General features: G+C 60.3%; 37 protein-coding genes and 2 pseudogenes (2 of these 39 running past the window's edge). 16 read left to right on the top strand and 23 right to left on the bottom strand.

The features are described from left to right. The 5 genes from ACVIIV_RS16960 to ACVIIV_RS16940 form a co-directional block, all read right to left on the bottom strand. Window positions 1-16,122, bottom strand: partial view of a non-ribosomal peptide synthase/polyketide synthase gene (locus ACVIIV_RS16960; protein WP_456748752.1) — the 5' portion only. The gene continues 6,615 nt to the left of window position 1, outside the view; only the first 16,122 of its 22,737 coding nucleotides appear in the window; the start codon lies at window positions 16,120-16,122; its stop codon lies off the left edge, out of view. Window positions 16,123-19,051: 2,929 nt separating this feature from the next. After that, window positions 19,052-19,177 (bottom strand): hypothetical protein, encoded by a 126-nt coding sequence (locus ACVIIV_RS16955; RefSeq protein WP_456745167.1) that lies wholly within the window; start codon window positions 19,175-19,177, stop codon window positions 19,052-19,054. Window positions 19,178-19,532: 355 nt separating this feature from the next. Continuing rightward, window positions 19,533-21,365: an ABC transporter ATP-binding protein gene (locus ACVIIV_RS16950; protein ID WP_456745166.1), complete on the bottom strand. Its 1,833-nt coding sequence runs from the start codon at window positions 21,363-21,365 to the stop codon at window positions 19,533-19,535. Window positions 21,366-21,500: 135 nt separating this feature from the next. After that, window positions 21,501-23,015: a TlpA disulfide reductase family protein gene (locus tag ACVIIV_RS16945; protein WP_456745165.1), complete on the bottom strand. Its 1,515-nt coding sequence runs from the start codon at window positions 23,013-23,015 to the stop codon at window positions 21,501-21,503. A gap of 989 nt (window positions 23,016-24,004) precedes the next feature. Further along, window positions 24,005-24,475 carry a hypothetical protein gene (locus ACVIIV_RS16940; RefSeq protein ID WP_456745164.1) on the bottom strand — a complete coding sequence of 157 codons (471 nt, stop codon included), beginning with the start codon at window positions 24,473-24,475 and terminating at the stop codon, window positions 24,005-24,007. Window positions 24,476-24,611: 136 nt separating this feature from the next. Here ACVIIV_RS16940 and ACVIIV_RS16935 point away from each other — a divergent pair, with 136 nt between their 5' ends. After that, entirely contained in the window at window positions 24,612-24,896 is a 285-nt protein-coding gene (locus ACVIIV_RS16935) for a hypothetical protein (RefSeq protein WP_456745163.1), read from the top strand. 1,239 nt (window positions 24,897-26,135) lie between these two features. On the opposite strand, the gene ACVIIV_RS16930 is transcribed toward ACVIIV_RS16935, so the two are convergent. The 5 genes from ACVIIV_RS16930 to ACVIIV_RS16910 all read right to left on the bottom strand — a co-directional run bounded on the left by ACVIIV_RS16930 (window position 26,136) and on the right by ACVIIV_RS16910 (window position 30,236). Beyond that, window positions 26,136-26,690, bottom strand: a complete 555-nt coding sequence (locus tag ACVIIV_RS16930; RefSeq protein ID WP_456745162.1) for a 3'-5' exonuclease — start codon at window positions 26,688-26,690, stop codon at window positions 26,136-26,138. 160 nt (window positions 26,691-26,850) lie between these two features. After that, a complete protein-coding gene (locus ACVIIV_RS16925; protein ID WP_456745161.1) occupies window positions 26,851-27,852 on the bottom strand; it encodes a hypothetical protein in 1,002 nt (333 codons plus the stop codon). Beyond that, window positions 27,852-28,748, bottom strand: coding sequence for an AAA family ATPase (locus ACVIIV_RS16920; RefSeq protein WP_456745160.1), 897 nt, complete (start codon window positions 28,746-28,748; stop codon window positions 27,852-27,854). Before ACVIIV_RS16920 ends, ACVIIV_RS16925 begins: the two co-directional genes overlap by 1 nt. Further along, a complete protein-coding gene (locus ACVIIV_RS16915; protein WP_456745159.1) occupies window positions 28,745-29,245 on the bottom strand; it encodes an HORMA-1 domain-containing protein in 501 nt (166 codons plus the stop codon). The genes ACVIIV_RS16920 and ACVIIV_RS16915 overlap by 4 nt, the downstream gene beginning before the upstream one ends. Window position 29,246: 1 nt before the next feature. Then, window positions 29,247-30,236, bottom strand: coding sequence for a CBASS oligonucleotide cyclase (locus ACVIIV_RS16910; RefSeq protein WP_456745158.1), 990 nt, complete (start codon window positions 30,234-30,236; stop codon window positions 29,247-29,249). Between the two features lie 175 nt (window positions 30,237-30,411). On the opposite strand from ACVIIV_RS16910, the gene ACVIIV_RS16905 reads away from it, so the two are divergent. The 4 genes from ACVIIV_RS16905 (at window position 30,412) to ACVIIV_RS16890 (ending at window position 33,362) form a co-directional block, all read left to right on the top strand. Further along, entirely contained in the window at window positions 30,412-31,476 is a 1,065-nt protein-coding gene (locus tag ACVIIV_RS16905) for a helix-turn-helix domain-containing protein (RefSeq protein ID WP_456745157.1), read from the top strand. Window positions 31,477-31,479: 3 nt separating this feature from the next. Beyond that, on the top strand, window positions 31,480-31,986 hold the full coding sequence (locus ACVIIV_RS16900; protein ID WP_456745156.1) for a hypothetical protein: 507 nt from the start codon (window positions 31,480-31,482) through the stop codon (window positions 31,984-31,986). A gap of 213 nt (window positions 31,987-32,199) precedes the next feature. After that, window positions 32,200-32,628, top strand: a complete 429-nt coding sequence (locus ACVIIV_RS16895; RefSeq protein ID WP_456745155.1) for an avidin/streptavidin family protein — start codon at window positions 32,200-32,202, stop codon at window positions 32,626-32,628. Window positions 32,629-33,023: 395 nt separating this feature from the next. Further along, complete coding sequence (locus ACVIIV_RS16890) at window positions 33,024-33,362, top strand: hypothetical protein (RefSeq protein WP_456745154.1); 339 nt, start codon at window positions 33,024-33,026, stop codon at window positions 33,360-33,362. A gap of 1,091 nt (window positions 33,363-34,453) precedes the next feature. Here the strand turns inward: ACVIIV_RS16890 and ACVIIV_RS16885 are convergent. Continuing rightward, complete coding sequence (locus tag ACVIIV_RS16885) at window positions 34,454-34,699, bottom strand: hypothetical protein (RefSeq protein WP_456745153.1); 246 nt, start codon at window positions 34,697-34,699, stop codon at window positions 34,454-34,456. A 402-nt stretch (window positions 34,700-35,101) separates the two neighbouring features. On the opposite strand from ACVIIV_RS16885, the gene ACVIIV_RS16880 reads away from it, so the two are divergent. After that, window positions 35,102-35,305: a hypothetical protein gene (locus tag ACVIIV_RS16880; protein WP_456745152.1), complete on the top strand. Its 204-nt coding sequence runs from the start codon at window positions 35,102-35,104 to the stop codon at window positions 35,303-35,305. Window positions 35,306-35,707: 402 nt separating this feature from the next. Here the strand turns inward: ACVIIV_RS16880 and ACVIIV_RS16875 are convergent, their stop codons facing one another. The 8 genes from ACVIIV_RS16875 to bioB form a co-directional block, all read right to left on the bottom strand. After that, window positions 35,708-35,908 (bottom strand): hypothetical protein, encoded by a 201-nt coding sequence (locus tag ACVIIV_RS16875; RefSeq protein ID WP_456745151.1) that lies wholly within the window; start codon window positions 35,906-35,908, stop codon window positions 35,708-35,710. 1,607 nt (window positions 35,909-37,515) lie between these two features. Further along, on the bottom strand, window positions 37,516-38,367 hold the full coding sequence (gene panC, locus ACVIIV_RS16870; protein WP_456745150.1) for a pantoate--beta-alanine ligase: 852 nt from the start codon (window positions 38,365-38,367) through the stop codon (window positions 37,516-37,518). Between the two features lie 3 nt (window positions 38,368-38,370). Further along, window positions 38,371-39,249, bottom strand: coding sequence for a 3-methyl-2-oxobutanoate hydroxymethyltransferase (gene panB / locus ACVIIV_RS16865; RefSeq protein ID WP_456745149.1), 879 nt, complete (start codon window positions 39,247-39,249; stop codon window positions 38,371-38,373). A 1,266-nt stretch (window positions 39,250-40,515) separates the two neighbouring features. Continuing rightward, a complete protein-coding gene (locus ACVIIV_RS16860) occupies window positions 40,516-41,781 on the bottom strand; it encodes an adenosylmethionine--8-amino-7-oxononanoate transaminase (protein ID WP_456745148.1) in 1,266 nt (421 codons plus the stop codon). Further along, window positions 41,778-42,413: a dethiobiotin synthase gene (bioD, locus tag ACVIIV_RS16855; RefSeq protein WP_456745147.1), complete on the bottom strand. Its 636-nt coding sequence runs from the start codon at window positions 42,411-42,413 to the stop codon at window positions 41,778-41,780. The genes ACVIIV_RS16860 and bioD overlap by 4 nt, the downstream gene beginning before the upstream one ends. Further along, window positions 42,413-43,564: an 8-amino-7-oxononanoate synthase gene (locus ACVIIV_RS16850; protein WP_456745146.1), complete on the bottom strand. Its 1,152-nt coding sequence runs from the start codon at window positions 43,562-43,564 to the stop codon at window positions 42,413-42,415. Before ACVIIV_RS16850 ends, bioD begins: the two co-directional genes overlap by 1 nt. A 76-nt stretch (window positions 43,565-43,640) precedes the next feature. After that, window positions 43,641-43,994 (bottom strand): aspartate 1-decarboxylase, encoded by a 354-nt coding sequence (gene panD / locus ACVIIV_RS16845; RefSeq protein WP_456745145.1) that lies wholly within the window; start codon window positions 43,992-43,994, stop codon window positions 43,641-43,643. Then, window positions 43,985-45,040 (bottom strand): biotin synthase BioB, encoded by a 1,056-nt coding sequence (gene bioB / locus ACVIIV_RS16840; protein ID WP_456745144.1) that lies wholly within the window; start codon window positions 45,038-45,040, stop codon window positions 43,985-43,987. The genes panD and bioB overlap by 10 nt, the downstream gene beginning before the upstream one ends. 114 nt (window positions 45,041-45,154) lie before the next feature. Here bioB and ACVIIV_RS16835 point away from each other — a divergent pair, with 114 nt between their 5' ends. The 4 genes from ACVIIV_RS16835 to ACVIIV_RS16820 all read left to right on the top strand — a co-directional run bounded on the left by ACVIIV_RS16835 (window position 45,155) and on the right by ACVIIV_RS16820 (window position 48,376). Then, entirely contained in the window at window positions 45,155-45,790 is a 636-nt protein-coding gene (locus ACVIIV_RS16835; protein WP_456745143.1) for a GntR family transcriptional regulator, read from the top strand. 135 nt (window positions 45,791-45,925) lie between these two features. After that, window positions 45,926-46,243: a Dabb family protein gene (locus ACVIIV_RS16830; RefSeq protein ID WP_456745142.1), complete on the top strand. Its 318-nt coding sequence runs from the start codon at window positions 45,926-45,928 to the stop codon at window positions 46,241-46,243. Window positions 46,244-46,388: 145 nt separating this feature from the next. Continuing rightward, on the top strand, window positions 46,389-47,783 hold the full coding sequence (gene pabB / locus ACVIIV_RS16825) for an aminodeoxychorismate synthase component I (RefSeq protein WP_456745141.1): 1,395 nt from the start codon (window positions 46,389-46,391) through the stop codon (window positions 47,781-47,783). Continuing rightward, complete coding sequence (locus ACVIIV_RS16820; protein ID WP_456745140.1) at window positions 47,780-48,376, top strand: anthranilate synthase component II; 597 nt, start codon at window positions 47,780-47,782, stop codon at window positions 48,374-48,376. Before pabB ends, ACVIIV_RS16820 begins: the two co-directional genes overlap by 4 nt. Window positions 48,377-48,465: 89 nt before the next feature. Here the strand turns inward: ACVIIV_RS16820 and ACVIIV_RS16815 are convergent, their stop codons facing one another. Together ACVIIV_RS16815 and ACVIIV_RS16810 are read right to left on the bottom strand one after the other, a co-directional pair. After that, on the bottom strand, window positions 48,466-48,858 hold the full coding sequence (locus tag ACVIIV_RS16815; protein WP_456745139.1) for a hypothetical protein: 393 nt from the start codon (window positions 48,856-48,858) through the stop codon (window positions 48,466-48,468). Between the two features lie 787 nt (window positions 48,859-49,645). Beyond that, a complete protein-coding gene (locus ACVIIV_RS16810; protein ID WP_256439322.1) occupies window positions 49,646-49,768 on the bottom strand; it encodes a hypothetical protein in 123 nt (40 codons plus the stop codon). Window positions 49,769-50,396: 628 nt separating this feature from the next. On the opposite strand from ACVIIV_RS16810, the gene ACVIIV_RS16805 reads away from it, so the two are divergent. Then, a complete protein-coding gene (locus ACVIIV_RS16805; RefSeq protein WP_456748751.1) occupies window positions 50,397-51,107 on the top strand; it encodes a S1/P1 nuclease in 711 nt (236 codons plus the stop codon). 402 nt (window positions 51,108-51,509) lie between these two features. Here the strand turns inward: ACVIIV_RS16805 and ACVIIV_RS16800 are convergent, their stop codons facing one another. Then, window positions 51,510-51,983 (bottom strand): MarR family winged helix-turn-helix transcriptional regulator, encoded by a 474-nt coding sequence (locus ACVIIV_RS16800; RefSeq protein ID WP_456745138.1) that lies wholly within the window; start codon window positions 51,981-51,983, stop codon window positions 51,510-51,512. 97 nt (window positions 51,984-52,080) lie between these two features. Between ACVIIV_RS16800 and ACVIIV_RS16795 the strand changes: the two genes are divergently transcribed. From ACVIIV_RS16795 to ACVIIV_RS16780, 4 genes and pseudogenes are all read left to right on the top strand, one after another. After that, the gene (locus ACVIIV_RS16795; protein WP_456745137.1) at window positions 52,081-52,449 is read left to right on the top strand and encodes an antibiotic biosynthesis monooxygenase family protein; all 369 of its coding nucleotides are present in this window, start codon (window positions 52,081-52,083) and stop codon (window positions 52,447-52,449) included. 30 nt (window positions 52,450-52,479) lie between these two features. Continuing rightward, window positions 52,480-52,926: a hypothetical protein gene (locus ACVIIV_RS16790; protein ID WP_342733978.1), complete on the top strand. Its 447-nt coding sequence runs from the start codon at window positions 52,480-52,482 to the stop codon at window positions 52,924-52,926. A gap of 120 nt (window positions 52,927-53,046) precedes the next feature. Next, window positions 53,047-55,722 (top strand): PAS domain S-box protein, encoded by a 2,676-nt coding sequence (locus ACVIIV_RS16785; protein ID WP_456744697.1) that lies wholly within the window; start codon window positions 53,047-53,049, stop codon window positions 55,720-55,722. Further along, a pseudogene (locus ACVIIV_RS16780) lies at window positions 55,719-56,403 on the top strand (response regulator transcription factor). The gene ACVIIV_RS16785 and the pseudogene ACVIIV_RS16780 overlap by 4 nt, the downstream one beginning before the upstream one ends. 165 nt (window positions 56,404-56,568) lie before the next feature. On the opposite strand, the gene ACVIIV_RS16775 reads toward ACVIIV_RS16780, so the two are convergent. After that, window positions 56,569-56,937 (bottom strand): transposase, encoded by a 369-nt coding sequence (locus tag ACVIIV_RS16775; RefSeq protein WP_456748750.1) that lies wholly within the window; start codon window positions 56,935-56,937, stop codon window positions 56,569-56,571. A gap of 33 nt (window positions 56,938-56,970) precedes the next feature. On the opposite strand from ACVIIV_RS16775, the pseudogene ACVIIV_RS16770 reads away from it, so the two are divergent. Then, window positions 56,971-57,671 (top strand): annotated as a pseudogene (locus ACVIIV_RS16770) (IS5 family transposase); its annotated part runs 465 nt beyond the window's last position; the annotation flags it as partial.

Raw genomic sequence — 57,671 nt, 5'->3', positions numbered from 1 at the left:
GTCGATGTCGGCCAGCAGCTCCCGGAAGAACGCTTCATCGGCCTTGGCATCACCGCGTAGATGGGCCTGCGCCACCAGATTGCGGAACGGCTGCGGCGCCGTCAGCTCATGCTCGCGCTCCTCCAGCGCGGCCCGGACCTCGGCATGCATCAGCTCCAGCGTGGTGTGATCCCCGATCAGATGATGCTGCAGCTCCAGCAGCAGCCAGCGCGCACTGCCGGGCTCGCGCGCAATCACAAACCGCAACAAGGGCGCCCGGCCAAGCTCCATGCGCTGCCGGCGCGGATCAAACCGATCCTTCAGCTGCGCGTGGCCCGGACCAGCAGCGCCATCCAGCTCGAGCTCGCTCACCTCCAGCAGCGCGTTCCGCCACACCACCTGGGCCGGGCGCGACAGCCCTTCCCAGACAAAGGAGGTACGCAGGATGTCATGCCGATCCACCACCCGCTGAACCGCGGCAAGATAGCGCTCGAGCAGGTCACGATCGGCAAACGCCATCTGCGAGACCAGCAGGTACGGATCGCCCTTTGTCGCCAACAGATGATGGAACAGGATGCCGTCCTGCAGCGGCGACAAGCCATAAATGTCCTGGATGTTGCCGACGCCGCCGGGCACTGTGGCGACGATCCGGTCGATCGCGTCCTGCGTCAGCTCAATCAGCGGCAGCATCTCTGGCGTGATCGCCGGACTCTGTTCGCTGATCAGGTTGGCCGGGACCGCCATCTCGTGATGGCTACTGAGGCTTGCGGCCAGATCCGCCAGCACGGGCTTTGCAAACAAGGTCCGCACCTCGAGCCCCAGCGACCGCCGCCGCAGCCGCTCGATCATCTGCACCGCCAAGAGCGAGTGCCCTCCCAGTTCGAAGAAGTGGTCGTGGCGTCCGACCCGCTCCAGCTCCAGCAGCTCGGCCCAGATCTGCGCCAGCACCGTCTCCATCTCGCCCTGTGGCGGCGCGTAGGCGCGATGCGCATAGGCCTCATCGTCCGGCGCCGGCAGCGCCTTGCGATCGAGCTTGCCATTCAGCGTCAGCGGCAGCGCCGACAGCCGCACGAACGCCGATGGCACCATGTAGTCCGGCAGGTGCGCACTTATGTGTCCGCGCAAGGCGCCGGCAAGCTCGCTTCCATCCAGCCCGTTCGAAGCTGCTTCAGGCGCACACACCACATAGGCGACAAGACGCTGCTCGCCGCCGGGGCCCTCGTGCGCCACCACCACCGCCTCGCGCACGAACGGGTGCTCGGCAACCCGCGCCGCGATCTCACCGGGCTCGATTCGGAAGCCGCGGATCTTCACCTGGTCGTCGTTGCGGCCCAAAAACTCAAGATTGCCGTCCGGCAGATACCGGGCCAGATCGCCAGTGCGGTACAGCCGGTCGCCCTCGACAAAAGGACTGGCGATGAACCGCTCCGCGGTCAGCTCGGGCCGGTTCAGATAACCGCGCGCCACCCCCGCCCCGCCGACGTAGAGTTCGCCCACCGCACCGAACGGCACCAGCCCGCCATGACCATCCATCAGATACACCCGCGTGTTGGCAATAGGACGACCAATCGGGACGATGGCCTTATCAAACTCAGCCGGGCAGCTCCAGGATGTAACGTCGATCGCGGCCTCAGTAGGACCGTAGAGATTGTGCAGGGCCGTCCAGGGCAACACCCGCCGAACCCTATGCACACTGGCGGCAGGGAGCGCCTCGCCGCTGCATAAAACCCGCCGCAGCGATCTGCAGCGGTCAAGACTCTTCGTATCCAGAAAGCTGACCAGCATGGATGGCACGAAGTGAATCGTCGTGATGCGGTGGCTGACGATCAAGTCGACCAGTGCATCGGGATCTCTGTGCGCACCGGGGGGCGCCAGTACCAGCGTCGCCCCTTCAAGCAAAGTCCAAAAGAACTCCCAGGCCGAAACATCGAAGCTAAATGGCGTCTTCTGCAACACGACGTCTGTTGCCTTCAGACCATAGGCGTTCTGCATCCAGATGAGGCGATTAACGATAGCCCGATGCTCATTCTGTGCCCCTTTGGGCGTTCCCGTGGATCCCGAGGTGTAGATTACATAGGCGAGATTGCGGGAGGTCAGGCTGGGCACGCGCGGGTCAGGATCCGCTTCCGGGAGGCTGGTCCAGGCCGGCGCTGCAGCATCGAGCTCCACCACGCTCACATTGGCCGGCACATCCGCGCCAAAGGCGGCACTGCCGGCCACATCGGCCAGCAGCAGCGGCGGCGCCGCATCGTCGAGCACCTGATGCAGCCGCGCCGACGGATAGGCCGGGTCCAGCGGCATGTACGCCCCGCCGGCCTTCAGGATCGCCAAAAGCCCCACCACCATCATCGGACTGCGCTCGACGCAGATCGCAACCGGCTGGTCCGGCCTGACCCCGAGGGCGATCAGGTAATGTGCCAGGCGGTTGGCCCGCGCATTGAGCTCACCATAGCTCAGCCGCTCATCTTCGCAGATCACCGCCACCGCATCCGGCACCTTGTGCACCTGCGCCTCGAACAGCTCGTGGATGCACCGCTCCGCAGGATATGGAGCCGCCGTCCGGTTCAGCTCCTCCAGCAGATAGGTGCGCTCGGCAGTCGACAGCAGCTCAATCCGGTGGACCCCTTGCTGAGCATCGGCAGCCATCGCCCGCAGCAGCGCCAGGAGATAACCACGCTGCCGCTCGATCGTCGCCTGATCAAACAGCGCCGTGGCATAACCCAGCGTTCCGGCGATCTCCTCGCCATCCTCGCCAAGGCTCAGCTCCAGATCGAACTTGACCTGATCGAACGCCTCCCCGGCAGCTTCGACGCTCAGCCCCGGAAGGTCCAATGACGTAACCGCATTGTTCTCCCAGGCCAGCATCACCTGGAATAATGGCGTGTGATCAAGAGCCCGGGGCGGCTGCACGATCTCCACCACCTGCTCGAACGGCAGGTCCTGATGCTCCTGCGCAGCCAGCACCGTGCGCCGCGTCCGGTCCAGAAGCTCCGACACGCGCGGGTTACCCGACAGGTCCAGCCGAAGCGCCAGGGTGTTGACGAAGAACCCGATCAGCTCTTCGATCTCGCGGTGCCCCCGATTGGCGCTCGGCACGCCAATCACAAGATCGTCCTGCCCCGACAGACGCGACAGCACCGCCGCCCAGGCCGCCAGTACCGTCATGAACAACGTCGTGCCATGCTGCAGGCTCAGCCGCTTCAGCTCCCGCGTCAAATCCGCATTGACGATGATCGGGACGGTGGCCGCGGCAAACGACTGCTGGGCAGGCCGCGCACGGTCCGTCGGCAAGACAAGACGGGTTGTGCCTGCCAGGGCGCTGCGCCAATACTGCGCCTGCTTCTTCAGCCGTTCCCCCGACAGCCATTGGCGTTGCCAGGCGGCGTAATCCGGATACTGGATCGCAAGCGGCGGCAGCGGATCGTCGTGCCCAGCCTCGAATGCCCGGTAGAGCTGGCTAAGTTCACGCAGCAGCACGCCCATCGACCAGCCGTCCGAGACGATGTGATGCTGAGTCAGCAGGAAGACGTGTTCCTCGTCCGACATCCGCACCAATCGTCCGCGGATCAGCGGACCGCGCGCAAGATCGAATGGCGTGCGCCCTTCTTCATGGCACAGATCCAAAAGTGCCGCTTCCGCATCCGATCTCTCCCGCAGATCGTGCTCAACTATCGGCAGTCCCGCATCCGGCGGCAGAACCTCAACCCGGGGCTTGCCCTGCCTCGCGACAAACACACTGCGCAGCGCTTCATGGCGCGCAAACAGACGGTCAAGGCTGCGCTGCCAGGCGGTGTGGTCGAGCATCCCGCGCAGTCGCAAGGCTAGCGGAATATGATAGTTCGTGCTGCCTTCGTTGAGCTGCGCCAAAAACCATAGCCGCTGCTGCGCAAACGACAGCACAAGCGGCTCATGACGCGACACGGCTGCAATCGACGGCAGCTCTTGCGGACCGGAGCAGCGCAACAGCTCGACGATGATTGCCGCCAAGTCACTCAGCACTGGCCTTGCGAACAGCGTCGACAGCGGCAGGTCGATCCCAACCGCCTGTGGCAGCCGGCTCGACATCTGCACGGACAAGAGCGAGTGGCCGCCCAGTTCGAAGAAGTGGTCGCTGCGACCGATGCGTTCGACACCAAGGAGCTCGGCCCAGATCTGCGCCAGCGCGGTCTCGATCGCGCCTTGCGGCGCCTCATAGGCCGACAGCGCATAGGCCTGATCGGCCGGCGCCGGCAGCGCCTTGCGATCGAGCTTGCCGTTCACCGTCAGCGGAAGCGCTGCCAGCTGCACAAACGCGCTCGGCACCATGTAGTCCGGCAGGTGCGCACTTAAGTGCGCCCGCAAGGCGCCCGCAAGCCCGCCTCCATCACCCTCGTCCGAGCCGGCCTCGGGCGCGCAGACCACATAGGCGATAAGGTGCTTGTCGCCGGCGCCGTTCTGGCCCGCCACCACCACCGCCTCGCGCACCCAGGCGTGCTCGCAAAGCCGCGCGACTATCTCGCCCGGCTCGATGCGATAGCCGCGGATCTTCACCTGGTCGTCGTTGCGGCCCAAAAACTCAAGATTGCCGTCCGGCAGGTACCGCGCAACATCCCCGGTCCGGTACAGCCGGTCGCCCTCGACAAACGGGCTGGCGATGAACCGCTCCGCGGTCAGCTCAGGGCGGTTCAGGTAGCCGCGCGCCACCCCCGCCCCGCCAATGTAAAGCTCGCCCACCGCGCCGAACGGCACGGGCGCGCCACGGCCATCCAGCAGATACACCCGCGTGTTCGCAATCGGACGGCCGATCGTCTCAACGACAGCCTCTCCCCTTCGCAGGCAGATCCAGGTTGAGTACGTGGTGGTTTCAGAAGGCGCGTACAGGTTATAAATCTTCTCTACGCGACTACTCTCGAAGGCCTTCTCTATAAGGCCCGCCTTTAACCGCTCGCCGCACGAATTGATCACGCTTGCGGAAACCGGCACGGCTTTCTTGTCGACCAGAGCGGCGATCGCCGAGGGCACTGTGTTGATCAAAGAGATATCCAAAGATCTCTCGGCCAGCGCCAGCGCATTTTCGACAAGGTAAAGCGTGCTTCCTTGCGAAAGCGGAACGAAGCACTCATAGACGGACAGATCAAAACTGATCGAGGTGGAAAACAGCGTGCGGCTGATCTCTGATGCCGCAAACACGTCGCTGCTCCAATGCAGCAGGTTCACCGTGCTCGCATGCTCAATCATGACGCCCTTGGGGGTGCCGGTGGAGCCGGAGGTGTAGATCACATAGGCGAGATGGCGTGAGGTCAGGCCGAGCGCACGCGGGTCCGGATCCGACGCCGGCAGATTGGCCCATTCCGGCGTCGCCGCCGCCAGGTCCACGACCGTCAGATCGCGTAGCGCATCGTCGCCCAGCGCCGATCGTCCCGCCGCATCGGCCAGCAACAGGTGGGGCGCCGCATCCTTCAGCACCTGGTGCAGCCGCACCGACGGATAGGCCGGATCCAGCGGCAGATAGGCGCCCCCCGCCTTGAGGATCGCCAAAAGCCCCACCACCATCGCCACGCTGCGCGCAACGCAGATCGCCACCGGCTGGTCCGGCGTCACCCCGAGCCCGATCAGATGATGCGCCAGCTGGTTGGCCCGCGCATTGAGCTCGCCATAGCTGACGCGCTCCTCCGCGCAGACCACCGCCACCGCATCCGGCGCCTGGCGCACCCGCGCCTCAAACAGCTCATGGATGCACTGCTGCTCAGGATACGTCACCGCCGTCCGGTTCAGCTCCTCCAGCAGATAGGCGCGCTCGTCGGCCGCCAGCAGCTCAATCCGTCCGACCGCTTGCTGCGCATCGGCAACCATCGCCTGCAGCAGCGCCAGCAGATAGCCTCGTTGCCGCTCGATGGTCGCCTGATCGAACAGCGCCGTGGCATAGCCCAGCGTCCCGGCGATGACCTCACCATGCTCGCAAAGGTTCAGCTCCAGATCGAACTTGACCTGATCGAAGCCGTCTGCCGCCGCCTCCACACGCAGCCCAGGAAGGTCGAACGGCCCAGCGGCGTTGTTCTGCCAGGCCAGCATCACCTGGAACAACGGCGTGTGATCAAGACGCCGTGGCGGCTGCACGATCTCCACCACCTGCTCAAACGGCAGGTCCTGATGCTCCTGCGCTCCCAACGCCGTGCGCCGCGTCCGCGCCAACAGCTCCGCCACGCTCGGCTCGCCCGACAGGTCAAGCCGCAGCGGCAGGGTGTTGATGAAGCAGCCGATCAGCTCTTCGACCTCGCGGCGACCGCGATTGGCGCTCGGCACGCCGATCACTAGGTCGTCCTGCCCTGACAGACGCGACAGCAGCGCCGCCCAGGCCGCCAGCACCGTCATGAACAAGGTCGTGTCATGCTGCCGGCTCAGCCGCTTCAGATCCCGCGTCAGATCCGCATCGATCACGACCGTCACACTGGCCCCGGCAAACGATTGCTCTGCCGGCCGCGACCGGTCCGTCGGCAAGGCCAGACGGGCCGGCGCGCCAGATAGATTGTTGCGCCAATACTGCGCCTGGCTCTGCAGCCGCTCGCCCGACAGCCACTGCCGTTGCCAGGCGGCATAGTCCGGATACTGGATCGCAAGCGGCGGCAGCGGATCGTCTTGCCCAGCTACGAACGCCCGGTACAGCTGACTGAGTTCGCGCACCAACACGCCCAGCGACCAGCCATCCGAGACAATGTGGTGCTGCGTCAGCAGCAAGACGTGCTCCTCATCCGAGATCCGGATCAGCCGGCCGCGGATCAGCGGGCCACGCGCCAGATCGAACGGCGTGCGCGCCTCTTCCTTGCACAGACCCAATAGCGCCTCGTCCGCATCCGGCCTGTCCCGCAGATCGTGCTCCACAACCGGCAGCCCCGCATCCTCCGGCAGCAGCTCCACCCAGGGCTTGCCCTCCGGCGCGACAAACACGCTGCGCAGCGCCTCATGGCGCGCCAACACACGGTCCAGGCTACGCTGCCAGGCGCTGCGGTCGAGCCCACCCTTGAGCCGCCACCCGAGCGGAATGTGATAGTTCGTGCTGCTCTGATCCAGCTGCGCCAAAAACCACAGCCGCTGCTGCGCAAACGACAGCACAAGCGGCGCTTCACGCGACACCGGCACAATGGCTGGCAGGTCTTGCGCGCCGGAGCGGCTCAACTCATCCATGATACTCGCGGCCAGATCGGCCAGCACCGGTTTGGCAAACAGCGTGGTCAGCGGCAGTGTGAAGCCAATGGCCAGCGAGACCCGGCTCAACAGCTGCACCGCCAACAGCGAGTGCCCGCCGAGCGCAAAAAAGTGGTCGTGGCGTCCGACCCGCGCCAGCCCCAGAAGCTCGGCCCAGATCTGTGCCAGCGTGGTCTCGATCTCGCCTTGCGGCGCCTCATAGGCGCGATGCGCATACGCCTCATCGTCCGGCGCAGCCAGCGCCTTGCGATCGAGCTTGCCATTCACCGTCAGCGGCAGCGCCGCCAGCCGCACGAATGCCGATGGCACCATGTAGTCCGGCAGGTGCGCACTTATGTGTCCGCGCAAGGCGCCGGCAAGCTCGCTTCCATCCAGCCCGTTCGAAGCTGCTTCAGGCGCACACACCACATAGGCGACAAGACGCTGCTCGCCGCCGGGGCCCTCGTGCGCCACCACCACCGCATCGCGCACCCAGGCATGCTCGATGAGCCGCGTCGCAATCTCGCCCGGCTCGATCCGGAAGCCGCGGATCTTCACCTGGTCGTCGTTGCGGCCCAAAAACTCCAGATTGCCGTCCGGCAGATAGCGCGCCAGATCGCCAGTGCGGTACAGCCGGTCGCCGTCCACAAAGGGACTGGTGATGAACCGCTCCGCGGTCAGCTCGGGCCGGTTCAGATAGCCGCGCGCCACCCCCGCCCCGCCAATGTAGAGCTCCCCGACCGCGCCAAACGGAACCGGCGCACGGTAACCGTCAAGCAGATAGATCCGCGTGTTCGCAATCGGACGGCCGATCGGGACAATGGCGCCATCAAACTCATCCGGACAACTCCACGCTGTCACGTCGATCGCAGCTTCGGTCGGACCGTACAGATTGTGCAGGCCCGTCCAAGGCAAGAGGCGCCGAACCTTATGCACACTGGCGGCAGGAAGCGCCTCGCCGCTGCATAAAACACGCCGCAGCGACGTGCAGCGGTCAACACTCTTCGCATCCATAAAACTGACCAGCATGGATGGCACGAAGTGAACCGTCGTGATGCGCTCGCCGATGATCAAGTCAACCAATGCATCGGGATCTCTGTGCGCATCCGGAGGCGCCAGCACCAGGGTCGCCCCTTCAAGCAAGGTCCAGAAGAACTCCCAGACCGAGACATCGAAGCCAAATGGCGTCTTCTGCAACACGACATCAGTTGCCTTGAGACCATAGGCGTTTTGCATCCAAATCAAGCGATTGACGATAGCCCGATGCTCATTCTGTGCCCCCTTGGGGGTGCCGGTTGAGCCGGAGGTGTAGATCACATAGGCGAGATGGCGTGAGGTCAGGCCGAGCGCACGCGGGTCCGGATCCGACGCCGGCAGATTGGCCCATTCCGGCGTCGCCGCCGCCAGGTCCACGACCGTCAGATCGCGTAGCGCATCGTCGCCCAGCGCCGATCGTCCCGCCGCATCGGCCAGCAACAGGTGGGGCGCCGCATCCTTCAGCACCTGGTGCAGCCGCACCGACGGATAGGCCGGATCCAGCGGCAGATAGGCGCCCCCCGCCTTGAGGATCGCCAAAAGCCCCACCACCATCGCCACGCTGCGCGCAAAGCAGATCGCCACCGGCTGATCCGGCGTCACCCCGAGCCCGATCAGATGATGCGCCAGCTGGTTGGCCCGCGCATTGAGCTCGCCATAGCTGACGCGCTCCTCCGCGCAGACCACCGCCACCGCATCCGGCGCCTGGCGCACCCGCGCCTCAAACAGCTCATGGATGCACTGCTGCTCAGGATACGTCACCGCCGTCCGGTTCAGCTCCTCCAACAGATACGCCCGCTCGTCAGGTGGCAGGATGTCCAGCTCCCGCACCGGCGTGGTCGGCGCCCGCTCCAGCGCCTCCGCCAGCTGCGCGAGCGTGTGCTGCATGTAGCCGCAGACCCGATCCGCTGAGACGCCCTCCGCCACCTGCGCCGTCAGCCCGAGCGCCTCGCCAAAATCCTCCACCGACAAGGTCAGCGGATAGTTGGTGCGCTCCTCCCCGCCCAGCCATTCCATGCCGGACAGCACATCATCGGCTGCGGAGGCGGAGACCGCCGCCGGCCTGTTGTGGCGGTAGTTCAGCAGCGCGCTGAACAGTGGCGCCGGCGCCGCAACGCCGCTGCAGCGTTGCGCCAGCGCCAGCGAGGCATGCTCATGTACGAGCAGCTCGGCCAGCCGCGCGTGGGTGGTCCGCACGCTCGCCTCGACGGCGGTCCCGTCCAGGTCAAGCCGCAGCGGCAGGGTGTTGATGAACAGACCCATCGCGCGGTCGCCACCCGCCCCGCCATGCATGCGGCCGAACAGCACCGTCCCGAACACCACCTGCTCGCGGTCGCTGCTGCGCGCCACCACCTGGCCCCAGGCCAGGTGGCACAGGCTCGCCAGGCTCACGCCCAGCCGCCGCGCCTGCACCCGCAGCCGCGCGTTGAGCGCCTGCGGCAGCATCCGCTGCGCCTCACGGGTCCCGCCGCCGTCGCCCTGGACCTCGCACAAGCCGAAGGGCGTGGTCGGCTCGTCGATGTCGGCCAGCAGCTCCCGGAAGAACGCTTCATCGGCCTTGGCATCACCGCGTAGATGGGCCTGCGCCACCAGATTGCGGAACGGCTGCGGCGCCGTCAGCTCATGCTCGCGCTCCTCCAGCGCGGCCCGGACCTCGGCATGCATCAGCTCCAGCGTGGTGTGATCCCCGATCAGATGATGCTGCAGCTCCAGCAGCAGCCAGCGCGCACTGCCGGGCTCGCGCGCAATCACAAACCGCAACAAGGGCGCCCGGCCAAGCTCCATGCGCTGCCGGCGCGGATCAAACCGATCCTTCAGCTGCGCGTGGCCCGGACCAGCAGCGCCATCCAGCTCGAGCTCGCTCACCTCCAGCAGCGCGTTCCGCCACACCACCTGGGCCGGGCGCGACAGCCCTTCCCAGACAAAGGAGGTACGCAGGATATCGTGCCGATCCACCACCCGCTGAACCGCGGCAAGATAGCGCTCGAGCAGGTCACGATCGGCAAACGCCATCTGCGAGACCAGCAGGTACGGATCGCCCTTTGTCGCCAACAGATGATGGAACAGGATGCCGTCCTGCAGCGGCGACAAGCCATAAATGTCCTGGATGTTGCCGACGCCGCCCGGCACCGTGGCGACGATCCGGTCGATCTCGCCCTGCGTCAGCTCAATCAGCGGCAGCATCTCTGGCGTGATCGCCGGACTCTGTTCGCTGATCAGGTTGGCCGGGACCGCCATCTCGTGATGGCTACTGAGGCTTGCGGCCAGATCCGCCAGCACGGGCTTTGCAAACAAGGTCCGCACCTCGAGCCCCAGCGACCGCCGCCGCAGCCGCTCGATCATCTGCACCGCCAAGAGCGAGTGCCCTCCCAGTTCGAAGAAGTGGTCGTGGCGTCCGACCCGCTCCAGCTCCAGCAGCTCGGCCCAGATCTGCGCCAGCACCGTCTCCATCTCGCCCTGTGGCGGCGCGTAGGCGCGATGCGCATAGGCCTCATCGTCCGGCGCCGGCAGCGCCTTGCGATCGAGCTTGCCATTCAGCGTCAGCGGCAGCGCCGCCAGCCGCACGAACGCCGATGGCACCATGTAGTCCGGCAGGTGCGCACTTATGTGTCCGCGCAAGGCGCCGGCAAGCTCGCTTCCATCCAGCCCGTTCGAAGCTGCTTCAGGCGCACACACCACATAGGCGACAAGACGCTGCTCGCCGCCGGGGCCCTCGTGCGCCACCACCACCGCCTCGCGCACGAACGGGTGCTCGGCAACCCGCGCCGCGATCTCACCGGGCTCGATGCGGAAGCCGCGGATCTTCACCTGATCGTCGTTGCGGCCCAGGAACTCAAGATTGCCGTCCGGCAGGTAGCGCGCCAGATCGCCAGTGCGGTACAGCCGGTCGCCCTCGACAAAGGGACTGGCCATGAACCGCTCCGCGGTCAGCTCGGGCCGGTTCAGATAGCCGCGCGCCACCCCCGCCCCGCCGACGTAGAGCTCCCCGACCGCCCCGAACGGAACCGGCGCACCGTGTCCGTCCAGAAGATAGACTACCGAATTTCGAATTGGTCGGCCCAGCGGCACTCGTTGCTGGTCATCGAAGCCAGCAGGCACCGGATAGCAGAGACTGAAGGTGGTGTTCTCTGTCGGGCCGTAGGCATTTGAGATCCGCAGCTTCGGATGTCGCTTCTGGCATGCTCTGACGGAAGTGACGGAGACCTCTTCGCCTCCGACCAGCAGTTGCTGCAGCCGATCAGTGCCGCGCCCCTCTCCGGTATAGGTATCGAACAACCGGGCAGTCATCCAGGCGATGGTGATGCCTTGATCTTGGATGATCTGGGCCAGCGTTGCCGTCGAGAGGTAGCGTTCAGGATAGAGCACAACACTCGCACCGTTTGCTAAGGCTCCCCAAAGCTCGAACGTGGTCGCGTCGAATGTCGGCGAGGATGCGTTGAGATAGACGTCCTGCGGCGAGATCTCGACAAAGTCGTTCCCCGCCACTAGACGCACCAGGCTCCGATGCTCGATCATGACGCCCTTGGGGGTGCCGGTGGAGCCGGAGGTGTAGATCACATAGGCGAGATGGCGTGAGGTCAGCCCGAGCGCACGCGGGTCCGGATCCGACGCCGGCAGATTGGCCCATTCCGGCGTCGCCGCCGCCAGGTCCACGACCGTCAGATCGAGTAGCGCATCGTCGCCCAGCGCCGATCGTCCCGCCGCATCGGCCAGCAACAGGTGGGGCGCCGCATCCTCCAGCACCTGGTGCAGCCGCGCCGACGGATAGGCCGGATCCAGCGGCAGATAGGCGCCACCCGCCTTGAGGATCGCTAGCAGCCCGACCACCATCGCCACGCTGCGCGCAACGCAGATCGGCACCGGCTGATCCGGCTTCACCCCGAGCCCGATCAGATGATGCGCCAGCTGGTTGGCCCGCGCATTGAGCTCGCCATAACTTACGCGCTCCTCCGCGCAGACCACCGCCACCGCATCCGGCGCACGGCGCACCTGGGCCTCGAACAGCTCATGGATGCACTGCTGCTCAGGATACGTCACCGCCGTCCGGTTCAGCTCCTCCAACAGATACGCCCGCTCGTCAGGTGGCAGGATGTCCAGCTCCCGCACCGGCGTGGTCGGCGCCCGCTCCAGCGCCTCCGCCAGCTGCGCGAGCGTGTGCTGCATGTAGCCGCAGACCCGATCCGCTGAGACGCCCTCCGCCACCTGCGCCGTCAGCCCGAGCGCCTCGCCAAAATCCTCCACCGACAAGGTCAGCGGATAGTTGGTGCGCTCCTCCCCGCCCAGCCATTCCATGCCGGACAGCACATCATCGGCTGCGGAGGCGGAGACCGCCGCCGGCGTGTTGTGGCGGTAGTTCAGCAGCGCGCTGAACAGTGGCGCCGGCGCCGCAACGCCGCTGCAGCGTTGCGCCAGCGCCAGCGAGGCATGCTCATGTACGAGCAGCTCGGCCAGCCGCGCGTGGGTGGTCCGCACGCTCGCCTCGACGGCGGTCCCGTCCAGGTCAAGCCGCAGCGGCAGGGTGTTGATGAACAGACCCATCGCGCGGTCGCCACCCGCCCCGCCATGCATGCGGCCGAACAGCACCGTCCCGAACACCACCTGCTCGCGGTCGCTGCTGCGCGCCACCACCTGGCCCCAGGCCAGGTGGCACAGGCTCGCCAGGCTCACGCCCAGCCGCCGCGCCTGCACCCGCAGCCGCGCGTTGAGCGCCTGCGGCAGCATCCGCTGCGCCTCACGGGTCCCGCTGCCGTCGCCCTGGACCTCGCACAAGCCAAAGGGCGTGCACGGCTCATCGATGTCCCCCAGCAGTCCCCGGAAGAACTCTTCATGCGCGTCTGCACCCACGCCAAGCCCTGCCGCCGCCACCAGGTCGCGGAACGGCTGCGGGGCTGCCAGCTCATGCTCGCGTCCCTCCAGCACGGCTCGGACCTCGGCATGCATCAGCTCCAGCGTGGTGTGGTCCCCGATCAGATGATGCTGCAGCTCCAGCAGCAGCCAGCGCGCACTGCCGGGCTCGCGCGCAATCACAAACCGCAACAAGGGCGCCCGGCCAAGCTCCATGCGCTGCCGGCGCGGATCAAACCGATCCTTCAGCTGCGCGTGGCCCGGACCAGCAGCGCCATCCAGCTCGAGCTCGCTCACCTCCAGCAGCGCGTTCCGCCACACCACCTGGGCCGGGCGCGACAGCCCTTCCCAGACAAAGGAGGTACGCAGGATATCGTGCCGATCCACCACCCGCTGAACCGCGGCAAGATAGCGCTCGAGCAGGTCACGATCGGCAAACGCCATCTGCGAGACCAGCAGGTACGGATCGCCCTTTGTCGCCAACAGATGATGGAACAGGATGCCGTCCTGCAGCGGCGACAAGCCATAAATGTCCTGGATGTTGCCGACGCCGCCGGGCACTGTGGCGACGATCCGGTCGATCGCGTCCTGCGTCAGCTCAATCAGCGGCAGCATCTCTGGCGTGATCGCCGGACTCTGTTCGCTGATCAGGTTGGCCGGGACCGCCATCTCGTGATGGCTACTGAGGCTTGCGGCCAGATCCGCCAGCACGGGCTTTGCAAACAAGGTCCGCACCTCGAGCCCCAGCGACCGCCGCCGCAGCCGCTCGATCATCTGCACCGCCAAGAGCGAGTGCCCTCCCAGTTCGAAGAAGTGGTCGTGGCGTCCGACCCGCTCCAGCTCCAGCAGCTCGGCCCAGATCTGCGCCAGCACCGTCTCCATCTCGCCCTGTGGCGGCGCGTAGGCGCGATGCGCATAGGCCTCATCGTCCGGCGCCGGCAGCGCCTTGCGATCGAGCTTGCCATTCAGCGTCAGCGGCAGCGCCGCCAGCCGCACGAACGCCGATGGCACCATGTAGTCCGGCAGGTGCGCACTTATGTGTCCGCGCAAGGCGCCGGCAAGCTCGCTTCCATCCAGCCCGTTCGAAGCTGCTTCAGGCGCACACACCACATAGGCGACAAGACGCTGCTCGCCGCCGGGGCCCTCGTGCGCCACCACCACCGCCTCGCGCACGAACGGGTGCTCGGCAACCCGCGCCGCGATCTCACCGGGCTCGATGCGGAAGCCGCGGATCTTCACCTGATCGTCGTTGCGGCCCAGGAACTCAAGATTGCCGTCCGGCAGGTAGCGCGCCAGATCGCCAGTGCGGTACAGCCGGTCGCCCTCGACAAAGGGACTGGCCATGAACCGCTCCGCGGTCAGCTCGGGCCGGTTCAGATAGCCGCGCGCCACCCCCGCCCCGCCGACGTAGAGCTCCCCGACCGCGCCAAACGGAACCGGCGCGCGGTGACCGTCAAGCAGATACACCCGCGTGTTCGCGATCGGACGGCCGATCGGGAGCCGGCGGACCGTCTGATCAATGGCGGTGATCTCGCAGACCGTCGCAAAGGTCGACGTCTCGGTTGAACCGTAGCAGTGCAAGAGATGTTGCGGTCGGCTTTGGCTCAAAACCCGTGCCACGGCCGCCGCATCAACCGCCCCACCGCCAACTAGTAGAAATCGCAAACTCGCCAGCACCGGGCCTAACTCATCAACGCTCCGGCTGAACAACCCGGCGGTCAAATGCAGGACGGTGATGCGGTGCCGCCGAACCAGAGTGCGCAGCACCTCCGGTTGCAGCACAGCTGTGCGTGGAATCACAATTAGGCTGGAACCGTGCAGCAGTGGCGCCCACACTTCCAGCGTACTGATGCTAAAGGCGGGATTGCCTACCCAGGCCACACGATCACGCGAGGTGAACTCCGCATAGCCGTTGTTGATGACGAGACGGTTGACAGCACGATGAGGAACAACCACCGCCTTCGGAAGGCCGGTCGACCCCGAGGTGTACATCACGTACGCCGGAGCCTCGGCGGTCAATGCCAGGCCAGGATCGGTACTACACCCTGTTCCAGCCATGATCGGCTCAATGGCCAGAATAGGAATCGGAATCTCAAGCCGGCCCTCATTCTCGTCACCTACAAGGACGAGGCGCACAGCACAGTCGGTCATAATCCAGCTTTGTCGCCCAACTGGAACGCCCCGATCAATCGGTACATAGACCCCGCCCGCCTTCAGAACTGCCAGTTGTGCGACAACAAGAGCAATGCATCGATCAAGCACTATCGCAACGCGGTCGCCCGGCTTCACCCCAAGCGCGATGAGATGATATGCGAGCCGGTTCGCCCGAGTATTGAGTTCGCCATATTTTAAGCGCGCGTCAGCATGGACCACGGCTACCGCATCCGGCGTCTTGCGCACCTGCGCCTCGAACAGCTCATGGATACACCGGTCCGAAGGATAAGGCGCCGCCGTCCGGTTCAGCTCCTCCAAGAGGTAGGTGCGCTCATCGGACGACAGCAGCCCGATGCACCCCACCGGCTGCTGCGCATCGGTCATCACAGCGAACAACAAGTTGTGCAAATGCTGCGTCATACAGTCGATCTGCTTGGGAGCGAAGCGACTACTGTCAAAGTGCCATCGGAAGCGTCCATCGAGAGCGCAAATCTCGAGCGTTAGCAACTCACCGGAGCGAGCTATCCCAGAACTGGAGCTCGAAGCCGACTCTTCAGCAGCAGAACAGCTCTCTCCGGTAACCGTAACGCCAACCGGCCAGGGCCGGCGCAATCGTAGCGCCTCCACACCGCGCAACGTCGGGCATCGCGCAATAAGATCCCGCGCAAAGGTATCCTGCTCGTTCAGCTGAGCGAGTTCGGCCGCGACCGCCGTGCGCGCCTCTGCGAAATCATTATCGAGGTCGATGGTAATTGTCATCGGCACGACAGACGCGACAAGCACCTCGAGCGCTTTCACGCCGGCTCGCGATCCATTTCCATTCGGCACGGGAGTCCATCCCAATTGAAGCTCTGATTCCCCGGTGATGCGGGCGAGATAGACCAACCAAGCAGTTAGTAAGAATTCCGCGCGATCACTGGGAGATAGCTCAGCCAACGCACTCGGCATGAGCCAAGCGCTCGACTGCCATGTCGCCGGAGCCTTGCCTTCTAACGACGAAAACGGAAGCTGAACTATCTTGAACTGCTCTAGTCGCTGGCGCCAGAACTCTTCACGAGATGCCAACAATTCATGGGCAACTGTTGTGCTCTGCGCCTCAGCTTCGCTTAAGATCGGTAGGCGGTTGCCTATATCCATGCCGAAATTCCTCGCGAGCGCCCGCGCATACACAGGCCGACCATCTGAGCCGCCGAACCAAACATCAACATCCTCCGTACCTGTCGCCACACGCCAATGGCCGGGGTGATTTCAAGGAGAGAGAGAGAGAGAGAGAGAGAGAGAGCCCGCCGATAAGCGCGAGCGGTTAGACGACACCCTCCAAGCACCTGATTGCGACAACAGCCTTCAGACATAGAACGATTGGAACGATACGACCTAAAGTCCAGGCGATCGTTGTCCCTGAGAGATCTGGCGCGGGTCGATCCCATCGCAGGCAACCCACCGCATCCGGACGTCGACGTTCGGGAAACTCGCGTTGGCGTATCTAGCGCCTGCGGACAGGCGCTGAGCTCCTCTCCCCTCGCCAAAACGGTCAGACGTTCGCGGAATCCCTTGACTCCAGCCTCGCAGCATTTGAGGTCAAGAGTTGACGCCGTATCGGTTGGGGTAATCAACACGTGGAATTGAACAACCCGGTCACCGGTGTCCGCACCACCATCGATGCGATGCCACGTGACGGCATATTCGGTATCTTGGACCAACAGCACCGTAGAAGTTGCCGCAGTTCCCGCACACCGCGCTAACGGGCCTTCGCGGCACTTGAAAGCGCCTTGACGAACTCGCCCCAACACATCCGCTGCCAATGCGAATGGATTACAAAGAGAAAATATCCAGTCCACCACTTGAGCATTCAGCAAGGTCGATAGCTCTTCAACACTTGCGACACGCCGGATGTTACCGCGACGAGCCCAATCCCCAAAAATGGGATCTGCACACAAGGCCGCGCGAATAACGCAGCCCATATCGCTCGCTAGCTGGGCGCACCTTACGGCTAGCCTCCCACCAGCAACAAAGACCCTAGGACCCATTGTTGACCTTGCAGCTCGTTGCCCATCCCTCTCGCGGAGTTGGCAACTTGATGAGGCCAACACACATGTGTCGTGATGTACGTACGCCACGCCCATGATATACTCTCCACCTGTGTGACTCGCGGGGGCGCAGCTTTCAGCACTCCTGCGATGGACTGCCGAACTCCACAAGATCCGCGCGAGGCCCCCGAGATCCGCGACAAATTCGCGATTTAGGTACCCACCTGTAGCGCCCTGGGCGCGACCAAGACGCGTCTCGGCGTGCAGCGGAGAAGATCGATGCAATATCTTCACCCTCCAGCCGAGCCGACCGGCGAATCGGAGCACCAGACGCAAGTGTGAAAGCTGAGGAAAAGGGACGCGACAGCAGGCTCAAGCACTTGATCGCTGAACTTTGCAGCCGGGCACCTATTAGACAGCCTTGAAGCGCGGCTGGGCGATGAAGATGTTGGAGCACGCGCATGACTGGAGGTCCTGCCTCTTCCGTCAATATTTGCCCGACTGTTCAAGCTGACCAAAAAGCTGCTGAACGTTCGATTCGAGGAGGCCACTCTCTCCATCTCGGTGAATGAACTCGAAGCTAAGCCCCGTTTCAATGGAGCGACTCGAGAAGGCCTGCGCCAATCCAGGACAACGAACTACGGTCGTATCAAATCCCAGACCGCGAGACTTTAGGGTCTGCACAGCAGCATCTACATTGTCGACCTCAAGAGCAATGTGAGCAACTCCAACACCGCTACGCCGCACCAGCTCTGAGACCTGAGAGGTTGGTTCAGTCCTGCATAGCACCTTCCTCACAATGGATAATCAGACCAAATCAACATCGTCCCGCGAGCGGCAGGTACACCTTCAGCAGTTTAGTCCGTAGCAGCGACCAGGTTCTTCAGACTCATCTTCTCCAACAAGTCAGCGTTATGCCTGGGCCACATCCGCTTAAGCACGGAAGAGCTCTGTTTTGCGCTCTTCCCATTTCCGCATTTTTTCTGAAATCGCCAAGGTGGTGGATCGGCTATTTTCCCATTGCGATGCAAACATGAGGCCCCTCAAATTCTGAGCGCGTTTGCTCCGCATCCGATGCTACATTTGGACCGATTGAGAAATCAAATCCGAACTCTTTGGCAGCGCCTGCGAAGCGAGATAATCGTCACAGAGTTCTACGCATCCTAAGCAACCGACGTGCCAACGATATTGCGCGAGAGTTCCTCAAAGAACAACGCGCTTATAGCCGCCATAGATGAGTTTTACTGTTCGACTTGAGGCATCGATGTCCTGAACCAGACACAGCTCAAACAATAACACCGACGACAAGGCGACGATCACCGAAACAAGCAACTGCCTGGGCGAAGATCCCTGCCCGCGACAAGACCTCTCCTATCGAATCGTTGCGTGAGTTGGGGGACGATGGCCTGTCGGGGACCGCACACGTCGTCGACGATACTCAACAGCCCTCCTGTGCCAACCCCGAACTCATTCAAGGGGCCGAAAGCAGTAGCAGCAGCCTGGGGCATCTGTGCGTCGATAGCGGCCATCTTTGCATGCACTGAGCCGTTGCGCTCGGTTTTGATCACGCCGGACCCTGCGATCGAAACGCAGCGCAGGAGAGAGCGGACGGATTCGTGGCTGAACAGTCTAGCGAAACTCATCTTTTGGGAGCGCCCCCGTGCCTCGGTCCCAGCGGTCGGTGGCCTCACACTCGGGGGGCGCAATCACTCGAATTAGCAAAGCGCATAAGGTTGTCCTCCTGCCGCGGCGCTTCTCCGCCATACGCAAAACCCGCCGACATTCGACTTCTAACCGCCCCACTTACCTGTTCTGACCACGTTGGGCGGAAGTCGATCAGTGAGGCATGCTCATGCGCGAGCAGCTCGCGCATGTGTGATGTGCAGGCTTGCCTCGACGCCGGTGCGGTCGAGATCGAGCCGCACCAGCAGGGTGTTGATGAACAGGCCCATCGTGCGGCGGCACCGGCGCCGCATGCATGCGGCCGAACAGCACCATGCCGAACACCACCTGCTCGCGGCCGCTGCTGCGCGCAACACCTCCCCCACACCAGGTGGCAGAGGCCCGCCAGAGTCACACCAAGCCGCCGCGTCTGGCCGCGCACCCGCGCATTAAGCACCTGCGGCAGCATCCGCCGTGCCTCCGTGATCCCGCTGCCGTCGCCGCGGACCTCGCTTAAGCCGAACGGCCGGCCCGGCTCAACGATGTCTGGGCGCCACGTCCGGAAGAACTCTTCATGCGCCTTTGCATCGCGCGTCTCCGTCACCAGATTGCAAGTGGGACTACTAGGCCATGCTAATGTCCCTCCAGCGCGGCCAAATAGCACTAGGCCTACGGAGATGCGACCGGCCATGTTTTAGGTTGGTCTTCCGCCGAGAGCGGACCGAACTCGACGGCCTGCCGCTCGAACAGACTGCGATAGATGCCGCCGGGTTGCGCGATCAGTGCCGGGTGCGTGCCCTGCTCGACGATCTCGCCGCGATCGAACACCAGGACGCGGTCGAGGCCGCGCACCGTCGACAGGCGGTGCGCGATTACGATCGAGGTACGGTCCTTCATCAGCCGTTCCATCGCCTCTTGGATCAGCGCTTCCGATTCCGAATCCAGGCTCGACGTCGCCTCGTCCAGGATCAACACTGGCGCATCGGCAAGGAACGCGCGCGCCAGCGCAACGCGCTGCCGCTCGCCGCCCGACAGATTTACGCCGCGCTCACCCACCAGCGTGCCGTAGCCCTTCGGCGATCGTATGATGAAGTCATGCGCATTGGCGAGCCTCGCGGCCTGCTTGATCGCCGCCATGCTCGCGCCGGGTCGGCCATAAGCGATGTTTTCAGCCAGCGAGCGGTGAAACAGGATCGGCTCCTGCTCCACGATCGCGATCTGGCTGCGCAGCGACTGCTGCGTGGCTTTCGCAACGTCCTGGCCGTCGATCAGGATCCGGCCGCCGGAGACGTCGTAGAGCCGCTGAAGCAGCTTGACGAACGTGGTCTTGCCGGAGCCGGAGCGGCCGACCAGACCGATCCGCTCGCCGGCGCGGATGTTGATCGACAATTCGTCGTAGAGCGGCACGCGATCCCCGTCATAGAGGAAGGTGACATCCTCGAACGTGATCCTCCCACAGTGAATGTCGATCGGCTTGGCGTCGGGGGCATCGACAATGCCGATCGGCTCGCCATAGATGGTAACTAGTTCCTCCATGTCGTTCACCGAGCGCTGCAGATTGTTGATGTGCATCCCGACGTCACGCAAATACGCGTGGATGATGTAATAGCTTGTCAACACATAAGTGACGTCGCCTGGAGAGGTCCGCCCCGCCATCCACAGCAGGATGGCGCCGCCGATCACCGAAGCACGAAAGCACAACAGCATCACGAGCTGCACCGTGCTTGTGCCGTTGGACCGCAGCCAGGTGCGCTGCACCCGCGCCCGCCAGCGTCTGACGACACCATCAAGCCGCGCATCCTCACGCGCCTCAGCACCGAAGGATTTCACCACAGTATTGCAGGTGAGCGCGTCCGCTAGCGTGCCGCTGACTTTGCTGTCCCAGGCGTTGGAGACGCGCGCCGCCGGCGCGATGTAGCCGATCGTGAATGCCGTCGTCATGGCGACGTAGATCACTGCGCCGAGGCCGAACACGGCGCCAAGCTCGGGCCAATGCAGGCCGAGCAGGATCGTCGAGCCCACGAGCACCGCGAGCGACGGCAACAATGCCATCAGGATCGTATGATTAAGCAGGTCAAGCGCCCACATGCCGCGGGTGATCTTGCGCACGGTCGAGCCGGCGAACGAGTTAGCGTGCCAGTCGGTTGAGAAGCGCTGCACTCGCATGAAGCCCCCACGGGCAACATCTGACATGGTCTTCAGCGTAAACGGCACGATCGCCTGGAAGCCCGTAAACCGCAATATGATCGAGAGCAGACCAAGGGCGAGGGTACCAGCGAACGCAATAAGTGCCGCATGTCGCGCCGCTTGGTCGGAGGGGACCGAGGTCAATGCATCCACTAGACGGCCGGAATAGACCGGCATGAACAGGTCGGCGACCGTCGCACCTAAGAAGCCGACGAGGACAATAGTGGCACGGACTGGCTGCTTCAGCCAGTGCTCCAACGCAAACGGGAGAACCAAGCCGATTGCGGCGGGTCGTTTGTCATCTTGACTGGTCATGGCGCTGGGGGTTTGTGGCGCACACGGTGTAAAAACCGTTCGATCCAGACCCGATGTGCACAATGCTTGGCGCGCCATCCGAGGGATGCGATAAATGCCCGCGATCTGGGCTGCGGCCGAAATCTTCTGCCCATTTCACCCACTCTTGGCGTAAGCGCTTAGCTGAAGCGCCTCACGCTTTGCGAGCTCCTCGGGCTGAGAGCATCGATCTGAGCCATCGGCCAGCCTTGCGCGATCCGAGCTTGTGTGAGCCAGGTAGGAGCGATCGGCGTCACTCTCTTTTTCATCTTTCTCCTCCGGCGCTTGCGCTTTGGTACTTTGCGGGACTCCGGGTTGCGGAGCCGCACAAAGAGACCCGTAGCAGGCCTTCTGACCCTTGTAGTTGGCCAGCGTTTGGACCAATACCGACATAACCTGCTGTTTCAGTTTGTCCGGGATAGGTGCGGGGCCGTCCAGCGACTTCAGCGTCACCTCGATCAACTCGATCGCGCGGTCCTTGTTGCCGCTCTCATAATAGTACTGAGCGACCGCCGGATAGAACAGGAACTTAGGGGCCTCGCCGCGTTGCGGAGGATTCACTGCCAGAATGTGTTCGGATAACGCATCGCCCATCGCGAAGCGCTCGGCCTGCGGCAAATGAGAGTTGTCATTCGCCGGATCAAAGAGTTGGCGCATCGCCCCGGCCATCCACAGCGCGGATTTTTTGTTGATCGCGTCATGAACCAATTGGCGCATCACCGGCAGGCCGGCCTGCAAGTCGTGCATTTTGTGAAGCAACAGATCCGCATGGAGCACGCGGAAGTTCACGTCGTCCGGCAAAACAGCGACGGCTTCTTCGACCACTGAAAGCGCCGTCGCCCAATCCCGCGCCTTCATCGCCGGCGTCAGTTTGGCGAAGATCGGCATTGTGCGTTCGCCCTTGGCGATCCGCTCTGCATCGGCGGCTTTCGCTTCATCGCTGATGCGCCAGCGGCCTGTCAGAATCTTCGGCAAAACGTCATCGAGTTGCGTCGGGGAACCGATAAAGGCGATGCGGCCATCACAGTCGACCACGAACGAGGTCGGAATCCCGACAGAAAAGCTGGAATCCATCCAAAGCTTGTCCATTTCGCGTGTGTAGTTGAACCCGATCCGATAGTTGAGATTCGGTAACCTTTCGGTCAACCACGCGTCCAACTTGCTTCGGGCCTCTTCCGCTGTTTGAGCGCGCTCTTGAGCTGCTATTCCGAGGACCTCAATTCCGCTATCTCTGTATTTCTCTTGCAGCTGTACCAGATCGGACAGCGCCGCCACACATGGTGCGCACCAAGTTGCCCAAAATTCGACGATGTACACTTTCCCGGGCTGGAAGCTCGTGAGGGGCTGACCACGCAGCCAATTCTCCACCTTGATCGGGGGAGCTGGGGATTCTAAGCCCAGCGCCATGTTACTCTCCAAAGTTATTGTCAGAGGCTGCGCGACGTTTTGTGCTAGCTGATCTCCGATCGCGACCGCGACCGAGAGGGGTGGTGCCTTGGTGTAGACGGGCTGCCGAGCGAGATCCGCAGCGAAGGTCGGTGTCGCCGCGCTAAGCGCGACGACATACAAGATCACAAGCAACCAGCTCTTCCTCTCACAAGCGAGCCACACCGGTTCAAGAAAGGAGAGCATCGCTGGTCTCGCGTTTGGTGCGCTCAGCACCTTCAGTACTGCTGCACCTTAGTAGCAACGTCCGTGCCAGAATCGTCTGCGCGCATTAAGTGCCCAATTGCGCATGAATAGCTCAACGGCACTTCACTGCGACCAGTGTTTTGAATCCGCCTGGCTTTGTGCCGCTGTCCGAATTTGAACAAGAATTGCGCACTTCGCGCCGCCAGAAAACTGATTTGATGTTGTGAGCCGCCGAACGCAAGCTTGGTATTCCCTATCCCGTAGCAGACAGGATTAGGCGAGCGACGATTTAGATCCGACTCGAATGAGCCAAAGCCCGTGGCCGGGGACACGTGTCCCGGTTGATGACGATGGAACCATTCGCCGGGGCACTGCAGACGGTGCCGCGGATCGGAGAGGCTTTGAAACTGTCATTGCTTGCCATCGCGCAAGCGGTTCCTGCACCAAAAACCGGTACTTCGATTAGTTTGCTGTCCAGCCGCGTGTACCAGGGGTCCCTGACGCCCGTATCGACCTCGAAAACCGTTGCCCCCGTATCGAAACAGATGCCAACCGATCGCCTCGATGGAGCTAAGGCTTATACAGGCGTTCACCTCCAGGTCTGTACAAGAGGCACGGTCCGCTCGCGCTAATCGGCTCGCGCACTAAGCTGATGCAGCACCGATCGGACTCGGGTCGGAAAAAGATGCAAACTAAAAGTCATCACCGGATATTTAGGGGCCGTGCCACCATTCTCTGCCCCTTCGGTGCCCAGACCTTATCCGAGGAGTATCGCCGCTGCTATTATCCAGATCGTGACATCCAGCGTACTGGCTACCGGCAGCCCGCGCGACTGCGCAGAAGGGCGCGATCTATGATGGCTCAATCGTTTGAGCGCCGGTGATCTTGTCCGATTTCAGGCATGCACGCAGGAGGCCGCAGAGGTCGACTACGCGACTGGAATGGTGCTCGCTAGGCGCCAATCCCGCTCGTCGGGGAGTGGGTCGACCTCACCTTCCAGGAGGTAATCCGGCGCGGCGTTCCGACGGGGGCGTCTCGAGGTCGTCCGGCGTGCCTCGAAGGATGCGTACGATGATCGGTATGCCGAGGACTGCGAGGCGGCCGATCGGGCACCTGATTGGCCGGCCTAAGAAATGCAGCTCGCGCTTCAACCACGCCTCAAGGACTACCGCGGCGCCGATCCGAACAAGCGTCGTAAGGTCGCTGAGCACAACGCGATGGCGCAACACGTCGTCGACCACCTCAACACGCTCATAGCGAATGATCCGGCGCCAATGCAGCAGTACCTCTGGCACGAGATTGCTCGCGATCTTGGATTGACCGCCGATGATGTCGAGCCTGCAGTAATGTATGGCGAGCACAACGGCATCACGGTTGGCGTGACTGAGGAAGGGCGGCGCGCGGTGGCCCGCTACAAAAGTGACACATTCGCGCGTGTTTCGGCCTTGGTCCGGGCTCACTCTTATTTTCGCTCGATTTCGGCGCACGGCTCAACACGCGCGATGATTTTAGGCGTGTGTAATCGGGATTCCGCCGGCCACTTGCAGTGCGCGTGTGGTAGGGCACTCTGCCAGTTTTACTTGAAGGAAATCAGCAATGGGCGTCTATCTGGTCACTTGGGATCTAAACAAACACAAGCCGAACTATGCGCAGGCGCGACAGAACCTGATCGATCACATGTCGCGCTATCCACATATTAAAGATGAGGGTCTCGACTCGGTATGGTTCATCCAATCCGCCTCCACAGCCGACACGCTGGATTCTGAAATCCGGCGATACATGGATAACAACGACAGGCTGATGGTCACGAAACTGGTGAATGGTCAGCATCAAGGCTGGTTGTCACAAAAGGTCTGGGACTGGATCAACGCCCGCATCTAATGAAGGGCATACGCTCGGTTACCGTTCATCCTACTTTTGCGATTAGAAGGATCAATATGATCGATTCTGATTTCGGGGATGCCCCGCGGTGGTATTGGGCAGCGGACAGTGGGCATGGATTGGATATTGAGGCCTTTGAACGGGCGGATGATCGGTTTGTGATCGCAAGTGGTCAGCGACCGAGAGCATGACGACGAGAAGCTTCGAATGGACGTTTTGAACGTCGCATCTGCGCGGCCAGTTGATCTGTCGAGAATGGAGACTTCTTCCGCCGACTTGGCTGCGACATCAACTTCCATCACGTGCATCTATGTGAACTTCGTCGGCACACGCCCAAGTGGGTGGGCATCAGCGGACGGCAATGCTGATGGCGCGACCGCGGATCTGGACAAAGCAGATGTGCCGCAACTAAACACATGTTAAAGAATTGTGACGGTGTACAGCGTGAGGAGGCGGTGTATGAGAAAGAGTGATGTGATGTGTTCCGAGTGCGGTGCTGGCTTCCGCCGTCTTGAGCTTACCTCTGAGCGTGGCACGGAGGGCAAGTACTAGTGCCCTGCTTGCGGAAATCTGATCGAGGCTTTCGGAACGTCTCCTCTCGTTGCTTACCGGTTTACGATACAGCCATCAATTAAAGTGCTCCGCTATCAGTAACGCCATCTCGGTTAGCAGCCTCTGTCTTCAGTATCCGGACAAAGGCGCCCGACGCGTACAGCTCGAGCCACCCCAGTTTGATGGCGAGATGGAGGCCAACCTTATTCGGCGGCGGCGGCCTTGAGGTTGAAAACCATCGGTCGGCTCAATATGCGATCGGGTTGCGTTGGTCACCATTCATCTCCGCCGCACTGAGGCACTTTCCCGAGCGGCGATGGCTGGCATCGTCGAGGCACCGCTCTCGCGTTCGATCCTTTCGATGCCTGATACCGCCGGCAGGATTGTCCGGCTGGTAATCTCCTCACCTTGCCGAGGCAAGGCCACACGTTCAAAGCGTGTCGGGCGCGCCATCGCTCTCGACGGCAACGGGCACCATGCTGTTCCTTAGATCCCCGAAATCACGACTTGTGCAGCGTGCGGTGCCACGCCTCTCGAGGCGCGTGGGAGCGAGCGGCGGGCCAGAAGGTTGACTAACTTCGTGATCGGGTCAGCTTAGGCCTGCAGGTCGACGCCCGCTCGGTTGAAGACGTTCAACGGTTCCGAGACGGGCGCGACAGCGGCAGCTGCCCGCGCTGACAACAAATATCAGCCTCTATCCATGAGCTCGGATCGAATTAGCCGAAACATCTCGGCCTGATACAACGCGTCGCGCAGCGCATCATGCGTCCCGGACAAGACTGGTTTAAGCCTTTCGGCAATCTTGCTCGAGCGCGTATCGCCCCAACGACAGCTGGTAGCGCCCATATACAGCGCCTTGATATCGAGCGCCGTGAAGCCGAACGGATTGCTTCCATAGAATCGATGGAAATAGTAATTTACGAAAGACCAATCGAACGGCGCATTGAACCCGACGAATACCGGCATTTCATTCCGACGGGCGATGGTCGATAGCCAGTCCGCAAAGGCCCGCATGGCATCCGAAGGGGCAAGCCCGTTTTGCGTGAGTTGGTCTAAAGAGAATCCGCTTACCTCCAAGGCTTTGGGATCGAAGTTCTGGCTGGTCGGTTTCAACTCGCACGCGAATGTCTTTTCCGGCTCGTAAATGGAGCAGGCGCCGATCGACAACAGACTGAACTCGCCGGGAACGGGACCGGCGGCCTCCACGTCGACCGAAACGAAGACCTCGCGCTTGTTGCTCATGAGATCAAAGGCTCCGCTTGAACCAGTGAGGGTCGGCTGCGAATCGCTTGCCAGTGCTCCCGGAACGCCCGCCGCCTGTCGTCCACAGTGCCGGTCGTTTTCCAATGCAGCCCCGAGAAGGTCGTAATATCAAAAGGCAGGCTGGTGCCTTCACGCACCATCACCATCGTCGGCAGTCCGCGGCCGAGAGCGTATCAAGCTCGAGAAAGCAGTTTGGCCGCGCGCCCGTGATGTCCGCGAGGACCACACTGCTGCGATAGAGCTTCGCGAATATCTCCTGGTCGATTCGGGAATGCTCATAAGCCTGCCGGCCGTCGATCACGACGAGACGGTAGCCAAGCTCGCCTTCGATCACGGGCTGAACCACCGTGTCGAAGTAGTTCTGGACGTCAGCATAGTCGGGCAGATTAGGATTCAACATCCGGACGGCGAACGCTTTCGGCCTCTCAAGTGACTCTAGGAGGTCTACCAGCACGGAAACGCGATCGGGAATCGACTGTCGCGCCGGAAACCGGATCTTGTTGATCCAGTCATGCGCGTCACCGTCCTCGGCGATCTGAAACAGCCGCCGACTCTGGCTGCTGGTCAGCCCAAAATTGTAGAGGCGTCGCGCGCCTGTCATTTCGGGACAGAGCGCCAGGTTGAGCGGAACAACCGGCTTGCCCGCATCATGATAAAGATTGGCCAGGAAGAGGACACCTTCAGAGCCGCCCAAAACGATCAAGATGTCGCCGAACCGGGCCTGCGCTTCCATGCGCTTGCTGGCCATATTCCAGTGGGCAGCGTTCTCGATTTTGACTAGCGGCGACGCGCGCAGCTCGTCCCAGAGACTTGCATATTCCTTGGGAATTTGATCTTCGGTCTTGTGATGCTGCACCGCGACCGCGAGCGGGCCTGATGCATTTGCTGGCCGCAGCGCCAGATTGTCCTTGATCGTCTTCCAGACCAGCCAGTCGAAGCAGATCGGCAGCCCATCGGATTTCCGCACCGGTTCAGCATCGACGGGGATCACAAAATTGGCACCTCGCTTCACGAGCTCCTTCACCAACCCGGTGACTAAGTCGCGCGCGGCGTTGACATCGCTCGCCGTAGCTGCAGCCCCTTCCTCAACAATGCTGCCGGAGATATGGATGCGTCGACCGAGCAGCGGAGACCGAGCCATCACTTGTCCTCCATTACAGGCGAGGCGTGAAGCACTGCAGTCACGGACTTCAGATGTTCGAACCGTAGCGGCTCCTGTGGGAAGGCCTTGGCCAGCGCCGCGGGGTAGAGGCGCGTGCGGATGTCCGAATAAGTCCATGCTGGATGGCCGCCACGCGCGCCGGTTGCTGCCACCAGTTCGGAGATCTGGGTCGGAGGGAGACGTAGTCCAGAAAGATCCATCTGAAACAGCTGCCGACGCTCTTCATCCGTCGGGCGCTTGAACTCTTCGACAATCGCAGCGCGCCGGCGGAGCGCGGCGTCAAGCACCGAGAGCCGGTTTGTGCAAAGGATGACGACGATGCGGCCGCCATATTGCCGGAGATCGTCGACGCCCTGAATTAACGTATTCACCGCCACCTTGTCTTCGTGATGGCTGTGATCCTGCGCGCGAGAGGCGCCGAGACTATCGCCCTCATCGATGACGAGGATGGCCCGGCGCGTCTTTCCGGCCGACTGGATCACCTTGCGAAACGCCTCAGCGATCAGCGTTCCCATCTCGCCGACCATCCCGCTGCCGCGGACGCGGTTCGACAGCTTGAAAAGGATAGAATCTTCGCTCCGCGCCTCGGCCACGAGCTTGTTCGCTATGCACTCGGCCATCGCCGTCTTGCCGGTCCCGACATCACCGTGAAAAATCACCAGCGGATACTGCTCGGCGACGAGATCACAGATCGCCAGTTTGCCGCCATGATGCTTGCGATTCCATTCGCCCAGGCCGCCCACGTTCAGCAAGAGCCGCAGTTGATCATGGACGCGGCCATAGCGCCCCGCAAACCCCAGCAGCGTGTTTTCCCGCCTGGCGAGCGCCTCGCTGGGGAGTGGGGTTTCGCTATCAAAAATGCTCGGCTGGCTCACTCTGCCCAATCCTTTCTCTGCATGCCATAGGCGTTGCTGACGTAATTGCGGCCGCCTGAAGACGTGAGCGACGAGTGACTGGTATCGTCGTAAGACGGTCCCCATCCCATCTTGAGCTTGTCCTTGATGAACTCGCGCGCTGTGCTTGTATACGCATCGGTATGATTCAGGATGATGCGAAGATGCGCCTCCGACACCTTCGGCCAAAGGACACCGCCGGGCCGGCTCGTCGTCAGAGACCCGGCATCGGTATCGACCTCGAACCTGACAGCCTTGACTTCGACGCCATTGCTGAACAGCGTGACATCGACCCATTTGAGATAGCCCGCTTTCGCCAGCACCTCGACATCATGGGCGTAGTTCGTTGCCTCAGCTGTGCTCCAGGCGCCGGTACTGTCAGCGATCATAATGAGATCCGCCTTTACGCGGCGAACAACATTTTCGATGTCGACATATGTATAGGTAGCGCTGGCAGTGGCCGTCTTGGTCTGGCTCATCTCAGTCCTCCGTCTTGAAGCGAGGACCGAAGATCTCTTTCCAGACCTCATTGTCATTTTCAGCGGATGCGAAATTGGCGGTTTCCCACGCCGCCTCGGCGGCCGCGACGATCTCCTTGCGCTCGGCCTGCGAGATCCGACTGGTCACGTTGTTCAGGCTGTAAACCGGATCGAGGATCACCACCGGATCGGTGAAGGTCCCGAACGGCGGGTTGTTCTCGGGAAAGTTGATCTGCTCCCTCAGACCCGACTGGGCAATATAGAGGAGGAAGTTGCGAAAGCGCTGCTCGATGGCTCCGGAATTGCCCTGCGTCGCCAGCACATGGGCCATGATCAACTCGATCGCGAAGGACTTGAGCGGCTTGATTTCCGCATGATTGCGCCACTTCTTCGCCAAGCGCACCAGCGTGCGGAAGTCGCTGTCCTGATTCTTGCGGTCACGGACGAACTTGATCTGGCAGGGCGCGCAGGTCTGGATTTTCGACCCGTCATGGATATCGAACTGCCAGCCGTAACCGGGCCGCTTTTCGTCCTCAATCACCGGGACAATATCCACGCTCAGCCCCGTGCCGACGAATGTCACAGTCGCGGCCTTGCGCTGAATCTCGAAATCTTCGACCGACTTGTTGGGGTACTGTTTGGTCAGCAGGTCGTAGATGGTGTTGTTCAGATTATCGAGCGTTTCCTTGTCTGCGTCGCGCCCCGAAATGTAGAACACGACATCCACATCGACGGGATCGACGCTGGTCTTCCGCAGAATCGTGTATTTAGCGAAGGAGCCCGCCTTCACCACCTTGGTGATCTTGATCTCGGTCTTGTCGCGCACGCCCTTGCACAATTCGACGATCAAGCGATCCACCTGCTCGTGATATTCCTTCCGCTTGGCGTCCGGCAGGCGCAGGACGTTACCGTCGTAGTAGCGCATTTCGGTATTGCTTAACGCCATCTCACCCTTCCTTGCTGCTCGACTTAAAGTCGGCGGGCGCCTCAATCTGGCCATGCCGCGGGCCGCCGTCGTATCGGGCGGTTTACAAAACGGGCAACGATGGCCCCAGCCTATTTCCCCATATGCGAGCAGATTTACCCGACTTCAAGGGTTTTCAGTTTACAAAATTGTACATATGTCGTAGGTTTGGAAACTAACAAAAAGCGAAGAGGAGGTCGCCGTGATCGGAAACAAGCTCAAAGTAGCCCGATCGGCGTCGGGCTTATCGCTGCGTGGGCTTTCAGAGGCCATAGACGGGATTGTCTCGGCCCAAGCCATTGGAAAATATGAAAGAAATGAGGATATGCCGAGTTCGCGCGCCCTCATTGCGCTGGCAAAGGCCCTCGATGTTACGGAAGAATATCTCCTGAACGAGGATGAGATTGCGCTGGAGGGGGTAGATTTTAGGAAGAAAGTTGGAGCCTCCTCAAAAGAGGAGGCCGTCCTTGAGGCGCGCGCCATTCACATGCTCGAGCGCTACCTCGCAGTCGAGGATCTCCTTCAGATGCGCAGCGTCGACTGGGAACAGCCGCGTAGCGCGCCCCATCCCGTTACCGACTTGCGTGACGCTGAAGATGCTGCCCGCTCTGTGCGCGAGGATTGGGGGCTCGGCAACGATCCCATTCCCCAGCTCGCCGAACTGCTCGAGGAGCGTGGCATCAAGATTTTTTCGTTTGATCTCGACGACATCGACGGCCTTGCTGCGAAGGTCAGGCGCAAGGACCGTGCGGCCGCACGCGTCATCGTCATCAAGCGCAGCACGTGGTCGGAGCGAAAGCGGTTCAATCTCGCGCACGAACTCGGCCATATGGTCATCGCGCCGTCTGGCGGGGTTGACGAGGAAAAGGCGGCACATCGCTTTGCCGGCGCCTTCTTGGTGCCAGCCGACGTGCTACGCGCCGAAGTCGGCGCCCATCGTTCCTCGATCAGTATCGGTGAACTCGTGGCTCTGAAGAAGCGCTTTGGGGTGAGCATTCAGGCGCTCGTCTATCGGTGCAAGGATCTCGGAATTATCAGCCAGGCGGCCTTTTCCCGGCTGTTCAAGATATTTGCAGAGCGAGGATGGAGGACGGCGCCCTTCGAGGAACCGGAGACGATGGAGCCGGAGCTGGAGGAGCCCAAGCGCTTCGAGCGGCTATGCTATCGAGCCTTGGCTGAAGGGGTGATCGCAGAGTCGCGTGCTGCCGAACTGCTGGGGATATCGGTTCGAGAACTTGATGCAAGATTGGATCAGGTGGCCGCTTGATAAGTGCCCGTCCTCGTCTCCGACACATCGGTCCTGATTGACCTTGAGCGGGCGCGGCTGCTGAAGGACATGTTCCGTTTGCCTTTTGAGTTTGCCGTACCTGACCTTCTCTATGACCGGGAGCTGACGGGCGCACTCGGCGCCGAGCTGGTGGGGTTGGGACTTCGCGTTGAAGTCCTGACACCCGCAGAGTTGAGCCGCGCCACGACGGTTCGGCGAGGCAATGCACGTCTCTCTGTTCCGGATACCTTCGCCTTTGCGATCGCTGAGTCCCGCCAATGGACCTTGCTTACCGGCGACGGGATATTGCGCGAGCTTGCCGCCGCCGAACAGATCGGCATTCACGGTGTCCTGTGGTTGTTCGACCAGCTCGCCGATGGAAATCATGTCACTTTTAGCCGATTGCACGAGGGCTTGAACACTCTACTCTCCCATCCGAGATGCCGCTTGCCTGCGCAGGAAGTGCGGCGCCGATTGGCACGCTACGCGGAGCAAATTCGCGAGGGCTAGGTCACATTCCCTACGAACCTTATCCCGTAGCACGCCGCGGGCAATTCTGGATGCAGCGGTACAACCGGATAAAGATCGGTAGGTCGATGCTGCAGAGCCGAGGAGCGACGTCGAGTTTCACCGTGAACTCTTGCATATGCGCCGCATTCCTTTGAAAGACGCGAAACAAGAGCAGCAAACGTCCCCCCAATTATACGAGACTGGTGATCCGAAATGTCACTTTCAGGCGAGTTTTCTTGGGGCATCACTATGAAGAGACTTCTGGCATTTTTGTTGATCGCTCAGTTTTTCTTGGCCGTCGGTCAGGCGGGCGCGCAGGGGCTTCCTGCGCCCTCATACTGGAAGAATGAGCGGGGGTCGGAACTGCTTGTTTGGTCCACCCATGGCGGGGCCATACAAGGCACCTTCACAAACCATGCTCAAGGGTTTGCCTGCCAGGGTATCCCTTATCCCGCGTCGGGAGCCGTCCGTCCCACCGGACTGTATTTTGTTGTTACGTTTGGTCAGTGCAATTCTTTCACCCGGTGGGTTGGAAAGATTAATGGCCCCCAAATGCCAAAGTCATGGACGCTGTTCTACGTTGATAAGAACGGCAAGCCCAGCAAGCTGAAGGGCGTAGATGCATTCACGCGCGTATGGTAGCCCTCAGCTTTCTTGCGGCGTCGACCTTAGCCGAAAACTCTCGCTCGCGAGACCTGACGTGAGACGCGCAAGTTCCGTTTCGCAAAGCTTTGGGCTGTCCACAACTGGTCAGGTTCTATGCTCGACAGCCTGCAGGCCATCTAGGAACGGCCGAAGATTGCTTCAGGGTCTCCAGATAACAAAGGAGAGCTTAAGCTTCATCCAAATTTGCCGGATGATCCGTGCATCAGCATTTGTTTTCAGGTTCTTGTTTTGAAGTCGAGCGCGGGGTCGGGCCGTGCCGCTAAGATATGCGGCTTTGGTGCTATCGCGTTTGGTTGGAGAAAGTGAGTTTTCAGGTCTCGATACTTAAGATTCTCGCCGGCCAACCGGAGGGCCGTGCGAGTGTCGCTCTCTTGAAGGATTACCTGACGGTGTACTACACCAGCGGTCCGGACTGGACGGATCGTATGAAGCGATTGGCGGCGCGGGCGCCGGATCTCAATATTTTCGGACAAGGGCTGGTTGCGCGAGAACCCGGACAGTGGATCATAACGGAAAAAGGCCGGGCCTTTCTTGCTTTGCTGGAACAGATGCGCGCACCGACCGCTCAGGATCTAGCGCCGGAAGGCAGGAGTGAGAAACCTTTCGCAAGTAACCTTGCCGTGCTTGCCGCGGCGCGACAAGGCCACAGCGCCAGTCCCGGGCATCGCCGACGTAAGCGCCTGAGGACGCGCGATGGCCGGTCCAGTTAGCCCTGCTGTAAAGCTCACGACCGGCGACGATGTGGCTGCACATTGTGCCGCGGCAACACCGCATTTGGCCTACGCGCATGGCCTTATTAAACTTAGATCGCGATCGTTTGAAACAGAGACACTGTAGTGGCGACGGTATTGTGAAGTGCATCGGCGCGAAGGGCTGTGGCTTTATCCTGCTGCTGCTGATGATGACCTGTCGCCGTCATCCCCGACCTTCATGGCGAGCTTGACCTTTCGTTGGTCGACATCCTCGTAAGGAAGGATGATCGCGATGTCCTAGAGCGGAGCGAGACGCACGAGAGGTCCGTTTGCCAAAAGCAGTGAATAAGTCGGGGCTCGAGACAGCCTTCGAACCCTGAACCCTCAGAAAGAGTTCTTTGGGTCTATTCAATAGTCGCGATCAAGGCCGGGGAAATGGCTCGAGCCAGAACTCGGCGGTTTTCTGGATGGTTCCGGTCGCAGATTTGCCAAGTCGTTTCCTTCCTGGCTGTGCCTCTCGCCGCGAACACGGTTCCTCAGCGTCTCGCTAGTAGAGCAAATCTCATGCCGTGGTCGCAGACCGATGGAAGATGAAGTTGTGGCTGCCTCCAGCTGGCTGGCGCGTGAGAACGATTCGGTTGCGCGTGTAACCAATCTAACAAACTGCCGAGATATGGCCGAATACAAACAGGTCCGCGAGCGAGAACCGGTCAAACAGTGCGGCTTTTGAATCCGCTGGTGAAGAGTCCCGATTGAAGTCAGTGATGCTGCTCGAAAGTGGTTGGCGATCGGACTCGACAAAGCCCGCCGCGATAAACCCGCTAATTAAGTACAGCCCCTGGTACAGAGCGTTTTTTGAGGATACGCAGCCGGGAAACTAAGCCGTGCCGTGCTTTTCCCGTTACGACGGAAAAGCGGACAACCTGCTTTCGATCAGGATCCAGCGCCGCCAACCTACAAGCCATAGGCCGCCTCGCTCGCGCGGCCATTTTGGTTCTTGGGTCGCGTGCGCAGTCCCAGACACACTCTGTTATATTGATCTTTATTTAGATTTCATAGACCCAGCTGGGGCGCCCCTGAGTAGAACTGGGGTCCCACCGCGCCCCGGATCAGGCAGCTCCGAAATGCGCGCGTCGTTCGCGGCTCCGGGCCTCGCTTGCCGATATGTCAGTCCCCTTCGGAAGGCTAAACGCGAGCGGGAAGGTCTCGGCCGAAAGAAATTCGAGCGCGGTCTGCTCTTCGGTGAGGCGTCTTTCAATGAACTGACGTTCGACATCCGACAGGTTCGACTTCAGGAGGCGACGATAGCGGTGGATGTTGTTACGGTAAGGCACGAATGCGGGCCAAATATTCATCGAGCATCCTGGACTTTCCTGAGGTCATCGCAATTTCTAGGAAGAGATATTCAGGCGAGCATGTCGTCGATCATCGCGCCGCCTGTCATCGCACCTCGGAAGCCGTTCGGCAGACGGATAAGGACCATGGCAGCTCGTGCATCATTCGTCCGCCTAGCCTAGCCTTTCCATAGCGACGATCCGCAGCGTTTTTTGCTCGCCATACGCCGTCTTTATGCTGGGCTAGTCGCTCATACAGAGCTAGACGCTGGTAAGGCGAAAGGAATAGTCGGTCACGTCCCCGGCGCCGGACGCTTGTGGCTAACAAGCTCGCCCGTCAGTAATCTCTCCCGACGAGCTGAACATCATTTGCCGATGTGCTATAGGCACCTTCGTTGAGAACAGCTTTGTTTGAGAGTTTCGATGTCTCTTTCGGTTGGATTGATTGTCGACGGCTATGTGAAACTAAACGACCGCAGCGCGCTGGAGAACCTTCTGGCGCATCGGCGGCAGCTACTTCAGCAGTTGAACTGCGTTACCGGAGTTGATCCGAAGCCAGCGATCGCTCAGGTCAGTCAAGACATCACAGTGATCGAAAGGGCACTTGCTGCGCTCGCACAGGAGTAAACAGCAACGGCGCACCGGCTCGCGTGAGTTGACGGCGCACCGGCGCCGAAAACTGACTTCGCCCCCGTTTCAGGATGAAGGTTATTAGCGCGACGCCTCACCGGCATCGTGGCGCGCAAGGGTGCCTGCGCCAAGGCTTGGATGCGCTGCCTGTTGTGCGGCAGCTCCCTCGTTTCAACGATCGGCCTCACAGTGAGCAACGCGCCAACCGATTCACATCGGATAACGCTGCGTCTTAGGTGACGTTAGGCCGCCATCGATTTGCGACCACGATACACCTCTGCGAGCTGGCCGGATCGCTATGCCGCCGGCGAGGCGACGGCGCGCGCGAACCTGGATAGCAGCCCAGGATCTTCACACTGTGACTTGGAAATTCACCTCAGTGACAACCATGTCCTAGATCTATCGCCACATTGTCGGTGCGTTGGACAGAGCTTCCTGGCCGATCTGTTTAAGCAGATCAGGGCGCGTCTCACCTCGGGTAGCGGCCTCCAGTATTTTGGAGGCAACGTAGGCGCGGACGCCCGCGTCATACGGTGAGACGCTCTCGCAAACCTCATCCAGGATCCTGCGCAGAAGCGCGGTCGTGGGACCGTCCAGCATTGGGAGATCTCCCTCATACCATCGAGGAAGATAATGGGCATTTGCTGGACCGCAACTCAAGTACATCAGAGCGTATGAGCCTCGCGACTGCCGGTCAGCCGATTTCCAGTGCGGTGCAATGTCCAGCACCTCTGCGATCGTTGACCCATTGCGGCAGCTCCCGGACAAGCTTGCTAGAGCTCAGAGGCTAATGTGCCCCGCTGCGATCATGCTCTGCGCTATGTACGGCATGCTCGGCCATCTATTGCGCACCGGACTGACTGGGCGGATGCGGCCAGGCCAATGCTCGGGCGCTGGTAGTTCGTTGCCGAGCTTCATCAGGTTCAATTGCGACTAGAGGATTTGTCGTTTATCGCGCCTGCTGCGTCCAACCAATGCTTCGGCATACCTGCCCAGATCGAGTTGGTAGAGATAGCTTGCCACTGCCCTGCCCCGATGTCGTTTCACAAGACGGCACCTATCGGCTCCAAACCCGAGCGCTTCGCATCCTGCACTGTAGCGGGACGTCGCGATCAATTCTTGCGGTGAAGCATATCTTTGCGTCGAAAACCAACGCCCGCCCCACCGTCTCGCGGCGAAATCGGGCCGCGCAATCGTGAAGTCGTTTCATGGTCATGGGCGTGTGGTTATTGATCCATAATCGCACGTATTGGCAGCACGCGATTTTGAGCGAACCTCCTTTGGCAATGCCCACTTGCGGGCGGGTGATCTCGGTAGCGACTTGCGTTTTGGACATATAAGCTTGGTGTAGCTCAAGGACCCCAGCACGGACACGCGAACGTCGCGTGAAAATTCATCGGGGCGGTGGCGTAATGCAGGATTTGGGCGCGAGAGCGCAGCTCGTTGCATTAATCGATTTTGCCATTTTGTTACAGTCTGCGCCCAGAGCAATCACATGCAGCCGGAGGGCGGCATATTCCGCGGCCACATTGTTGGGAGCCATTACCGCAACTGAGCATGAGCGACGAGCGAGATGGCGTCGCTGAAAGCGCCGTCGCATCTGCGAACTGGGCGCAACCCCTTTGCAGGGAGTGAGCTAGCATTCAGCCCACCGCCGGCTGCGTGTGAAACGCTCCAAACGCCGAGGCGCCTCGTTCAGGGAAGAGAAGCGACTGGGCTGTTCAGATTATCTGTTGTGTTTGTCGAATCGGAAAGGGAGCTACATGAATCATCTCGGCAGCAGACATCGTCGCACAACATCTGTGATGACAGACGAACAGCACGAGCTAGAGCGCTGCAAGCAGGAGATTGCGCACCTCAAACAGCTGGTTGTACGACTTTCTGAAATTGTTTTGCGCGACGTCGTAAAGAGCGCGCAAATCGGTCGGAATGTCCCGGAGTGTCTGAGCGAGCCTCCGAAGTCATAATACGGAAAGCGAACTCGCACTTGGCTGCTCTCGGCAGCGTGGGGGCGGCCCCGCCTCGCTCCACCCCATCAGCGGCAGAGCCAATCTCCAACCGACATCATGAGCGCGAGCGTGGAGCGGTTGTTCAGGACGCAAAGGGCAGTTCCGGATCGCCTTCGAGAGTTCTTCCAGGATGTTGAGGATTTTAGGGCCAATCCATCCGGTTCGACTGCTTCTGAGCGCAATCACTTGCGGATCTGGCTACGATGGCGACCAGGACAGGACTACATTGTCGATCAACCGAGTCGAGCCGACGTACGCTGCGACACAGAGCACCGCCGGAGAGCGCAGAGGGCTCTCGGCAACCCTTAGGGTCCCAGCGTCGACAAGCTCAAGGTACTGCAGTCGATCGACCAATTCCAAATGCTTTCTTGCAAGCGCAATCAGCGTTGCCGCGTCGCGCTCCCCTGAGGCAAACTCTTGCGCTGCGGCGAACAAGCCACGGCTGATCCCAAGGCTCCGACCACGTTCTTCCGGGCTGAGATAACGGTTGCGACTGCTCATTGCCAGCCCATCTGGCTCCCGCACGGTTGGCACAGTGACAATCTCGATCGGGAGATTCAGATCAACCGTCATGCGGCGTATCACAGCGCATTGCTGAAAATCCTTCTGTCCAAAGTACGCGACGTCCGGCTGCACCATGTTGAATAGCTTGCAGACGACAGTCGCTACACCACGAAAATGTCCGGGCCTGAAAGCTCCGCAGAGCGGCTTTGCGAGCTCGCCCGGCTCGACAAAGCTCTCAAATTGAGCCGGATAGATCTCCTCTGCACTTGGCGCGAAGATGATGGAGACCCCGGCACTGCGGCACAACGCTTCATCGCGCGCGAAGTCGCGAGGGTACCTGCTGAGATCCTCATTTGGGCCGAACTGAGTGGGGTTGACGAAGATGCTAACGACAGTGACGTCGCAGTGTCCCCGGCTAGCCGTAATCAGGGCCAGGTGGCCGTCGTGCAGGTATCCCATCGTCGGAACGAATCCGACGCGCTTATCGGCATTGCGAACGTCTGAAAGGGCGCGACGCAGCTCAGCGAGCTTCGTAATTACTTGCATGTCTTACCTTGAGGTTGACTTGGAGGGCACCCAGTTGGCGACGGCATGTCGAAGCTGATCAGGAAGCCGATAGCACTCCTCTGAGGCCGGGAATGCACTTTTGCGGATATCGGCAGCCCAGCGCGACAGCGCCTCCTGGAACAGCTGGAATCCATTTGTATAGGCACGAACGAATTTGGGGCGATGGCCTTCGGTTAGCCCCAAGACATCATGAAACACGAGCACTTGGCCCGAGCAATCGGGTCCTGCTCCGATCCCAATGGTGGGTATCGTGAGAAATTCGGTCGCTCGCGCCGCGAGCTCGGCAGGAATGCCCTCCAGGACCAGCGCGAAGCAGCCGGCTTCCTGCAGACGGTGGGCGTCATCGAGCAGCCGCAAGGCGGTATCCGTTGTCCGTCCCTGCACCTTGAATCCACCCATGACGTTGACGCTCTGCGGGGTCAGACCGAGATGTCCCATCACAGGAATTTCGCAATCGACCAAGGCACGTACCATCTCGATGCGTTTGGCGCCACCCTCGAGTTTCACAGCATCGGCGCCACGCTGCAGAAAACCTCCTGCATTGCGAATCGTATCCTCAGAACCGACATGAAAGCTCAGAAAGGGCATGTCGGCCACAAGCAGGGCATGAGGCCTCGTGCGCGCAACAGCCTCCAGGTGATGATTCATCATGGCCACGCTGACGGGCAACGTGTTATCGAATCCCAGGCAGACGTTTCCAACGCTATCGCCGACCAGGATGATGTCGACGATGGGATCCGCGATGCGCGCCGCAACCGCATCGTAGGCGGTGGTCATCACGACACGCCGTCCTTTATCCTTCCACTGCTGCAGTGCCGGAATCGTGACACGCTCTAGAGGCTGCTCTGAACTGTGACTCATATTGAATTCGCTCCCCACACACCGTCGGCGCTTCCTAGAGAAGGCGGGAGAAACCTGTCAATGGCATGGAGGATGGAGACCCCAGTTCTCTAATTGGAGAACAGCGCAAAAACAGTCCGATGGTCGCGCAACCATGAGACAAGACCTTCCTCACCGCGATTTCACGACCCGATGGCTCGTCTTCCTCTACAGTTTCAGCGACTATGCGGGCCGAAGCCTCGATCGAGGAGCGGCGCTCGCGACGAGCCACCATCTGCACGCGTTTCTGGGCTGATTGCAGTGTCTCCAAACGGTGACGGCTCGACCGGACCGAGCTGGAGCAGTGGTGGCTCCGTCTTTAGGGCACACCTCCGTGCCTGCCCCCTAGGGGTATTCGTGAGGCTCCTGCTTCGGCGCAGGCGCAGCGAGCAAAGCGAACGGATGGCAGGCCAGGAACGTCCAAAGGTGACAGGCCGCTGTAAGCGCAGCGAGAGTCGCGGTCGAGTAGACGTCGTCGCGAAGGCGCTCAGAACGAGCCAGCCTGCCGGCCCTGTAGGCCCTGAAGTCGATTATTTTTGCCGATGTTTCTGTCACTTGATTTCCACGCGCTACTCGAATTCTCTGACCAGGGCCGTACCGGCACAACTCAGTCCATTCCTAAGCCGCTCGCCATCGAAGCCATTTCTGATCGGCCTCCCGCCGCGCCTTGAAACGGTTGACGCATTTCTTGGAGCAAAGGGCCGTTCGCCAGCAGTAATGGCGGATCAGCCCAAACTTTCCGCCACATATCGCGCAGCATGTGGCTGAATGGTCGAGGGAATTACGGAAGCCAATGTGCATTCTCGCCTCCTGTCAGACATTTACTTGGGAAGCCCCGCGGTCCTCTGAGCAAAGCACCACGCGCGCACCAATGGTGCGGTCGCCCGGCGGTCCGTCTCCCTGGTTCTTGCAGCTATCGAGAGCCTTGGCTCTGATGTGCGGCTGCCTCGAGAAGCAGTACTTTCCGCAGAAAGCCTCGCCGAGAATTTGCTCAAGATAATGGATTTCTCTAATCGTGATTAACGCAATTCGCTCGACAAATCGGCCAAATGCTGCGCCTTTCCTGGCTAGCCCGCAGGATTGCTGCGGCAGTTGGATCAGGAGCGCTTAAGGCAAGTGCTTAAAGCACGATCAGCCTACGAGCCTTGGGTGCTGCATCCCTCGTTGCACTATCAAACGGCAGCAATACGGACACTTTCGCCTTGCGAATATCCTGTCAATGCAGACGATTGTACAGTCTCGTGCATCTCACATCAGCAAGTCAGCAGCGTCGCGGATGGCAGTATAGATTTCATCAAGGTCGGCCGCCGTAACGCAGTAAGGCGGCATCACGTAGATCGTGTTACCGAGTGGGCGTAACAGCAGATTCCGCGCTTGGAAGAAAGCCAAAAGCTTCAGCCCGATGTCAGCCAGATAGCCGGCATCGCTCGTGTTGAGTTCAAGCGCGGTGACTGTTCCTGTGCGTCGGACGTTTGCGAACCGTGAATCGGCGCGAAATGGCGCGAGTGCCTGTTCTTGCATGCTGGCCAAGGATGCCACCCGGGCGCGATATTCCTGATCCTGCCATAGCTCCAGATTAGCCTTGGCGGCGGCGCAGGCTACTGGATTGGCCGTATATGAACTCGAATGAAAGAACGTACGCGTGCGATCCTCAGAATAATGCGCATCGAAAATATCGGCACGGCAGAGTGTGACGGCGAGCGGCAGCGCCCCAGCCGTGAGGCCTTTCGAATAACAGGCAATATCGGGCGTGACATCGGCCTGCTCACACGCAAACAAGGTACCCGTCCGGCCCCAGCCGGTCATGACCTCGTCCGCAATGAACAGCACGTCGAAGGCTTCGCAGATCCGCTTCATCTCTTTTAGCACCGAGGGAGAATACATCAGCATTCCACCGGCGCCCAATATCAGGGGCTCCACGATAAAGGCTGCGGGATGTTCGTTTCGACATGCGTTTTCAAGCGCATCGAGCGCTATTTGCTCACGATCTCTTGCCGGGAACGGAATCGAGGTCACCTCGAACATCAGCGCCCCGTAGGCCGCATTGAAGACGCCTCGGCTACCTACCGACATCGCCCCGATCGTGTCGCCATGGTACGAGTGCTGCATCATCACAATTTGGGTTCGCTGTCTTCCGGTATTGTGCCAGTAACCGAGCGCCATTTTCAGCGCGACTTCGACGCTGGTTGACCCGCTATCGGAGAAGAACACATGCTCGAGCGCCGGTGAGGTGACCTTCAATAATTCCGTCGCGACTTGCTCAGCGGGGTCGTGAGTGTATCCGGCGAAGATGACCTGGTTGAGCTTGCCTGCCTGTTCCCGGATCGCGTTCACGATGCGTGGATGGCAATGGCCGTGGGTCACGACCCACCAGGAGGAGATTGCATCGATAAGGCGTCGGCCATCTTCGGTGTAGAGATAAGCCCCCTCTCCCCGCAGCACCTTCGTCATGTCGCGCTGTAGAGCATGCTGCGTGAACGGGTGCCAGATCGGCGACCTCTTGGCTATCTTCATAGGTTCAGGAAATCACTGCTAAGAAAGGAGTCTTTGAAAGCGGCCTGCAGCCTATCGTCCGTGAGGGGAACAAGCCACGGGAGCCGTCCCAACCAACGCACTCTCCCGATCTCGCAAATCGCGCTTTCAGTTTCGGCGTTTCTTTCGCCAATGAACGCAATTCCAAGGATTCGAATCTGACGCTTCCGCAGAGCCTCTATGGAGAGCAGGGAGTGATTGATTGTGCCCAGTCCCGTCCTTGCGCAAAGCACGACGGGAAGCTGCCAGCGCTCGAAAATGTCGATGTAAAGAGTGCGCGCTGTCAGCGGCACCATGAGTCCGCCGGCGCCCTCGATCACGAGTTGCCGCTCGCCGCTGTCCGGCAGTCGAAGCGTCTCTGTATCTATGCGAACGCCGTCGATCTCCGCGGAGGAGTGGGGCGACGCAGGCGTCCGAAGTCGATAGAGCTCCGGGACAATCCGATCGGACGAGAGGCCACCAAGGCGGCGGACGCACTTGGAGTCGGTCTCTTGTTCGAGTCCAGCTTGGACCGGCTTCCAGTAGTTCGCGCCGAGAAGGCCGGCGAGCCCTGCGGAAAATACCGTTTTGCCGACCCCGGTGTCCGTACCAGTCACGACGATCCGCTTATTCATCAAATCGAGCCCCTCGTCACCTCAACCAGCGCCTCGAGCATTGCGCGCACGTCCGCTTCCCCAACATTGAGTGTCAACGAAATTCGCAAGCGGGCGGTGCCTGCAGGGACGGTTGGCGGCCGAATTCCCCGGATATCGAAGCCGCGCGCCTGCAGAGCAGAGGCAAGTCGCATTGCATGAGCATTGTCGCCTACGATGTACGGCACGATCTGAGAGGTCGATGGTGTGCGCAAACCAAGCGAGGTGATCTGTCGATGCGCAAACGCAACGAGTTTGGCCAGCCGTTGCTGCCGCTCCGGCTCTTTCTGCAGGATGAGGAGTGCCTCTCGAACGGCGACGGCCATCAATGGTGATGGGGCGGTAGCAAAAATAAACGGACGGCAGCGGTTGACCATGAAATCGCGCAGGATGCCGGAGGCCGTAACAAGTGCACCAGCCGCACCGAGCGCTTTGCCGCAGGTATGAACGACAATGAGATTTTCGCGCCTGTCATAAGGGGCCGTGAGCCCTCGTCCCTGAGGCCCGTAAGCGCCTGTGGCATGAGCCTCATCCACGATCAGAAACGCGTCTTGGCGATCGGCGATTGCCACCAGCTCTTCGAGTGGAGCGAAGTCGCCATCCATACTGTAGAGACTTTCAGCCACAATCCAGACGCGGCCCGCTCCACCTTTGGTTCGCCAGTCGCGAATTGCGTCTTCGACCGACTGGGAATCATTGTGCGGGTGAATTCGACATTCTGCGCGGCCGGCCCGCGCCCCTTCGTGAATACTGGCGTGCACGAGCGAATCGAGAACGAGCAGATCGCCGCGCTGCGGCAGCGTTGTCAGGAGGGCAAAATTTGCGATGTAGCCGCCTCCAAAGAAAAGCGCGGCCTCCGCGCCAAAGAACTGAGCCGCTTCCGTTTCGAGCCGTTCATGCTCCTCGCAATTGCCGCGCAGAAGCCGCGACCCGCCGGCTCCAACCGGAGTGCCCGCCTCGAGCGCGGCGACCATCGCCTTTTTGATGTGCGGGGCGCTCCCGAGCGCCAGATAGTCGTTAGATGCGAAATCGATCCCCGCGCGCGGCTTGAGGCAGCGCAGCCGCTTATCTTCGTTCAGCGCATTCAACGCCGTGACGTAGGGACTAAGTCTAGCTGTTTGGATTGATCGCATTCATCACTCGCAGGATCGCATCAAATCACGCAAAAGATCCGTTGGCCGTTGAAGAAGGAAGGATGGCCCTTGAGGTTCAACTTGCCAGGATGCGATTGTCTCCGTCCACACGCACAATGCGTGGCTTGAATATCTTTGCTTCGGCCTCGTCGAATGAGGCATATGCAACGATAATGATCTTGTCTCCGGGCAACGCCAGTCGTGCGGCCGCACCGTTCAGGCTTATCGTGCCAGACCTCGGCGGCGCCTCGATCACGTAGGTGGCAAAGCGCGTTCCTGTTTCGACATTGTAGATTTCGACGCGCTCGTTGATCACCATTCCTGCTGCCTCCAGGAGCGTACGATCTATCGAGATCGAGCCTTCATAGTGCAGATCAGCTTCGGTCACTGAGGCGCGATGGATTTTGCCCTTCATCAAAGTTATCTGCATTTCTCACCTAGGCTGGATGTAGGGGCAACATATTGGGCGCACTGCTTTCCGTCAGCGAGCCCGGACGTAATGCCGAGCCGGGCCAGCAGATCCGCGTCGCGATCAACTTTCGGGTTTTTGGTGGTCAAGAGCACGTCGCCGATGAAGATTGAATTTGCGCCGGCCAAGAAGCAAAGCGCCTGCAATTCGTCGGTCATGTATTGCCGCCCGGCGGACAAGCGAACCACACTCCTTGGCATCATGATCCGCGCGGTCGCCAGCAGCCGGACCAGCGCGATCGGATCGGGAGGCTCCGCGGTGTCTTCCACCGGCACACCCTCGATCTTGTTCCACAGATTGATCGGCACGCTTTCGGGATGGTTGGGAAGAGTTGCGAGCAGCACGAGCATACCTAGGCGGTCCTCGACGCGCTCGCCCATGCCGATAATCCCGCCGCAGCAGATCTTGATGCCGGCATCGCGCACATGCGCCAGCGTATCGATGCGGTCCTGCAGGCTGCGGGTGGTGATGATCTTGCTGTAAAACTCGGGCGATGTGTCGACGTTGTGATTGTAGAAGTCAAGGCCGGCCTCGGCGAGGCGCGCGGCCTGCCTCGGTGTCAGCATGCCGAGCGTGACGCACGTTTCCATGCCGAGTCCTTTGACCGCGTTGACCATGTCGCAGACGGACTCAAGATCGCGATCTTTTGGCGTGCGCCAGGCCGCGGCCATGCAGAAGCGCGTGGCGCCGGCATCCTTCGCGCGCTGTGCGGTCGCAACCACATCGGCGCAACGCATCAGACGGGTCGCTTTCAGGCCGGTCTCGTAATGCGCGCTTTGCGAGCAGTAGCCGCAGTCCTCCGGACAGCCGCCGGTCTTGATGCTGAGCAGGCTCGCAGTTTCGACGTGGTTTGGATCGAAGTTCTTGCGATGAGCGCGCTGCGCCTGAAGCATCAGGTCGGCAAAAGGAAGGTCGTAGAGCGCCTTAGCCTCTTCGACGTTCCAGTGATTACGAACCTGCGCCCCGTTGCTTGCTTCCTTCCGTTGAACTTGCGCAGCAGCATCCATAACCCAATCCCGCTCAATTGTAGATAATCGCGTGTATTATCTATAGTCATTGCACTCGAAGAGATGCTAATCGAGCTGCCTCGCAAATGCACCGGTTATTGCGGTAGATAATCTATGATCACTGCTGACAACATGACGACGGTCGCGCGCATCGCGGACTCAATCGCTGAGCGCATTATCAGCGGCGCCTTAGAGCCAGGCGTGCCACTCCGTCAGGATCACGTTGCACGAGAATTCAATTCCAGCCACGTCCCCGTGCGCGAGGCGTTTCGGCAGCTGCAGGCACAACATCTTGTCGTCGCTGTGCCGCGTCGCGGTGTTCGGGTTGCCCCGCTCGATACCCGTTCAGTGAAGGAGATCGCCGAAATGCGCGCCGCGCTCGAAGTGGTGGCATTGCGCCATTCGGGGCCAAGGCTCACAACAGCTCATTTGGCTCGGATCGAGCTCGCCTTGATCGAAGGAGACAATGCAAAGACGATCGAGGAGTTTGAGATGGCCAACCGCGCCTTTCACCAAGCCTTGGTCGCGCCGTGCGGAATGCCGCGTCTGCTCGCGAGCCTCGATGGACTGCAGCTTGCCAATTCTCGATTGGTGTTCGCGATGGCGCGATCGGTGGGCTGGCGACCGCGCTCCAATCAAGATCACCGCCTGATTCTGCAAGCCTTGCGAACGCGCAACATTGATCAAGCCTGTAACCTGCTTACGCGGCACATTCAAACCATTGAGCGCCTTGCCCTTTCGGCGTCCTGAGCAAATCTGGCAGGCTTCATTGCGGATCGCCGACGATCGCAAGCGACGATCATGTGGCAAGCGACTAGCCGCATTGCAACGGGCTCTATTCCCAGATAGTTATGCCACCCGCTAGCGACATCTCCACGGACAGCCATGATTCGTCACATCGTCTTCTTCAGCGCCAAGGACGAGGCGCATATCGATCAGATCATCGAAGGTCTTTCGCTTCTCACCACGATACCACATGCGCGCCGGCTTGAGGTTGCCCGCAACCGCAAGGCCGATCAGCTCGGCAACGATATCGACATCGTGGTCTATGGTGAGTTCGACAGCGAGGCGGAGCTCGCAGCGTACAAAGCGCACGATCTCTACCAGGAGTCGATTAAACGGGTGCGACCGCTCCGCGAGCTGCGGTTCGCGGCCGACTACAATGTATCAATAGATACCCCTTTCGCCTCCACGGCAGGATGATCCAGGTGCTGCCGCAGCAAAAAGTCCACCGCCGGGTTAACTTGGCAATGGGCCTCAAGTTTCGGCCCATCGCACACAAGCGTCGTTCTCATCGGGTGGGGCAACAGATGGAACGGCACTTTCACGACCGGTGACCGATAACCCGATGTACGTTCGCGAGTTGCAGTGGGTTGAACCTGTCACAGCGATGCGACGTCTTTGGCATCGATCGCATCTCACGTTTCTCGATAGCGCAGCAAGGCACGAGCTGCTTGGGCGCTACTCATATCTAACGTGCGACCCGTTCAGCACCTACAGGGTCGCGAACGGCCAAGCCAGTTGGAACGGACTGACTCTCGAGGCCGATCCATGGAAGGTCCTTCGCACGCTACTCGCGAAATACCCGCAAGAGCATCGTCCCGATCTCCCGCCGTTCCAGGGAGGAGCGGCAGGCTACCTTGCCTACGACATGAACAGGACATTGGAGCGATTGTCTGCGCCGGCAATTGCCGGCCTGGGTTTGTCCCAGTCCATCCTGCATTTCTATGACGTGGTTATCAGCTTCGACCACCGGGATAACAAATGCTGGATCGTCTCGACCGGATGGCCGGAGCAGGATCCCGTGCGACGGAGCGAACGAGCGCGTCGTCGAGCCGACGAGTTTGCAGGATTGCTTGCCGGTCCAGAGGCCCCACAGAATGGTCGTCCCAGCAAAGCGGGCGCATGGCGCTCGAACTTCAGCCGCGAGGGCTACATTGCGGCGGTACAACGCGTGATCGACTTGATCCTGGCGGGTGACGTGTTCCAGACGAATATTGCGCAGCGTTTCAGCACCCGCCTATCGACCTCGTTTGATCCGCTCGCCTTCTATTGCCGGCTACGATCATTGAATCCGGCGCCTTTTGCGGCCCTGCTGCGATGGGGAGAGCTGACTATCGCATCAAGTTCGCCGGAACGATTCCTGAAGCTTGAGGGGGGACAAGTCGAGACACGACCGATCAAGGGCACGATCGCGCGTTCGCCTGATTGTAAGGAGGACCACCGCCGTGCGGCTGTTCTCCTCGCTTCCGAAAAGGATCATGGCGAGAACACCATGATTGTCGACCTTTTGCGAAACGATCTGTCACGCGTTTGCACTGCGCATTCGGTCGAGGTTCCGGTCCTGTGCAATCTCGAGTCGTACGCCTCGGTGCACCATCTCGTGTCGATCGTTACGGGGGAACTTGCCGGAGAGGAAGACGCCGTTAGCCTGCTCCGTGCTTGCTTTCCCGGCGGCTCCATTACGGGAGCGCCAAAGCTGCGGTCGATGGAAATTATTACAGAAATCGAGCGCATAGCGCGAGAGGTGTATTGTGGGTCGATCGGCTTCATCGGCTTCAACGGGCACATGGACACAAGTATTGCGATCCGCACTGTCACGATCGACGGCGACCTGGCTGTGTTTCATGCGGGCGGCGGTATAACGGCCCTGTCGGAGCCCGAGGCCGAATACGAGGAAACGCTCGCCAAGGCAGAGCGAATCTTTGATGCATTTGGTTCTGAACCAGCTGGTGCATTTTGATTGTCATCATCGATAATTACGATTCCTTCGTGTTCAACATTGCCCGCTATTTCCACAAGCTCGGTCAAGCAACGGAAGTGATCCGAAACGACGCTATCAGCATCAGCGAGCTCGTTGGTCTCAACCCGCGCGCGGTGGTGATATCGCCCGGCCCCTGCACCCCAACGGAGGCAGGAATATCGACAGCAGTGGTCCGCGAACTTTCAGGGCGCGTACCAATTCTCGGCATCTGCCTTGGACATCAGTGTATTGCGAGCGTTTTCGGAGGACGGGTGGCGCGTGCGCATCGGCCCATGCACGGTCGGCGCTCATACGTTGCGCATGACGGCCGAGGGTTATTCGAGGGGCTGCCAACCCCGCTTGACGTCGGGCGCTACCATTCTCTTATCGTCGAGCTTGATCAGTCATGTGCGCAGAACCTCATAGTGACAGCGCGTTCGGAGGAAGGCGAGATCATGGCCCTCACGCACGGCTATTATCCCACGTATGGCGTCCAGTTCCATCCCGAGTCGATCCTTACCTCACAGGGGCACGTCCTGCTTATGAACTTCTTGCGACTGACAGAGGATTTCCGAAACCACGCGGAGCAATGAGAGGCTCGGCCTGCCGATCAAGATGGTGGACCGTTGGCTTCCGACGTGGTTGGGAGGCGCAGCGTCATATGGCAGGCATTTTGTGGTAATCAGCGCTGTTCCGTGCTCGGCTCCGCAGTCAGCGGCGCGCCTCCGACAGAAACCGGACCTTGCGGTTTCGAGGGCCGGACGTCTCTCTTGGCCGGCTTGGATGTGGTGCGCACGGGTGGCGAAGAAGCAGCAGGAGCAGGAGCAGCAACGGGCGCAGGATTCTGCAGCTCCTCGATTCTTTGGGTCAGGGCTGCGATCTGATCCGAGATCCGCTTTAGCTCGGCTTGCTGCGCATCGACGTTGCGATTGAGCTCGGCAATTTCATCGGTTGTCTTCTGCTGCCCCGATTGGATCCCTAAAAGGACGTCCCTATCCTCAGATGACAAGCCAAGCGTGGGAGGCACGACTTCATGCGCCGGCGGCGCCTCGGCAAACGTTTCGATATTCGTCAAAAAATAGGCTCCTCCGGCGCAAAGAACGAGCAATACGGCTAGAAGAGCAAAGATCCACCGAAAGCCTTTCGACGGTCTCTCCAGGACCGGCGGCAACTCCGATGCTTGGGATTGATCCGTCACAGCCACACCCTGCTCTCGTCATCTCGATCTGCTTTGGTTGTTCTCGTTGCCGCGACAGCAGAAGATGGTCAAGAGCTGCCGCGAGCCGAAATCCCCGCTGCATCGTTTTCAGCCATGTTGTCCCCAAAGCCGGGTCTCGATCGCATCAGGGTTTTTACGAGCTGCGCATTGCGCTGCAGGTGGTGAGGTAAATAATGAGGGTCGGTAGAGGGGATTACCCGTGAAGCACATCCATACCTGCTTGCTCTTGAGGGGGCCGCCTCACCGAAAGGCAATGCGCGTCGGGGATTTGCTAGGTGAGGCTTCCAGCGGTCCTGTGGCTGATTGTTCGAGGATCAGTAGTCGTAGCGTCGAAGTTGACCTGGCGCAAAAATGCTGCGCAACCCACGCAACAAACGCGTGATGCGAGCGCAATCATAAGACTAACTATATCGTTCGATGGAGGGGAATTGCGTTATTAATGGGCAACTGCACGAAGGCCAGCCAGGAGGTCAGGTCGGCCGTTCAAGACCGGCACTACATGCGAAAACGACGCGAATCGAGGAAGCGGATCCCTACGGATGCCTGAGCAGATCATCTGCAAGCGCCGGGCCTCCATATGTGGAAAACATACCAGCGCCCCTGTCCAGCTGCGTACCATCTTGCGTGAGGTCTCGCAGGGATCCTAGCGCGACCACAGGTCGGGCCGCGGGATGAAAGCAAATGCGAGCAGGCTCGAGCAAAGCGGCGCAAGCCCAGCCGCGGTCAGCGCCAACAGGCTGCCGGACACAATGTCATGATTGCGCATGAACCGTCCTTCATGGCGCCCGGAAGCAGCACGAGGGGGCGGCTGCCTTCGTGGTGAATAGCCAATCACCGGATTCCTACTCAAATTTGCTGCACTATTCCTGCAGTCTGCAAGGGAAAGCGCATTTTTTAAGCGCAATCATCCCACTGTTCGGCGGCTGCCGGCGAGAACGAACGAGTATCAAAATTTGTGCGGTGTTTGCTGGCCAATAGGCCGTGGGATGCCCCGTAAGAGCCGCCCCTCCTCCCAGGCCCGCGGTGTGAGTCGTTTCATAATTGCGATATATCGTTTCGAGTAATCCTTGTTGCATGCGCGCTCTCCTAATCCTCCTCACGGCTTTTACGATCATGTTGGCAGTACGTGACCGGCACCAAACTCGCTTCGTGCCACGCCCGACGGCATCCATGCCCCCGGTCGACGTGCCGTAACCCAGGCACCTGCCTGTCCGCAAACCACTTGACGCAGTTCATCAATATTGGGCAACCACTCAGACCCATACTTGCGATCTGCACCGCTGCTGTAGGCAGCACATCTTCCCTAGCGTGGGGACAGCCACGTCATTCTGTCATTGCGGAACTGGCGTAGCGGCACTTAAGTCCGGCAGCGCAGGCCCAAGCTCAAGGAGCCGATCGGCACACTTCGTTGGCCGCCATCTCAAACTGGGCGTACGACTATAAATTCAACGCCAGAAGGAAAGGACACCTACCGCTGGCATTTCGTCGACATCGACATCGATCGGCCGACATATGACGACGCTCTTGATTGCAAGGATGAACACGACCAGGGAACTTGCATCCTCGAAGGTCTTCCGGCGGCGATTGCGATCCTCAAAGACAATTCGCGCTCTGAGGAAGTTGCGCGCGCTGAAGCTTGTTGTCCATCTGGCTGGGGACCTGGAGCAGCGTTGCACGCAAGCGAACATAACGGCGATCAAGGAGTTAACAAACTGCATGTCATCTTGCACGCAAAGCGATACGACGGCACGTCATATACGCGCGCGCCGACATTCCACAGCATATGTGAGGACTCTCTGATCGATCTCCAGGCGCATTCGTGGGGGAGTTACACTGATGCGCTGGATGCCGATCTGCTGCCGACAGTCGAAGTCCCGCCCTATGATGAAGCACGAGTTGCTGCTTGCGCGAACGATACGCACGCCCTGGGTATAAGAGCCTATCAGCTCCTGCCCCCAGGAACGCTGGACCACAACGATTCGGGCCACACCGTAGAGTTCGGCAACGATTATGCCGTAGCCATCAAAGCGGACCTGGATCGCGAGCTGGTAAAGGGAGCCGCGCGGCTTAAGGCTATTCTGGAAGATGCACTCGGCAATTCCTAGACGAACTGCCAACCTTAGGTGGGCCGCAGAACACCTCCCGCTAATTCTCGATAATCATGATTTAACAAGATCAGTGTTGGATGCTTTGTACACTCGAAGTCCGCACGATATCCCGAGGACGGTTCTGCGCGATGAGGTCGTTCGGGTTGAGGGCAATCGGCGCGCGAACCGCGTACCAATATTGAAACTCATTAAATCCACCATACACCAGATCGCAGCATCCAGCAGATACTATTGAGGACGCGTCGGTCGTTTTACCCGAGGGGCTCCACGCGGCTTGTTTGGTAGCATAGACTCGATAGCTGCCCATTCGTAGTCCGTTAGTTCATGGCGCATGGTTCGAAGCCTCAGTTTGGGAGCTTGAATCACGGGCGCCGGGCCAATCACAATGCTTTTGCCATGTCAGGCCGACTTGTCCTCACGACTGCCCTCAAGCTTATCTCGCAAGGCCGTGATCACGCGATGGACAATCTGTATATCCTTGACCGACAGCCCTTCTGAAAGATCGTTGATCCAGGGAGCCTGCAACTCCATTGCGGCTTCGAAGGCGCGCTGTCCATTCTTAGTGAGCACGACGAGCTGCGCCCGTCGGTGATGCGGGTTGACCTCAAAAGATACGAGGCCCTCTCTGTGCAGATCATTGATAATCCGCTGCACGTTTTGACGATTGCCGCCGAGGTCACGTGCGAGCCAAGCGACCGGTTGGGGACGTTCGGCGGTCACAATGGCGCCAAGCACCTGCCAGCGTGCGCTTGTTAGGCCGAGCGGGGCGACCAGACGGTCGCCGGCCGTCAGAAATAGGCTATCGAGCCTGAATAGATCGAGAACAAGGTCGGTCAGGGCGTCACCCTCCGGGGTTCGCTTGGCTCTTTTCATTTGTCACCATTGCTTGGTATTGACACTATGATGTCAACGTGGTATGTGATCATAATACCAATTAGACATCACAGATCAAATAGCAATGGAGGCACTCATGTCGCTGCTACGTCCACTCGACCCTTCCTTCCCGATCGACCGCCAGATCGCTATCGACGCAAATTCGGTCGTCCTGGTGAACCCATTCACTCTCGACAAAGCCGATGAGGCGGCTTTTCTCAAGACCTGGCAGGACGACGCAGCGTTCATGAAGCAACAGCCGGGCTTCATTTCCACTCAGCTGCACAGAGCTCTCGGCGACAGCTCGACCTATCTGAACTACGCCGTCTGGGAATCCACCGCACACTTCCGCGCGGCCTTCACCCATCCTGACTTTCTAGCAAAAATCGCCAGCTATCCGGCCTCCGCGATAGCCTCCCCTCATCTGTTCCAGAAAGTTGCCGTGCCCGGCATCTGCGTTGCCTAGCCCTGCTCTTTTTAGGAAGGGAAGATACTCATGATCAAGTTGATCCATCCTGTCGCTGGCGCCTTGGCTATCGGAACGATCGGCACATTTTGGCTGTCGACGGTACTCAGCGAGCTGTTCGCGTCCCATGCCACAGTTGCAGCGGTTAAGAGCACCATACCGTGGGGTTTCTTGTTGCTGATTCCGGCGCTCGCTGCGACCGGTGGTACAGGTGTCATCTTGGCAAAGGCGCGCCGGGCCGGACTGATCGGGACCAAATTCAAGCGCATGCCATTCATTGCAGGAAACGGCATCCTGATTCTTATTCCGTCTGCGCTCTTCCTTGCGTCCAAGGCTCAGGCGGCTGAATTCGATGCCACGTTCTATGCTGTGCAGGTGATCGAGCTCGTCGCGGGCGCAACAAACATTACACTTCTTGCTCTCAACATGCGGGACGGTCTCAAAATGAAGGGATGGTTGCGCCACAAACCCGCTTGATCACCGGAACCAGAACTGCGCGGACAACTGACCTGAGGCCCGGTATTGTCGTGGCGTTATCAGTACGCGCCCTAAAACGTTATAGCTCTCCCGCCGGAGAACCGGCCGGACCGTGTCAAAATGCGTAGCCAGATCAGCAGTTTTAAAAGTTCAGCCCCTCAGTTTACCTTCGGCAGCATAACGCTGGCCGTGGTAACACTGGCATGCTTGTACCTTCAGGCGCATTTCGCCGCGACGGCGTTCGCCTATTTGTTAGTGGTATTGCTGTTTTCGTTGATGGGCAGCTTCGTCGCCTCGTCCGCGCTTTGCATCCTAGCCATCGCTGCTCTTGTTTACTACTTTGCGCCGCCGGCGTTTAGCCTGCGAATCGATAACCCCAAAGATCTTCCGGTGGTTGTTGCATTCCTTATTTCCTCGATTGTGGGAACGCACCTGATCGGAAAGCTCCGCCAGGAAAGAGAGGCTGCGCGTGTGGCTGCGGTCAAGCTTCAGCGGAGTGCGGCCGATTTGGAGGATCGCGAAAAACGGTGGCGCGCAATATTCGAGCACAATCCGGCCATGTACTTCATGGTCGATGAAGCTGGCACTGTCCTCAACGTCAATACGTTCGGCGCGACACAACTCGGCTATGCTCGTGCTGAACTGATCGGTCAATCCGTGCTGGGCGTATTTCTTGAGGAGGATCGCGCGTTCGTTCGCAAATGCGTTCGGACGTGCCTTGAGGACATCGGACAATCGCGGACGTGGGACGTCCAGAAAGTCAGGAAGGACGGCTCGGTATTGTGGGTACGTGAAAACGCCAAAGCCATGCTCTGGGGCGATGAGCAGCCCATTGTCCTTATCGCCTGCGAAGATATCACGGAGCGAAGGCGGACCGAACTTGCCCTGCAGCGGAGCGAAGCACATTTAGCCCAGGCGCAGGAGTTGAGTCACACAGGCAGCTTCAGCTGGAACCCCACTACGGGCGAGGCCTTCTGGTCAAAGGAAACATTTCGGATTTTCCAATTAGATCCTGACACAGTGCCGCCGGGGCCGCAGCTCGTCGTTGAGCGCACTCATCCAGATGATAGGGCTTCGGTTAAAGAAATTATCGATCGCGCGATGCGAGACCCGAGCGATTTCGAGCACGAATACCGGCTTCTGCTACCGGACGGCTCGGTGAAGCACATCCATGCGCAGGCACGAGCGACGAGAACAGCCTCTGGTAACATCGAGTTTGTTGGGGCAGCTACGGATATTACGGCGGCGAGGCGAGCAGAACAGCAGCTGCGCCGGAGCGAGGCCTATCTGGCCGAAGCCCAGCATCTCACTCACACGGGCAGCTGGTCCTGGGACGTCTACGGTCTAGATTTCGTGTATCGCTCCGCCGAGGTCGATCGTCTGTTTGGCTTTAGCCCGCAAGAGCCGGTATCGATCGAGACCATTCGATCGCGCATCCATCCGGACGACTTGCCGCGGCTACAGGAGGTGCAGCGACAGGCGATTGAACGCAAGGAGGGGCGGTTCGAGTATGATTTTCGTATCCTTCTACCAGATGGCGGGATAAGACGCATACACTCCGTTGCGCACGTGGTGGTCGGCAGCGATGGTAACGTCAGCGAGCTGATCGGAACACATATGGATGTCACCGAGCAACACGCAGCTAGGGAACGCCTGGAAAACACACTTGCCGCGCTGCGCGAAAGCGAACAGCGCTTTCGCGACTACGCCGAAACAGCTTCCGACTGGCTCTGGGAGACCGGGTCGGATCATCAGGTCACTCACTTATCCGAGCACACCAGCGCTGCGGGAATTTTGGCGACAGGATTGATGGGCTTGCTTCGCTGGGACATTGCGTGCGACGTCGAAGAGGAACCCGAGAAGTGGCGGCAGCATCGGGCGACGTTGGAGGCCCATCTTCCGTTTCGGGATCTCGTCTACCGCACCGTGAATCGGACAGGTTCTCCGATCTATGTCCGCACGAGTGGCAAGCCTTTTTTCGATGGAAAGGGTAATTTTCTCGGCTACCGTGGCGTCAGCACTGACATCACCGCTACCATTCGCGCCGACCAAGCCGAACAAGAACTACGAAAGGCACAGGCGGAGCTTGCGCATGTCACGCGTGTAACGACGTTAGGGGAGCTGACAACTTCCATCGCCCACGAAATAAACCAGCCACTCGCCGCTATTATCAGCAACGCCGATGCGTGCCTCGGTTGGATGGGTCGCGAAGCTCCTAATCTTTCCGCGGCGCGCTCTTCGGTGGAGTGGATCATCGAAGACGCAATCCGGGCAAGCGAGGTGATTCGTCGTATTCGCGCGCTCGCGAAGAAAGGCGCGATTGAGATGGTGCCGCTCGATATCAATGAGGTCGTTAAGGACGTCATTGCGCTGGTAACACGAGAGCTGGTGAGCCACCGAGTGACGTTACGAACGGAGTTGACGGCAGAGCTGCCTACGATCCTCGGCGATCGGATTCAGCTACAGCAGGTGATCATCAACCTGGTGATGAACGGAATCGAAGCCATGGACGCAGTTACAGACCGGACGCGCGAACTGCTGATTCAATCATCAAAGAATGATGTGGGGCACGTCCAGCTTGCTGTGACCGATTGCGGCGTCGGCATCGCAGAGAAGGACGCGGACCGCGTCTTGGATCCCTTCTTCACTACCAAATCGAGTGGCCTTGGAATGGGTCTTTCGATCTGCCGGTCGATCGTGGAAGCACACGGAGGACGGCTGTCAATGGTCCACAAAAATGGACCGGGCGCGACCTTCCAGTTTGCCCTGCCGCTGCATAAGGAGGCCGTCTCGTGACAGGACGCTTTGACTCGCCAGGTGAAGGCAGCAATGCCGAGGCCTCGACAAAGGCGATCGTCTTCGTCGTCGAGGATGACATCTCCATGCGTCGCTCGCTTACGAACCTTTTTCAATCGGTAGGGTTAGACGTCATTGCATTCGGATCGGCCCGCGAAATGCTGCAGAGCACAATTCCGGACGTTAATAGCTGTCTAGTACTTGATGTCCGGCTGCCAGGCTTGAGCGGCCTTGACTACCAGACCGAGCTAGCGAGGTTGAACATACATATTCCGATCATTTTCATTACCGGCCATGGCGACATTCCCATGACCGTCAGGGCCATGAAGGAAGGAGCGGGTCGATTTTCTCAGCAAACCGTTTCGCGATCAGGAACTGCTTGATGCCGTGGTTGCCGCGACCGAACGCGATCGCAAAAGACGGGAGGCTCAGCAGACCGTCGCTAACCTGCAGGCTCTATTTGAGACCTTAAGCCCGCGCGAGCAGGCGGTGATGAAACTGGTCGCTACCGGCCTGATGAACAAGCAGGTAGCCGCCGAGCTTGGGCTCGCCGAGATTACGGTCAAGATCTACCGGGGACACGTCATGAAAAAGATGCGTGCACGGTCGCTGGCCGACTTGATCAGAATGACTGAGACGCTGGGAATTCGCGCCAATCATCCTGAACAAACCCAAGTATGATTTTACAATTTCATCAGTCGAGCCCACTTTTCGCCGAAGGTGGCTAATGCTTGCAGCCGCTATTCCCGCTTCAGGAGGGCTCGTCTTGTCCACGCCTTTGATTTCCGTCGTTGACGACGACGCCTCAGTCCGTGCGGCGACAGAGAATCTTTTGAAATCGCGTGGCTACATCGCCCAAATATTTGCCTCGGCCAAACACAGAGGAGCCCGGAGCAGGCTAAAACGCTTTGAGAAGCCGTACGGTTGATTGCGATTGCTGCGGTTTGGAATAACCGGCTTGGTTCCGCGCTCATCGAGTACTTCACGCAATTCGGCGCTATCATAGGCTTTGTCACCGAGCATCCGTTTCGGCCGCTTGACCCTGCGGATCAGGCGTTCTGCGATCAGACAGTCGTGCGCTTCGCCTCCAGTCAACAGAATGGCGATCAGGCGCCCCTTAGCATCTGCGAGTGCGTGTATCTTCGTGTTGCGCCCTCCGCGCGAGCGACCAACAGCCTGCTTCTGCCCCCCCTTTTCCGCCCGCTGCCGAGCGATGCGCTTTGACGTGGGTGGAGTCGATCATCTGGGTGTCCGCTTTACAGCGAGAACGGCCGGGCCGGGATCGCGAGGCTCTTGCTGCTCAAGCACATTTACGGGCTGTCCGATGAGGGGGTGTGCGAGCGCCGGGTTCACGACCTAGAGTTCTTCCAGCACGCTTTCACGCACGAGCGCTCGGACCTGAGCCATTGGCGCAAGCGGCTCGGCGACAAGCTGGAGCTGCTGCGGACCGAGCGCCTGCGGGTGGCGCACGAGGCCGGCACGTTACGCAGCCAGGACCTCAAGCGCGTCACGGTCGATACCACAGTGCAGCCGAAGGCCATCACCATTCCGACCGATGCCGAGCTGCTGCATGCGGGCATCAAGGGCCTCAATCAGTTGGCGAGAAGGCACGGGGTCAGGTCCGGCAATCCTATGCTCGCGTGGCCAAGGCCGCCGCGATGATGGCTTCCCGCTACGCTCGCGCCAAACAGTTCAGGCGGCATCAGGGACAGTTGCGCATCCTGCGTAGCAGGCTGGGCCCAATCATTCGCGACATCCGCCGCAACATCGAGGGCCAGCCGGCACTGGAGGAGGCCTTCGCCCTTTCGCTCGGCTGGGCCGCGCAGATTCGTTCGCAGCAGCAGCGCCAGCGCGGCTGGAAGCTTTTATTCCTTCCATGGTCCGGAGGTGGAGTGCATCGGCAAAGCCAAGGCCGCCGCGCCTTACGAGTTCGGCGTGAAGGCCTCCGT

Source organism: Bradyrhizobium sp. USDA 4354, assembly GCF_054060315.1.
Note: the sequence above shows the minus strand (reverse complement) of the source record. Positions and strands in the feature narration are given on the sequence as shown.

Coding starts and splice junctions, on each gene's coding strand:
- ACVIIV_RS16955 (WP_456745167.1), bottom strand. CDS start 19,177: ATGCGGCGCCGGTGCCGCCGCACGATGGGCCTGTTCATCAACACCCTG.
- ACVIIV_RS16950 (WP_456745166.1), bottom strand. CDS start 21,365: ATGACCAGTCAAGATGACAAACGACCCGCCGCAATCGGCTTGGTTCTC.
- ACVIIV_RS16945 (WP_456745165.1), bottom strand. CDS start 23,015: ATGCTCTCCTTTCTTGAACCGGTGTGGCTCGCTTGTGAGAGGAAGAGC.
- ACVIIV_RS16935 (WP_456745163.1), top strand. CDS start 24,612: ATGGGCGTCTATCTGGTCACTTGGGATCTAAACAAACACAAGCCGAAC.
- ACVIIV_RS16930 (WP_456745162.1), bottom strand. CDS start 26,690: ATGAGCAACAAGCGCGAGGTCTTCGTTTCGGTCGACGTGGAGGCCGCC.
- ACVIIV_RS16925 (WP_456745161.1), bottom strand. CDS start 27,852: ATGGCTCGGTCTCCGCTGCTCGGTCGACGCATCCATATCTCCGGCAGC.
- ACVIIV_RS16915 (WP_456745159.1), bottom strand. CDS start 29,245: ATGAGCCAGACCAAGACGGCCACTGCCAGCGCTACCTATACATATGTC.
- ACVIIV_RS16895 (WP_456745155.1), top strand. CDS start 32,200: ATGTCACTTTCAGGCGAGTTTTCTTGGGGCATCACTATGAAGAGACTT.
- ACVIIV_RS16885 (WP_456745153.1), bottom strand. CDS start 34,699: ATGAATATTTGGCCCGCATTCGTGCCTTACCGTAACAACATCCACCGC.
- ACVIIV_RS16880 (WP_456745152.1), top strand. CDS start 35,102: ATGTCTCTTTCGGTTGGATTGATTGTCGACGGCTATGTGAAACTAAAC.
- ACVIIV_RS16875 (WP_456745151.1), bottom strand. CDS start 35,908: ATGCTGGACGGTCCCACGACCGCGCTTCTGCGCAGGATCCTGGATGAG.
- panC (WP_456745150.1), bottom strand. CDS start 38,367: ATGCAAGTAATTACGAAGCTCGCTGAGCTGCGTCGCGCCCTTTCAGAC.
- panB (WP_456745149.1), bottom strand. CDS start 39,249: ATGAGTCACAGTTCAGAGCAGCCTCTAGAGCGTGTCACGATTCCGGCA.
- ACVIIV_RS16860 (WP_456745148.1), bottom strand. CDS start 41,781: ATGAAGATAGCCAAGAGGTCGCCGATCTGGCACCCGTTCACGCAGCAT.
- bioD (WP_456745147.1), bottom strand. CDS start 42,413: ATGAATAAGCGGATCGTCGTGACTGGTACGGACACCGGGGTCGGCAAA.
- ACVIIV_RS16850 (WP_456745146.1), bottom strand. CDS start 43,564: ATGCGATCAATCCAAACAGCTAGACTTAGTCCCTACGTCACGGCGTTG.
- panD (WP_456745145.1), bottom strand. CDS start 43,994: ATGCAGATAACTTTGATGAAGGGCAAAATCCATCGCGCCTCAGTGACC.
- bioB (WP_456745144.1), bottom strand. CDS start 45,040: ATGGATGCTGCTGCGCAAGTTCAACGGAAGGAAGCAAGCAACGGGGCG.
- ACVIIV_RS16835 (WP_456745143.1), top strand. CDS start 45,155: ATGATCACTGCTGACAACATGACGACGGTCGCGCGCATCGCGGACTCA.
- ACVIIV_RS16830 (WP_456745142.1), top strand. CDS start 45,926: ATGATTCGTCACATCGTCTTCTTCAGCGCCAAGGACGAGGCGCATATC.
- pabB (WP_456745141.1), top strand. CDS start 46,389: ATGTACGTTCGCGAGTTGCAGTGGGTTGAACCTGTCACAGCGATGCGA.
- ACVIIV_RS16810 (WP_256439322.1), bottom strand. CDS start 49,768: ATGCGCAATCATGACATTGTGTCCGGCAGCCTGTTGGCGCTGACCGCG.
- ACVIIV_RS16800 (WP_456745138.1), bottom strand. CDS start 51,983: ATGAAAAGAGCCAAGCGAACCCCGGAGGGTGACGCCCTGACCGACCTT.
- ACVIIV_RS16795 (WP_456745137.1), top strand. CDS start 52,081: ATGTCGCTGCTACGTCCACTCGACCCTTCCTTCCCGATCGACCGCCAG.
- ACVIIV_RS16790 (WP_342733978.1), top strand. CDS start 52,480: ATGATCAAGTTGATCCATCCTGTCGCTGGCGCCTTGGCTATCGGAACG.
- ACVIIV_RS16785 (WP_456744697.1), top strand. CDS start 53,047: ATGCGTAGCCAGATCAGCAGTTTTAAAAGTTCAGCCCCTCAGTTTACC.